Genomic DNA, 57,671 nt, shown 5'->3' with positions numbered 1-57,671 from the left:
CGCGCTCGGCCAGTCCGTCGTCATCCGGCATCGTGCGGCGGGCGGGGCGGATCTCGCGGCGCTCGCCGCCGCGGACCACTGGGCCGATGGCACTACGGCGGCCTGTGCCCGGGCCGGCCGGGTGGCCCGGGCACAGGGCGTACGGCTCGTGCGGTGCGAGGTCGCCGGGGAGATCTCGGACGTGACGGCGGCGTCGGGACGGGGGCCGTTCACGGCGGAGGTCAGGGCGCGGGCGGGGCCTCCTGAGGCTCCGCTGGATCTGCCGGCGACCGCTCCGTTGCCTCGTCCGCCCGCTCCTTCTCCTCCGGAGCCCCCTCCAGCAGCACCGTGAGGAGCCGCACGGCCCCCCTCTTGTGTAGCGGGTCGTTGCCGTTGCCGCACTTGGGGGACTGGATGCAGGACGGGCAGCCGGCATCGCACTCGCAGGAGGCGATGGCCTGGCGGGTGGCGGTCAGCCAGGTGCGGGCGGTGTGAAAGGCGCGCTCCGCGAAGCCCGCGCCACCCGGATGGCCGTCGTAGACGAAGACCGTGGGCAGGAGCGTGTCGGGGTGCAGCGGGATCGACACCCCGCCGATGTCCCAGCGGTCGCAGGTCGCGAAGAGGGGCAGCAGTCCGATCGACGCGTGTTCGGCGGCGTGCAGGGAGCCGCCGAGGATCTCCGGGTTGATCCGGGCCCGGTCCAGCTGGTCCTCCGTGACGGTCCACCACACGGCGCGGGTGCGCAGCGTACGAGGAGGGAGGTCGAGCTTGGTCTCGCCCAGGACTTCACCCGTGATGAGCCGGCGACGCAGAAAGGAGACGACCTGGTTGGTGACCTCGACGGAGCCGTAGCAGAGGCGGCCGTCGCCCCAGGGGATCTCGACATCCGTCTCCAGGACGGAGATCGACGTCGTGTCGCGGGCGACCGTGGAGTACGGCGGGGCGGCCTCCTCGACGAGGGCGACGGAGTCCTCCAGGTCCAGCGACCGCACCAGGTAGGTGCGGCCCTGGTGGAGGTGGACCGCCCCCTCGTGCACCGTCGAGTGGGCGGCGCTCGCGTCGACCGTGCCGAGCAGCCGGCCCGTGCCGGTCTCGACGACCTGGACGGGGCGTCCGCCCTCACCGCGGATATCGGTCAGGTCGGCGGCGCGCTCGCGGCGGGTCCAGTGCCAGGCCCTGGTGCGGCGGCGCAGCAGCTTCGCGGCCTCCAACTGGGGCAGGAGGCCCTCGCTGGCAGGTCCGAACAGGGCGAGGTCCTCGTCCGTCAGGGGCAGCTCCGCGGCGGCCGCACACAGGTGCGGGGCCAGCACGTAGGGGTTGTCCGGGTCGAGGACGGTCGATTCGACGGGCTGGTCGAACAGTGCCTCGGGGTGGTGGACGAGGAAGGTGTCCAGCGGGTCGTCGCGGGCGACCAGGACGGCCAGCGCTCCCTGCCCGGACCGTCCGGCCCGGCCCGCCTGCTGCCACAGGGAGGCGCGCGTACCCGGGTAGCCGGCGATGACGACCGCGTCGAGGCCGGAGATGTCGATGCCGAGTTCGAGGGCGTTCGTCGCGGCGAGGCCCAGAAGTTCACCCGAATGGAGGGCCTGTTCGAGAGCGCGGCGCTCCTCGGGGAGATAGCCGCCCCGGTAGGCCGCGACACGCCGGGCCAGCGATCGGTCGACCTCGGCGAGACGTTCCTGGGAGATGACCGAGATCAGCTCGGCGCCGCGCCGGGAGCGGACGAAGGCGACCGAGCGCACGCCCTGCACGGTGAGGTCGGTCAGCAGGTCGGCGGCCTCGGCGGTGGCCGTACGGCGGACGGGTGCGCCCTTCTCGCCGTGCAGCTCGGTCAGCGGCGGTTCCCAGAGGGCGAACACCAGTTCACCGCGTGGGGAGGCGTCATCGGCCACCTCAAGCACCGGCACACCGGTGAGGCGGCGGGCGGCCACCGCGGGCTCGGCGGCGGTCGCGGAGGCCAGCAGGAACACGGGCGACGCGCCGTAGCGGGCACACAGGCGGCGCAGCCGGCGCAGCACCTGGGCGACGTGCGAGCCGAAGACGCCGCGGTAGGTGTGGCACTCGTCGATGACGACGTACTTCAGCGACTTCAGGAAGGAGGACCAGCGGGGGTGGGACGGCAGGATGCCGCGGTGCAGCATGTCCGGGTTGGTCAGGACGTAGTTGGCGTACTGGCGGATCCACTCGCGTTCCTCGAACGGAGTATCGCCGTCGTACACGGCTGCGCGGACGGAATTGCCCAGGGGATGTGAAAGTTCCTTCACGGATCGGCACTGGTCCGCCGCGAGTGCCTTGGTGGGGGCCAGGTAGAGGGTGGTCGCGCCACGGCCGTTCGGGGCCTCCGCGCCCTCCAGAAGGGTGGACAGGACCGGCACGAGGTAGGCCAGGGACTTGCCGGAGGCCGTGCCGGTGGCGACGACGACCGAGTCGCCGTCCAGGGCGTGCTCGGCCGCGCGTGCCTGGTGGGCCCAGGGGTGTTCGATGCCCGTGGCCCGCAGGGCCGCGACGACCTCGTCGCGGATCCGGTCCGGCCAGACGGCATGCCGACCCGCGCGTGGGGGCAAGTGCTCCGTATGAGTAATGCGCGAAGCCCTGCCCGGACCGGACGCGAGCCGGTCCAGGACCGCGCCCGGCGCCGGTCGGGAGGCGGGGTCCGACGGGGTTCGATCGGATCGGTGATTCTTGGCCATCGGCACCGAGTGTGTCACTGGCGTGACGGACAATGGAGCCAAGGCGTCGTGCACGCCTGCCGGTAAGTGATTGAATGCCATCGCGGCTGGCGAAGCGTCCAGGGGCTGAAGCCGAATGCCCCTAGGGCGACCGCTCGATAGCAAGGTGCTGGAGGATCCGTGGACCTGTCCCTGTCGACCGAAACCATGGGCGATCGCACGATCGTCAGGGTCGGTGGCGAAATCGACGTATATACCGCGCCCAAGCTGCGCGAGCAGTTGGTCGAGCTGGTGAACGACGGCAGTTTCCACCTTGTCGTCGACATGGAGGGCGTGGACTTCCTCGACTCCACCGGGCTCGGCGTACTGGTCGGCGGCCTGAAGCGCGTGCGTGCCCATGAGGGCTCCCTGCGCCTGGTCTGCAACCAGGAGCGCATTCTGAAGATCTTCCGTATCACCGGCCTCACCAAGGTGTTCCCCATTCACACCTCGGTCGAGGAAGCGGTTGCGGCCACCGACTGACACCGGTCCCGGGCCGTGTGCCCGGGCCGGCCGACCATCGGCAGAAGTGAAGACCGAGGGGGCCCGGGTTTCGCCGGCCCGGAGCCTCTCGACAGCACGCCCGTAGTTGCGAGGGGGATGCATGGCCACCGTTGAGCTCCGCTTCAGCGCGCTGCCCGAGCACGTCAGGACCGCCCGGCTGGTGGCGGCAGCGGTGGCGCGCAGGGCCGGAGTGGACGAGGCTGTCCTCGACGAGGTCAGGCTCGCCGTTGGCGAGGCGTGCACCCGAGCCGTCGGGCTGCACCAGACCGGCGGGATCTCGGCACCGGTGAAGGTGCTGCTGATCGAGGAGGAGAAGCAGTTCTCCATCGAGGTCGGCGACGAGGCCGCGCACGCGGTGGCCGGTGAGCGCACCCCCGGCGGTGCCGACGGGGAGGCCGACGAGGACGAGATGGGCCTCGCGGTCATCAGCGGACTCGTCGACGACGTCGAGGTCAGCGCGGGAGAGCACGGCGGGCTGATCAAGATGACCTGGCCGACCACGCCGCCGCCGACGATTCTGGTCTGAGACCGCCGCCGCACACACCGTTCTTCCGAAGGGCCCCACCCGTGGGGCCCTTCGTCATGTGCGGGTGTCAGTGCTCGCCTTTACAGTAGTTCCTGTGCCGTTCATCGCGTGAATTCGTTCACGATCATTCGCGCGCTCCCCGGCAGCCTAAGAATGCTTTCAGGGCATTACCTCGGAAGGCCAATTCCGTTTATCGCGCTCTGTTTTGATCAGGTTCCGGTACCTACAATCCCGTCCACATCTTGAGCTCAGCCCAAGCGTCAAGGAGGACGAATGGCGGGGCTTTCCCTCTCACAACAGTCGGGCCATCCCACAGACCTCGCAGCCGCCGTACTGACCGATGGCAACCGCGTCCTCATCGTGGTCATCGCGGTCGTCGCACTGGCGGCACTGGCGGTCGCGGGGGTCCTGGTACGCCAGGTACTCGCGGCCGGCGAGGGCACCGACAGCATGAAGAAGATCGCGGCAGCGATCCAGGAAGGCGCGAACGCCTATCTGGCCCGTCAGCTGCGCACGCTCGGCGTATTCGCCGTGGTCGTGTTCTTCCTGCTCATGCTGCTGCCCGCGGACGATTGGAATCAGCGTGCCGGACGGTCGGTGTTCTTCCTGATCGGAGCGGCGTTCTCGGCGGCCACCGGTTATATCGGCATGTGGCTCGCCGTACGCAGCAATGTGCGCGTCGCCGCTGCGGCGCGTGAAGCCACCCCGGCGGAAGGCGAGCCGGAAAAGGATCTGACCACCGTCTCGCACAAGGCGATGAAGATCGCCTTTCGCACGGGCGGCGTGGTCGGCATGTTCACGGTGGGCCTCGGCCTGCTCGGCGCCTCCTGCGTGGTGCTGGTGTACGCGGCTGACGCGCCGAAGGTGCTCGAGGGCTTCGGTCTCGGAGCCGCACTGATCGCGATGTTCATGCGGGTCGGCGGCGGTATCTTCACCAAGGCCGCCGACGTCGGCGCCGACCTGGTCGGCAAGGTCGAACAGGGCATTCCGGAGGACGACCCGCGCAATGCCGCGACCATCGCCGACAACGTGGGCGACAACGTCGGCGACTGCGCGGGCATGGCGGCCGACCTCTTCGAGTCGTACGCCGTGACCCTGGTCGCCGCGCTGATCCTCGGCTCCGCCGCCTTCGGAGACGCCGGGCTCGGCTTCCCGCTGCTCGTGCCGGCGATCGGTGTGATCACCGCCATGATCGGCATCTTCGCGGTGGCGCCCAGGCGCGCCGACCGCAGCGGTATGAGCGCCATCAACCGCGGGTTCTTCATCTCCGCGGTGATCTCGCTGGCGCTGGTGGCGGTGGCCGTCTTCGTCTATCTGCCGGGGAAGTACTCCGAGCTGGACGGGGTCACCGACACCGCGATCCTGGGCAAGGACGGCGACCCGCGGGTCCTCGCGCTGGTCGCGGTGGCCATCGGTATCGTGCTCGCCGCCCTGATCCAGCAACTGACCGGCTACTTCACCGAGACCACCCGCCGGCCCGTCAGGGACATCGGCAAGAGCTCGCTCACCGGCCCGGCCACCGTCGTCCTCGCCGGTATCTCCGTCGGTCTCGAATCCGCCGTCTACACCGCCCTGTTGATCGGTCTCGGCGTGTACGGGGCGTTCCTGCTCGGCGGTACGTCGATCATGCTGGCGCTGTTCGCGGTGGCGCTGGCCGGCACCGGCCTGCTCACCACGGTCGGCGTGATCGTCGCGATGGACACCTTCGGGCCGGTCTCCGACAACGCGCAGGGCATCGCGGAGATGTCCGGCGACGTCGAGGGCGCGGGCGCGCAGGTGCTCACCAACCTGGACGCGGTCGGCAACACCACCAAGGCGATCACCAAGGGCATCGCGATCGCCACGGCCGTGCTCGCGGCGGCGGCGCTGTTCGGGTCGTACCGCGACGCGATCTTCACCGGCGCGCGGGACGTCGGAGAGAAACTCAGCGGGGAAGGCGCCCCGATGAGTCTGATGATGGACATCTCGCAGCCCAACAACCTCGTGGGTCTCATCGCCGGGGCGGCGGTCGTCTTCCTCTTCTCGGGGCTGGCGATCAACGCCGTGTCGCGGTCGGCGGGTTCCGTGGTCTACGAGGTGCGGCGGCAGTTCCGCGAGAAGCCCGGGATCATGGACTACAGCGAGAAACCGGAGTACGGCAAGGTCGTCGACATCTGCACCAAGGACGCGCTGCGCGAGCTCGCCACCCCTGGTCTGCTGGCCGTGCTGGCGCCCATCTTCATCGGGTTCACACTGGGCGTCGGAGCGCTCGGCGCGTTCCTGGCGGGCGCGATCGGCGCGGGCACGCTGATGGCGGTGTTCCTCGCCAACTCCGGCGGCGCCTGGGACAACGCCAAGAAGCTCGTCGAGGACGGCCATCACGGCGGCAAGGGAAGCGAGGCGCACGCGGCGACCGTGATCGGCGACACGGTCGGCGACCCGTTCAAGGACACCGCCGGCCCCGCGATCAACCCGCTGCTGAAGGTCATGAACCTGGTGTCGCTGCTCATCGCGCCCGCGGTGATCAAGTTCTCCTACGGTCCGGACAAGAGCATCGGGGTGCGGATTCTGATCGCCGTGCTCGCGTTCCTCGTGATCGCCGGGGCGGTGTACGTGTCAAAGCGGCGCGGAATCGCCATGGGTGACGAAGACAACGCCGGATCGGAGCCCAAGTCGGCCGACCCGGCGGTGGTTTCGTAGGGAGGTTGTCCGAGCCCCGGATCAAGGTGTGGGCGGGTGGCGCGCGTTGACGCGTCGCCCGCCCGCGCTGTGTGGGTGGACGTTCACGCGTGAGCCTTCTCTCGCTTGGTGCAAAAGGTTACAAAATGGTCTTAATAGACGCTCGGCGTGCGGTTGCCGTGCATCTGGCGTGTATGTTCCGGGGCCGAGAGCCATGGAAGGGACCAAACCGGTGAACAAGAAGCTCGCGGCCGCACTGTCCGGCGGTGCGGTACTGGTACTGGCGCTGTCGGGCTGCGGCGGCGACGACAGCAACGACAAGCTGGACTCCTGGGCCAAGCAGGTCTGTGACGCCGTACAGCCGCAGGCCAAGAAGATCGAGTCGGCCAATGCCGCGATCCAGAAGGAGACCTCGGACAACAGTACGCCGGAGAACGTCCAGAAGACCGACGCACAGGCCTTCCAGGACATGTCCGACGCCTACAAGGCGATCGGGACCGCCGTGAACAAGGCCGGGGCGCCGGACGTCGAGAACGGCGAGAAGAAGCAGCAGGACGCGGTCAAGGAGCTCAACTCGATCTCCGCCTCGTACGCCTCCCTGAAGAAGCAGGTCGACGGGCTCGACACCAAGGACCAGGGCAAGTTCGCCGATGGCCTGAAGGACATCGCCACCGAGCTGGACAAGCTCAGCCAGAGCGGGAACGACGCCCTCAGGAACCTGGAGGAGGGTGAGGTCGGCCAGGCGATGGCCCAGCAGTCCAGCTGCAAGGCGGCCACGGCGTCGGCCGGGTCCACGCAGAGCTGAGAGGGCCGGGCAGCGGGCAGCGCGGCGGGGGAGCACGGCGGCTGAGTCGCGGGTGACCGCGGGTGACCGAGGGTGCCTGTGTGCCGAGCGGCAGGAACGCGTGCCATCCCCCGCACGGGCACGTGCGGTACCCGCACCGGCGGCCACAATGGGGGCGTGAGTAACGCCAGCCAGTCACCCGTGCCCCCGCTGCCCGCCTCCGACCGTCCCGATGTCGCCGCCCGGCTCCGGGACGCCCTGCTCGCGGCCTCCTTCACCGCCGACGGACTGCTCGACCTGCTCGGCGCCCCCGCGTACGCGGCGCTGGCCCGGAGCGAGACCGTGCCCGCGCTCCGGGCGACCCGCGGGGACACGCCGCTGGAGCTGCTCGTCCGGCTGTTCCTGCTCCAGCAGCCCGTGCCGCGATCGCGCGTGGCGGAGGTCCTGCCCGTGGACGCCTGCCTGGAGAGCGGCTGGCTGGCCCGGACCGGCGCGGACGAACTCGCCGCCACGGTGGACGTCCGGCCCTACGGCGGGCCCGGCGGCGAGGACTGGTTCATCGTGTCGGACCTCGGCTGCGCGGTCGGCGGCGCCGGCGGGATCGGCCACCGTGACGAAGGAGTCGTCCTCGGAGTCGGCGGCGCCTCCACGACCCTCGCCGGCATCACCGTCCGTATGCCCGTCGCAGCAGCGCTCGACCTCGGCACCGGCTCCGGCATCCAGGCCCTGCACGCCGCGCAGCACGCCACGCGCGTGGCGGCCACCGACCTCAACCCGCGCGCCCTGCACATCACCGCCCTCACGCTGGCGCTGTCCGGCACCGCGGCCGCCGAGCTGCGCGAGGGCTCCCTCTTCGAGCCGGTCCGGGACGACGAGACGTACGACCTGATCGTCTCCAACCCGCCCTTCGTGATCTCCCCCGGCGCCCGGCTCACCTACCGCGACGGCGGGATGGGCGGGGACGATCTGTGCCGCACGCTCGTTCAGCAAGCGGGCGACCGCCTGAACGAGGGCGGGTTCGCGCAGTTCCTCGCCAATTGGCAGCACGTGGAAGGGGAGGACTGGCAGGACCGGCTCAGGTCCTGGGTGCCCCGGGGCTGCGACGCGTGGATCGTGCAGCGCGAGGTGCAGGACGTCAATCAGTACGCCGAGCTGTGGCTGCGTGACGCCGGCGATCACCAGGGCGACGCGGCGGAGTACCAGGCGCGGTACGACGCGTGGCTCGACGAGTTCGAGGCGCGCAAGGTGAAGGCCGTCGGCTTCGGCTGGATCACCCTGCGCAGGACGAGTGCCGCCGTGCCCTCGCTCACGGTGGAGGAGTGGCCGCACCCGGTCGAGCAACCGCTCGGCGACACGATCCGGGCCCACTTCGACCGGCTCGACTACCTGCGCGACCACGACGACGCAGCTCTGCTCGAAGGACATTTCCGGCTCACCGCCGAGATCGTGCAGGAGCAGGTCGGACTGCCCGGCGCGGAGGACCCCGAGCATGTCGTGCTGCGCCAGAACCGCGGCATGCGCCGGGCGACCCGGGTGGACACGGTCGGCGCGGGTTTCGCGGGCGTCTGCGACGGCACGATGAGCGCGGGCCGCATCCTCGACGCCATCGCCCAGCTGATCGGCGAGGACCCGGTGCTGCTGCGCGACCGCACACCGGCCCAGATCCGGCTGCTGGTCGAGCAGGGGTTCCTGGAGCCGGTGCGCTGAGTGGACCGCGAGGGGCGACCTCGGGGGTGTCGAGGAGGCTCGCCAACAAATTCGAGTCGATTTGAACACGTCGTCCGGAACGGGCCATGAGGAACCGGACGTCCTTGATCCACCGTCGTGTCGCCCCGGCGTTCACCTCAGGTTCGCCTGCCCGCCGCCCGCACGTGTCAGCCTCCCGTGGCTGGGATGCGCGGACAGGGAGAGAAGGGGGCGCGGCGGGTCATGGAGAGCGAACCGGCGATCTTCGCGGGAGCGGTGTTCTCCCTGTTCGGAGGTGCGCTGCTGGCGTGGACCGTGACGCGCGTGCGTCAGGACCGGCCCGTCGCCGAGGGGGTGAGGCCGGTCGCATCGGCGACCGTCGCGAGCGTCGTCGCGGTGTTCGCCCTGGCGGCCGGAACCTGGTGCTTCACCCGCCTCTGAGACCCGGGCCGGGGACGCGCCTTTCGGTAACCGGGAGGTCGCACTCCGCATGGGGCCCGGCCTGCTCCCGGCACTCCGGGCGGCAGGATTGGTGGTAGTCGGGTTACCGTTCGAGTGGCCGTTGCGGGCTTTTCCCGTTTGACACGGGGGCGGGATGTACCGTCACACTCCGCAGCGTCACCACGTACCCAGCCCCGGTAAGCGACTCCGGGGAGGCCCCAGCGTCGACCGGAGAGAAGAGCGAAGTTGTCCCCGACCAGCGAGACCGCGAAGGGCGGCCGCCGACTCGTCATCGTCGAGTCGCCTGCCAAGGCGAAGACGATCAAGGGCTATCTCGGCCCCGGATACACCGTCGAGGCGAGCGTCGGGCACATCCGCGACCTTCCCAACGGCGCCGCCGAGGTGCCCGAGAAGTACACCGGCGAGGTCCGCCGCCTCGGTGTGGACGTCGAACACGACTTCCAGCCGATCTATGTGGTCAACGCCGACAAGAAGGCGCAGGTCAAGAAGCTCAAGGACCTGCTGAAGGAGTCCGACGAGCTCTTCCTCGCCACCGATGAGGACCGCGAGGGCGAGGCCATCGCCTGGCACCTCCAGGAGGTGCTCAAGCCCAAGGTCCCGGTCAAGCGGATGGTCTTCCACGAGATCACCAAGGCCGCGATCCAGGCCGCCGTGGCCAACCCGCGCGAGCTCAACCAGAAACTCGTCGACGCCCAGGAGACCCGCCGCATCCTCGACCGTCTCTACGGCTACGAGGTCTCGCCGGTCCTGTGGAAGAAGGTCATGCCGCGGCTGTCCGCGGGCCGTGTCCAGTCGGTCGCCACACGTCTCGTGGTGGAGCGGGAACGCGAGCGCATCGCCTTTCGTTCGGCTGAGTACTGGGACCTGACGGGCACTTTCGCGACCGGCCGCGCGGGAGACTCGTCGGACCCGTCGTCGCTGGTCGCGCGCCTGCAGACCGTCGACGGCAGGCGGGTCGCGCAGGGCCGCGACTTCGACTCCCTGGGACAACTGAAGAGCGCGAACACCCTCCACCTCGACGAGGCGAACGCCCGCGCCCTGGCCGCCGCCCTCGAGGACACGCGGTTCGCGGTGCGCTCCGTCGAGTCCAAGCCGTACCGCCGCTCGCCGTACGCCCCGTTCCGTACGACGACGCTGCAGCAGGAGGCCAGCCGCAAGCTCGGCTTCGGCGCGAAGGCCACCATGCAGGTCGCGCAGAAGCTGTACGAGAACGGCTACATCACCTACATGCGTACGGACTCCACGACCCTGAGCGACACGGCGGTCTCCGCCGCCCGCGCCCAGGTCACGCAGCTGTACGGCGCCGACTACCTGCCGCCGCAGCCGAGGACGTACGCCGGGAAGGTCAAGAACGCGCAGGAGGCCCACGAGGCGATCCGCCCCTCGGGTGATCGTTTCCGCACTCCCGCCGAGACCGGGCTGACCGGTGACCAGTTCAAGCTCTACGAGCTGATCTGGAAGCGGACCGTCGCCTCCCAGATGAAGGACGCGACGGGCAACAGCGTCACGGTGAAGATCGGCGGCACGGCGGCCGACGGCCGGGACGTCGAGTTCAGCGCGTCCGGCAAGACGATCACCTTCCACGGCTTCCTGAAGGCCTACGTCGAGGGTGCCGACGACCCGAACGCCGAGCTGGACGACCGCGAGCGCCGACTGCCCCAGGTCTCCGAGGGCGACGCCCTGAGCGCCCGGGAGATCACGGTCGACGGGCACGCCACCAAGCCCCCGGCCCGCTACACCGAGGCCTCCCTGGTCAAGGAGCTGGAAGAGCGCGAGATCGGGCGCCCGTCGACCTACGCGTCGATCATCGGCACGATCCTCGACCGCGGCTACGTCTTCAAGAAGGGCACGGCCCTGGTGCCGTCCTTCCTGTCCTTCGCCGTGGTCAACCTCCTGGAGAAGCACTTCGGGCGGCTCGTCGACTACGACTTCACCGCCAAGATGGAGGACGACCTCGACCGCATCGCCCGCGGCGAGGCCCAGTCCGTGCCGTGGCTGAAGCGGTTCTACTTCGGCGAGGGCACCGTCGGCGGCGCCGCGGCCGACGCCGGCAACGGCGACGGGGACCACCTCGGCGGCCTCAAGGAGCTGGTGACGGACCTGGGCGCGATCGACGCCCGCGAAGTGTCGTCGTTCCCGGTGGCCAACGACATCGTGCTGCGAGTCGGCCGCTACGGGCCGTACATCGAGCGCGGCGAGAAGGACACCGAGCAGCACCAGCGCGCCGACATCCCCGACGACCTGGCGCCCGACGAACTGACCGTCGACCTGGCGGAGGAGCTGCTCGCCAAGCCGAGCGGTGACTACGAGCTGGGCACGGACCCGGCCACCGGCCGCACGATCGTCGCCAAGGACGGCCGCTACGGCCCGTATGTGACGGAGGTCCTCCCCGAGGGCACCCCGAAGACGGGCAAGAACGCGGTCAAGCCGCGCACGGCGTCCCTCTTCAAGACGATGTCCCTGGACACGGTGACTCTGGACGAGGCCCTGAAGCTGATGTCGCTGCCGCGTGTCGTCGGCGCCGACGCCGAGGGCCAGGAGATCACCGCGCAGAACGGCCGCTACGGCCCGTACCTGAAGAAGGGCACGGACTCGCGCTCGCTGCAGGCCGAGGAGCAGCTCTTCACGATCACGCTGGAGGAGGCGCTGGCGATCTACGCCCAGCCCAAGCAGCGTGGCCGGGCCGCGGCCAAGCCGCCGCTGAAGGAGCTGGGCACCGACCCGGTGAGCGAGAAGCCGGTCGTGGTCAAGGACGGCCGCTTCGGCCCGTACGTCACCGACGGCGAGACCAACGCGACCCTGCGCTCCGGCGACAGCGTCGAGGAGATCACCCCGGAGCGCGGCTTCGAGCTGCTCGCCGAGAAGCGCGCCAAGGGGCCGGCGAAGAAGACCGCGAAGAAGGCGGCCAAGAAGGCGCCGGCGAAGAAGGCGACGACGGCCAAGAAGACCGCGGCGAAGAAGACCACGACCGCGAAGAAGGCGACGGCGAAGAAGACCACCACCGCGAAGAAGACGGCCGCCAAGACGGCGACCGCCGCCAAGTCCGCGGAGGACTGAGGCCGTTCGAGCCCTGTCCGGAAACCGGACCACGGCGTCCGGTTCTTCGCCCAGGGTTCGGAAAGCGAACGCCCCGGCAACACTTCGGTGTCGGGGCGTGCGCATGCCAGACCGCGCCCCCCAGGGTGTCGGTGGCTCCCGATAGGCTGAACGCATGACGCGAGCCGACCACCCAACGGCCCCTCAGCCCGCCCCCGACGACGCCCTGGTCGCGGACTCACGCGAGCGTGCCGTCCGCGCCCTGCTGCGACGACCGCAGCTGAAGCGGTTGTGGAGCGCACAGCTCGTGGGCGGTGTGGGGGACACCCTCGCCCTTCTCGTGCTGGTCGTCCTCGCGCTGCAGACGGCCGTCGCCGAGGGCTCGTTCGGGGGCGGCTACCGGGGCGTGGCGTTCGCAGTGGCGACCGTTTTCGGGGTGCGCATCCTCGCGACGCTCCTGTTCGGCGCCGTTCTGCTCGGCCCGCTCACCGCCCTCACCTCGCAGGACGGTCCGCTCGACCGCCGCTGGACCATGGTGGGCGCCGACGGGCTGCGCGCGGCGCTGCTCATCGTCGCGCCCCTGTGGATCGACTGGACGCCCGAGAACGCACTGGCCCTCCTGCTCGTCACGGTCTTCGTGACCGGGGTCGCCGAGCGGTTCTGGACGGTATGCCGTGAGAGCGCGGCCCCCGCGCTGCTGCCCGCCCCGCCGCCGGAGGGCGCGACGGTCCGGCCGCTGCCCGACCACATGGACGCCCTGCGCCGCCTGTCGCTGCGCACCGGCTTCGTGGGGATCCCCCTCGCGGCGGTCACCCTGGTCGTCGCGGCCCTGTTCAACAACCTGCTGGGCGCCGGCATCGACTGGTTCGGCCAGCACCAGGCGGCCCTCGCCTCCTACGTGGCCGCCGGGCTGTTCGCAGCGTCCCTGTCCGTGCTGACCTTCCTGGAGCTGCCCGGCACGCGCACCCCGCGCGCCCGGTCGCCGCTCGAGGGGCTGCGCCGCCCGAAGACCACCGCCGGCGCGGACAAGGGCCGCACCGGCGCCATGCCGCTGCTGGTCCTGTCCTGCGCGGCCGTCTCCGCCGCCGTGTCGGCCGCCGTCGCCGTGGCCGTGCTGCACGCCAAGGACCTGGGCGGCGGACCGGTGCTCTACGGCCTGTTCGTGGCCGCGCTGACCGGCGGTGTCGTCGTCGGCATCCGCACGGTGCCCGCCCTCATGCCCGCCCTGTCGCGCCGCCGGCTGCTCGCGCTGACGATCGCCTTCACCGGTGTCGCCCTGCTGGCCGCCGGGCTGGTCCCGGACGTCACCACCGTGCTGCTGATCCTCGCGCTGGCCGGTGTCGGCGCGGGCATGTCCGCCAACATCGGGCACACCCTGCTCGACCAGGAGACCGAGGAGTACCGACGCTCCCGCACGACGGAGCACCTGCACGCGGTCGTCCGGGTCTGCGTGGCGCTCGGCGCGGTGATCGCCCCGCTGGTGGCGGCGGTGATCGGACCGCACCGGCTGGAGAGCGGCAAGTTCGTCTTCGCGCACGGTGGCGCGGCCTTCACGCTGATGCTGGCCGGCGCCCTGCTGCTGCCGGTCGCCGCACTGGTGCTGGCCAAGGTCGACGACCGTTCCGGTGTGCCGCTGCGGCAGGACCTGAAGGACGCGCTGCTCGGCGGCGACGACCCTGAGCAGGGGGCCGCGGCCTCCGGCTTCTTCATCGCCCTGGAGGGCGGCGACGGGGCCGGCAAGTCCACGCAGGCCGAGGCGCTCGCAGAGTGGATCCGCGCCAAGGGCCACGAGGTCGTGCTGACACGCGAGCCGGGGGCGACGCCGGTGGGCAAGCGGCTGCGGTCGATCCTGCTGGACGTGTCGAGCGCGGGCCTGTCGCACCGCGCGGAGGCGCTGCTGTACGCGGCCGACCGGGCCGAGCACATCGACACCGTCGTGCGGCCCGCCCTGGAGCGCGGCGCGGTCGTCATCTCCGACCGGTACATCGACTCGTCCGTCGCCTACCAGGGCGCCGGCCGTGATCTGTCGCCGACCGAGATCGCCCGGATCAACCGCTGGGCGACGAACGGACTCGTGCCGCATCTGACCGTGCTGCTGGACGTCGCGCCGGAGACCGCGCGCGAGCGGTTCACCGAGGCGCCGGACCGGCTGGAGTCGGAGCCCGCCGAGTTCCACGCGCGCGTGCGGGCCGGTTTCCTCACCCTCGCCGCAGCCGATGCCGGACGGTACCTGGTGGTGGACGCGGGCCAGGAGCCCGAGGCGGTCACAACGGTCATCCGGCACCGGCTCGACCAGGTGCTGCCGCTGTCCGAGGCCGAGATCAAGGCCCAGGAGGAGGCGCGGAAGAAGGCCGAGGAGGAAGCCCGCCGCAAGGCCGAGGAAGAGGCCGCCCGCAAGGCCGAGGAGGAGCGCCTGGAGCGCGAGCGACAGGAGCAACTTGCCAAGCTGCGCGCCGAGGAGGAGGAGCGCAAGCGCCGCGAGCTGGAGGAGGCGCAGCGGCGCGAGGCCGAACGGCAGGCCGAGGAGGCCCGGCGCCGGGCCGAGGAAGCGCGCAGGAAGGCCGAGGAGGAGCGGGCCCGGCTTCTCGCGGAGGAGAAGGCCCGCGCCGAGGAGGAGGCCCGCCGCAAGGCCGAGGAGGAGCGGCGCCGCAAGCAGGCCGAGGAGGAGGCGCGACTGCGCGCCGAGGCCGAAGCGCTCCGCCTGGAGAAGCAGCACAAGGCCGAGGCGGCGCTGCTGCGGGCCGAGGAGGCCCGGCGCCTCGCGGAGGCCGCGGCCGCCGCGGCCGAGGCCGGGCCGAAGAGCGCCGGGCCGAAGAGCGCCGGGCCGAAGGGTGCCGCTCCGAAGGGTGCCGCTCCGAAGGGTGCCGCGTCTCCTGCGGCCGCTCAGGACGCGGCGACCACGCCCACGCCGGGGGTGACCGCGGGTGGCGCGGGGGACGACACGACCGTGCTGCGCCCGGTGCGGGACGAGGAGCGGGATGCGGGCCGGGCGGCGTCCGGTGCATCCGATGCCGAGGTGACGGCCGAGCTGCCGAAGCCGCCGGTTCCCCCGGTGGCCGGGGAGGAGACGGAGGTCCTGCCGCCCGTTTCTCCTCGCGCCGGGGACGAGACCGAGGTGCTCCCGCAGGTGCGTGACAGGGACGCCTCCGGTGCGGCCGAGGAGACGGCCGTGCTGCCTCCCGTCCGGCCGGGGGACGCCGAGGAGACGGCCGTGCTCCCGCCGGTGCGGGGGGACGAACCGGCGGACCGGGTTCCGCCCGGGTACTTCCGCAAGGACGCCCCGGGCGCCGGGCCCGACGGCACCGAGGACCGTACGCGGGAGATGCCCCAGGTCGACGCCGACGGGGCGCCGCGCCGCCGCCGGTCCGACTGGGCCGAGGAGACGCCGCTGGACGACCTGCCCTCCCTGGCGGACGAGCTGCTCGGACCGCACGACGACGAGCCGGACGAGGGGCGCGGACGCCGCGGGAGGGGCGGCCGGGGGCGCTGAGTCTCCCGGCGGACCGGGGGAGGAGCCCGGCCTCCGGACCGCGAGGTCGGGGTGGGGGCGACAGTCGTTGTCAGTGGCCGCCCCCACAATGGGACCTCGCACGACAGCACGTGACGGAAGGGCGGCGTGACCCATGACCGTGTGGGACGACCTCGTCGGGCAGGAGAGGGTGAGCGAACAGCTGGCCGCTGCCGCTCGGGATGCCGACGCCCTGGTCACCGCGGCAGTCACCGGCGCCGAGCCGCCCGAGGCGTCGAAAATGACGCACGCGTGGCTGTTCACGGGCCCCCCCGGGGCCGGGCGTAACCAGGCGGCGCGCGCGTTCGCGGCGGCGCTGCAGTGCGTCAGCCCCGACCGCGCCCTGGGCGGCTCCCCGGGCTGTGGCTTCTGCGACGGCTGCCACACGGCCCTCATCGGCACGCACGCCGACGTCAGCACGGTCGCCGCCGTCGGCACCCAGATCCTCGCCGACGACATGCGCGACACGGTCCGCAAGTCGTTCACGTCGCCGGCGAACGGCCGCTGGCAGATCATCCTCGTCGAGGACGCCGAGCGGCTGAACGAGAAGTCGGCCAACGCCGTCCTCAAGGCCGTGGAGGAGCCTGCCCCCCGCACGGTCTGGCTGCTGTGCGCCCCCTCCATCGAGGACGTCCTGCCGACCATCCGCTCCCGCTGCCGCCACCTGAACCTGAGTACGCCGAGGGTCGACGCCATCGCCGACATGCTCGTCCGCCGCGAGGGAGTGGAGCCGGACGTCGCCGCCGCGGCGGCCCGCGCGACCCAGGGCCACGTCGACCGGGCGCGCCGCCTGGCCACCGACCCGGCCGCGCGTGAGCGCCGGGCCGCCGTACTCAGGCTGCCGCTGCGCGTCGAGGACATCGGTGGCGCGCTCAAGGCCGCCCAGGAACTCGTCGACGCGGCCGCCGAGGACGCCAAGCAGCTCGCGGAGGAGACGGACTCCAAGGAGACCGAGGAGCTGAAGGCCGCTCTCGGCGCTGCCCAGGGCGGCCGCATGCCCCGGGGCACCGCCGGCGTGATGAAGGACCTGGAGGACCGGCAGAAGCGCCGCAGAACGCGCACGCAGCGTGACAGCCTCGACCTCGCCCTGACCGACCTCACGGCCTTCTACCGCGACGTCCTCGCCCTCCAGCTCGGCTCGCGCGTGGCCATCGCCAACGCGGACGCCGAGGACGCCCTGGAGCGCCTCGCCCGCGGCAGCTCCCCGGAGTCCACGCTCCGCCGCATCGAGGCGATCGCCGCCTGCCGTGACGCCCTCGACCGCAATGTGGCGCCGCTGCTCGCGGTGGAGGCGATGACGATGGGGCTCAGAGCGGGCTGAGAAACCGGGCGGACAGCTCCGGCGGCTCCGGGTTGACGCCGTAACTCGTACGAGGCACGGCGTGCACGCACGGCACCCGTCGCGTCGCCCAGAGTTACGCTCGCTGGATGCACACACGGCGCACCCCAAGCTCCGCCTCCGGCTCCGGCGGTCTCCACCGCAGGACACGAAACCGGGCCAAGACCGCCGCCGGTCTCCTCGCCACGGCCGCGCTGCTCGTCTCCGCCTGCTCCTCAGGGAGCGCGACGACGTCCGCCGCGTCCGCGGCGGCGGAGGCGGCGCTGGTCGCGCTGCCGCAGGCCACGCCCGCGGCGCTCTCGTCGTACTACGGGCAGAAACCGGCCTGGCACGGCTGCGCTGTCCCCGGCTTCGAGTGCGCCACCCTCAAGGCGCCGCTCGACTACGCCAAGCCGTCCTCGGGCGACGTCCGGCTCGCCCTCACCCGGAAGAAGGCCACAGGCCCCGGCAAGCGGCTGGGCTCCCTGCTCGTGAACCCGGGCGGGCCGGGCGGCTCGGCGATCGGCTATGTCCAGGCGTACGCGGGCATCGGCTACCCGGCCGAGGTGCGTGCCCGCTACGACATGGTGGCGGTCGACCCGCGCGGCGTGGCCCGCAGCGAACCCGTCGAGTGTCTGGACGGGCCGGCCATGGACACGTACACGCAGACGGACGCCACGCCCGACGACGGCAAGGAGAGAGACGGGCTGGTCGCGGCATACCGGACGTTCGCCGAGGGCTGCGGCGCGGACGCCCCCCGGCTGCTGCGCCATGTGTCCACCGTCGAGGCGGCCCGGGACATGGACATCGTGCGGGCGGTGCTCGGCGACGAGAAGCTCAACTACGTCGGCGCCTCGTACGGCACCTTCCTCGGGGCGACGTACGCCGGGCTCTTCCCGGACCGGGCGGGACGGCTCGTGCTGGACGGCGCGATGGACCCGTCGCTGCCCGCCCGGCGGCTGAACCTCGAACAGACGGCCGGGTTCGAGACGGCGTTCCGGTCGTTCGCGAAGGACTGCGTACGGCAGGCCGACTGCCCGCTGGGCGGCAAGGGCACCTCGCCCGAGCGGGTCGGCGCGAACCTGAAGGCGTTCTTCGAGAAGCTGGACACGCGGCCCGTCCCCACCGGCGACGCCGACGGCCGGAGGCTCACCGAGTCGCTCGCCACGACCGGGGTGATCGCGGCCATGTACGACGAGGGCGCCTGGGAGCAGCTGCGCGAGGCGCTGACGTCCGCGATGAAGGAGAACGACGGTTCGGGCCTCCTCGTCCTGTCCGACGGCTACTACGAGCGGGACGCCGACGGCGCCTACAGCAACCTGATGTTCGCCAACGCGGCGGTGAACTGCCTGGACCTGCCGGCTTCCTTCGACACCCCCGACCAGGTGCGCAGGGCGGTGCCCGAGTTCGAGAAGGCGTCGCCGGTCTTCGGCGAGGGCCTGGCGTGGGCAGCCCTGAACTGCGCGTACTGGCCGGTGCGCGCAACGGGCGAGCCGCACCGCATCGAGGCGAGGGGCGCGGCGCCCATCGTCGTGGTCGGCACGACCCGGGACCCCGCGACCCCGTACCGCTGGGCGCAGGCCCTGGCCGGCCAGCTCTCCTCGGCGCGCCTGCTCACCTACGACGGCGACGGCCACACGGCCTACGGCCGCGGCAGCTCCTGCATCGACCGGACGATCAACGCCTACCTCCTCCGCGGCACCCCACCCACGGACGGAAAGCGCTGCTCATAGCCCTGCTCCCCACCCCGGAAGGCCCCCCTCCGGGGCTGGTGCGGAGCACCCTCGGAAACTGTGTAGACTTACCGTCGTTGCTGATCGCGCCATAGTGCGGACAGCGCGCCGCCTTAGCTCAGATGGCCAGAGCAACGCACTCGTAATGCGTAGGTCTCGGGTTCGAATCCCGAAGGCGGCTCTGAAAAAGGCCAGGTCACGTGGCTCGTGACCTGGCTTTTTGTGTTGCTTGGGTCATGACGCGGCACGCGGACGGAGTGCCGCGAGATGGCTTGCGTGAGCGAAGCGGTCCGGTGCCCTGCTTCTTGGGCTTCTCCCGCTCGCCCTTCCTCTTGGCTTCGGCCCCAACCAGATCGCCTGCGCCCTCCCCGCTCGTGATCCATACGCCTAACGCCCTGCTGTTCGAACCGGAGGATCCCCCGCGACCCCATAAGGACAGGTCGCGGCAGGGACGGGGGTGCCGCGGCCACGAAAGGAGAGGCGCCTTGGCGACCGAGGAACAGGCCGCGTCAGGAATGCGTCAAGGAAAGGCCGGCGGCCGTCAGGACGCCGTCAACGGACGGTCCGTCCGAGGTGCGGCGGGGTTAGGAAGGACAGGTCCGCACGTCGAACCTTTGTAGGAGCTCGCGATGGCCGATGTGGCCTTCGTTCTCGCCACCGTCGTGGTGTTCGCCCTGGTCGCTCTGATCGCCCGGGGGGTGAGCCGGCTGTGAGTGGCGAAAACGTCGTCGGCCTGGTCGTGGCGGTGGCCCTGCTGGGCTACCTGGTCCTCGCCCTGGTCCTCCCGGAGAGGTTCTGAGTAGCGCACATGAGCCCCGTTCCTGCTGATGTGCTCCTCGTGACAGTGCTGATCGCGGCGCTGGCCCTGGTGCACCGTCCGTTCGGCGACTACATGGCCGCCGTGTACTCCTCCACGCGGCATCTGCGCGTCGAGCGGTGGATCTACCGCTCCATCGGCGCGAACCCGGACGCCGACATGCGCTGGCCCGCCTGTCTGCGGGCGCTGCTGGCCTTCTCGGCGGTGAGCGTCCTGTTCCTGTACCTGCTCCAGCGGGTGCAGGACAAACTGCCGCTGTCGCTCGGCTTCAAGGCGATCAGCCCCGACCAGGCGTTCAACACCGCCGTCTCGTTCGTGTCCAACACGAACTGGCAGTCGTACTCGGGTGAGACGGCGATGAGTCACGTCACACAGACGGCCGGTCTGGCGGTGCAGAACTTCGTGTCGGCGGCGGTCGGTATCGCCGTCGCGATCGCGCTGGTGCGCGGTTTCGCCCGGTCGCGGACGGGGGAGCTGGGCAACTTCTGGGCCGACCTGGTGCGCGGCGTCGTACGGATCCTGCTGCCCGTCTCGGTCGTGGCCGCGGTGCTGCTGGTTGCTGCGGGGGCGATCCAGAACTTCGGCGACATCCACACGGTCACCACCCTCACCGGGGACGAGCAGGCCATCAGCCCGGGTGCGGTGGCTTCCCAGGAGGCCATCAAGGACCTGGGCACCAACGGCGGCGGGTTCTTCAACGCCAACTCGTCCCACCCGTTCGAGAACCCGGGCGGGTTCAGCAACCTGCTGGAGATCTTCCTGCTGCTGGTGATCCCGTTCTCGCTGCCGCGCACCTTCGGGACGATGGTCGGCAGCGTGAAGCAGGGATACGCGATCCTCGCCGCGATGGCCGTGATCTGGTTCGCGGGCGTCGTCGCGGTGACGATCGTCGAGTACACCCACCCGGGCACCGCCTCGCAGATCGCGGGCGGTGCGATGGAGGGCAAGGAGCAGCGCTTCGGTGAAGGCCCGTCCTCGCTGTTCGCGGTGTCGACGACGATGACCTCGACCGGATCGGTGAACTCCTTCCACGACTCCTACCAGGGCTTGTCCGGCGGTGTGCTGCTGCTCGGCATGATGCTGGGTGAGATCGCGCCCGGCGGGATCGGCTCCGGGCTGTACGGGATGCTGATCATGGCCGTGATCGCGGTGTTCATCGCCGGGCTGATGGTCGGGCGTACGCCCGAGTACCTGGGCAAGAAGATCGGCACCCGGGAGATCAAGCTCGCCGCCCTGTACATCCTCGTCACCCCGGCGCTGGTGCTGATCGGCACCGCCCTTGCGATGGCGCTGGGCACGGGGGAGGCGTCGATGACGAACACCGGCGCGCACGGCTTCTCCGAAGTCCTGTACGCCTACACCTCCGCCTCCAACAACAACGGCTCGGCGTTCGCCGGGTTCGCCGCCGACACGCCGTACCACAACACGGTGCTGGGGCTGTGCATGGCGCTCGGCCGGTTCCTGCCCATGGTGTTCGTGCTGGCCCTGGCCGGTTCGCTCGCCGAGCAGAAGCCCGTCCCCGCCACGGCGGGCACGCTGCGCACCGAGAAGCCGCTGTTCACCGGGCTGCTCGTGGGCGCGGTCGTGATCGTCGCCGGGCTGACCTTCTTCCCGGCTCTGGCGCTGGGCCCGCTTGCGGAGGGACTGGCCGCATGACCCCCGACATCGGCACACACGCACCGGACACACTCTCACCGGAAGTGAAGAAGCAGGACGCCATGTCCACCCCGCACGACGCCATGTCCACCACGCCACAGGACACCCCGTCCACAACCCCGGGCGCCGCGTCCCTCGCGCCGCACCAGGACGCGCCCACCGGCCACAGGCCCGGCGCCGGCCGGGTCGGCGGGGGTCTGTTCGACCCGAAGCAGCTGTGGACGTCCCTGCCGGACGCCTTCCGCAAGACGGACCCGCGGATCATGATCAAGTCACCGGTCATGTTCGTGGTTGAGATCGGCTCCGTGCTCACCACGGCCTTGGCCGTCGTGCACCCCGACGACTGGTTCGGCTGGGCCATCACCGTCTGGCTGTGGCTGACGGTCCTCTTCGCCAACCTCGCCGAGGCCGTCGCCGAGGGCCGGGGCAAGGCGCAGGCCGACACTCTGCGCAAGGCCAGGACAGACACCGTCGCTCGCAGGCTCGCGGGCGATGCGGAGGAGCGGGTCCCCGGCACCGAGCTGCGCATCGGCGACCTGGTGGTCTGCGAGGCCGGCGACATCATCCCCGGCGACGGGGACGTCGTCGAGGGCGTCGCGTCCGTGGACGAGTCGGCGATCACCGGGGAGTCCGCGCCCGTGATCCGTGAGTCCGGTGGTGACCGGTCCGCGGTGACCGGCGGCACGAAGGTCCTGTCCGACCGCATCGTCATCAAGATCACGACAAAGCCGGGTGAGACCTTCATCGACCGGATGATCAACCTGGTCGAGGGCGCCGCCCGGCAGAAGACGCCGAACGAGATCGCCCTGAACATCCTGCTGGCCTCGCTGACGATCATCTTCCTGCTGGCCACGGTCACCCTCCAGCCGTTCGCCGTCTACGCGGGCGCCGAGCAGTCCCTGATCGTGCTGACCGCGCTGCTGGTGTGCCTGATCCCGACGACCATCGGCGCGCTGCTGTCGGCGATCGGCATCGCGGGCATGGACCGTCTGGTCCAGCGCAACGTCCTCGCCATGTCGGGGCGTGCGGTGGAGGCGGCCGGCGACGTCTCGACGCTGCTGCTGGACAAGACCGGCACCATCACCCTCGGCAACCGCCAGGCCGCCGAGTTCGTACCGGTGCGCGGTACCACGGCGGCCGAGCTCGCGGACGCCGCACAGTTGTCGTCGCTGGCCGACGAGACACCCGAGGGCCGCTCCGTCGTCGTCCTGGCGAAGCAGAAGTACGGGTTGCGCGGACTCCCACCCGTCGCCCGCCACCACCCTTCTGCGGAAGCGCTTCGCGCCCTTGAACCGGGCGAGCCGGCGCACGCCGAATGGATCGCCTTCACCGCGCAGACCCGCATGTCCGGTGTGGACGTGGACGGCAGGAAGGTCCGCAAGGGCGCCACCGCGTCCGTACTCGCCTGGGTCAGGGAGCGTGGCGGTGAGGTGACCGAGGAGGCCGCGCACATCACCGAGGAGATCTCCGCGTCCGGCGGAACCCCGCTGCTGGTGGCCGCCGAGGACGGCGACGGCGGCGCCCGCGTCCTCGGGGTGATCCACCTCAAGGACGTGGTCAAGGAGGGCATGCGGGAGCGGTTCGACGAGCTGCGCCGCATGGGCATCAAGACGATCATGATCACGGGTGACAACCCGCTGACCGCCAAGGCCATCGCCGACGAGGCCGGCGTGGACGACTTCCTCGCCGAGGCCACCCCCGAGGACAAGATGGCCCTGATCAAACGGGAGCAGGCGGGCGGCAAGCTGGTCGCGATGACCGGCGACGGCACCAACGACGCGCCCGCCCTCGCACAGGCGGACGTCGGCGTGGCCATGAACACCGGCACCTCGGCCGCCAAGGAGGCCGGGAACATGGTGGACCTGGACTCCAACCCGACCAAGCTGATCGAGATCGTCGAGATCGGCAAGCAGCTGCTGATCACGCGTGGTGCCCTGACGACGTTCTCCATCGCCAACGACGTCGCGAAGTACTTCGCGATCATCCCGGCGATGTTCGCGGTCGCCTACCCGTCGCTGGACAAGCTCAACGTCATGGGCCTGGCCTCGCCGGAGTCCGCGATCCTCTCGGCCGTGATCTTCAACGCGCTGATCATCGTCGCGCTCGTGCCGCTGGCCCTGAAGGGCGTGCGCTACCGGCCGATGAGCGCCGACCGGATGCTCCGCCGCAACCTCGGCCTCTACGGCCTGGGCGGTCTCGTCGCCCCGTTCCTCGGCATCAAGGCCATCGACCTGCTCATCTCCCTCATCCCCGGGATCGGGTGACCCCTGTGAACACCGAACTGCGCAACACCACCCGGGTCGCCTGGGCCGCACTGCGCGCTCTGCTCGTCCTGACCCTGGTGACCGGCGTCGTCTACCCGCTGGCCGTGACCGGCGTCGCCCAGGTCGTCTTCCACGACAAGGCCAACGGTTCGATCGTCAAGGCCGACGGTCAGGAGGTCGGATCCGAGCTGATCGGCCAGAGCTGGAACCTGCCCGGCACCGACCGGCCCGACCCGAAGTGGTTCCAGGGACGGCCGTCCCACAGCGGCTACGACCCGCTGTCCACCGGCTCCAGCCAGCTCGGCGCGAGCGACCCCACGCTCGTCAAGGTTGTCGAGGCCGCGAAGAAGCAGGTCGCCGCCTTCAACGGCGTACCCGAGTCGGCCGTCCCGCCGGACGCGGTCACCGGCTCCGCATCCGCCATCGACCCCGACATCTCGCCCGAGTACGCGAAGATCCAGGCCAGGCGCGTCGCCGAGGCGAACGGAATGTCCGAGGCCGTGGTCGCCGAGCTGGTCAAGGGCCACATCCACGGCCGCCCGGCAGGCTTCCTCGGTGAGCCCCGTGTCAACGTCCTCGAACTCAACCTCGCCCTGCGGGACCTGGTCGGCCGGCACGGCTCGTGATCCGGCAGGCCGGCCAGGGGTGCCGGAGCGGGGGTGGGGTGCGGCAGCTGCCCTCGCGTGGTCAGGATGGAGGCGTATGGAGGAGGAGGTACACCGTTGACACGGGTGCTGGTGGTCGAGGACGAGTCGCAGATCGTGCGCGCTCTGGTGATCAATCTGCGGGCGCGCAAGTACGAGGTGGACGCCGCCCCCGACGGGGCCACGGCGCTCCGGCTGGCCGCCGCCCACAGGCCGGACGTGGTCCTGCTCGACTTGGGGCTGCCCGACATGGACGGCGTGGATGTGATCAAGGGCCTGCGTGGCTGGACCCGGTCGCCGATCCTCGTGCTGTCGGCACGCCAGACCTCGGAGGAGAAGGTCAGGGCCCTGGACGCCGGCGCCGACGACTACGTCACCAAGCCGTTCAGCATGGACGAGCTGCTGGCCCGGCTGCGGGCCGCCGTCCGCCGTACCGAGGAGGCGGACGCCACGGACGTGGGCGCGGTCGTCACCACGGACGCCTTCACCGTCGACCTGATCGCCAAGCGGGTGCAGCGAGGCGGCGAGGACGTGCGGCTGACCCCGACCGAGTGGCACCTGCTGGAGGAGCTGATCCGCCACCCCGGCCGGCTGATCAGCCAGAAGCAGCTCCTCCAGGAGGTCTGGGGCCCCTCCTACGCCACCCAGACCAACTACCTCCGGGTCTACATGGCCCAGCTGCGGCGCAAACTGGAGGCGGACCCCTCGCACCCGCGGCACCTCATCACCGAGCCGGGCATGGGATACCGCTTCGAGAAGTGACCGTCCTCGTTCCGCTCCGCATGACGGGACGAACCGGCTCGGCGTTCGCCAAGAAGATCGGAAACTCGCACCATGGCACGCGGCATACTCCGGATCTACCTCGGCGCCGCTCCAGGCGTCGGCAAGACCTGCGCGATGCTGTCCGAGGCCCACCGCCGTATGGAGCGGGGCACCGACTGCGTGGTCGGTTTCGTGGAGCACCATGGCCGGCCGCGCACCGAGGTGATGCTGCACGGTCTGGAGGAGATACCGCGCGCCGAGATCGAGTACCGGGGTACGGCATTCACCGAGATGGACGTGGACGCCGTCCTCGCCCGCAGGCCGGCGGTCGCCCTCGTGGACGAGCTGGCGCACACCAACGTGCCCGGCTCGCGCAACGCCAAGCGCTGGCAGGACGTCGAAGAGCTGCTGGACGCCGGGATCAACGTCATATCGACCGTCAACATCCAGCACCTGGAGTCCCTGGGCGACGTCGTCGAGTCGATCACCGGAGTACGGCAGAAGGAGACCGTGCCCGACGAGGTGGCCCGCCGCGCCGACCAGATCGAACTGGTCGACATGTCCCCGCAGGCACTGCGCCGCCGCATGGCACACGGCAACATCTACACACCCGACAAGGTCGACGCCGCCCTGTCGAACTACTTCCGGCCTGGCAACCTCACCGCCCTTCGGGAACTGGCGCTGCTGTGGGTGGCCGACCGGGTCGACGAGTACCTGCGCGTCTACCGCGGCGAGCACGGCATCCGCTCCACCTGGCAGGCCCGCGAACGCATCGTCGTCGGTCTGACGGGAGGGCCCGAAGGGCGCACGCTCATCCGCCGGGCGGCGCGGCTGGCGGAGAAAGGCGCGGGCGGCGAGGTACTCGCCGTCTACATCGCCCGCAGCGACGGGCTCACCTCCGCCTCACCCAAGGAGCTCGCCCTCCAGCGCACCCTGGCCGAAGACCTCGGCGGCACCTTCCACCACGTCATCGGCGACGACATCCCCCAGGCACTGCTGGACTTCGCCCGCGGAGTGAACGCCACGCAGATAGTCCTCGGCGCCAGCCGCCGACGCGCCTGGCAGTACGTGTTCGGGCCCGGGGTCAGCGCCACGGTGGCCCGGGAGTCAGGGCCCGATCTGGATGTGCACATCGTCACCCACGAGGAGGCCGCCAAGGGCCGCGGCCTGCCGGTGGCCCGCGGCGCCCGTCTCGGCCGCTCGCGCATCCTCGCCGGCTGGCTGGTGGGCGTGGCCGGTCCGGTACTGCTCACCGTGCTGCTCACCTCAGTGATCAACAATCGGTCCTTCGACCGCGGCCCCGGCTTCGCCAACGAGGTCCTGCTGTTCCTCACCCTGACGGTGGGCGCCGCACTGCTCGGCGGCTTCCTGCCGGCGCTGGCCTCGGCCGCGGTCGCCTCGCTCCTGCTGAACTACTTCTTCACCCCGCCCACCCACACCTGGGTCATCGCCGACTCGAGAAACATCATCGCGATCGTCGTCTTCTTCTTCGTCGCGGCCTCGGTCGCCTCCGTGGTCGACCTGGCTGCTCGCCGCACCCAACAGGCCGCTCGGCTGCGCGCCGAAGCCGAGACGCTGTCCTTCCTGGCGGGCAGCGTGCTGCGGGGTGAGGACTCCCTTCCCTCGCTGCTGGAAGGCGTACGGGAGACCTTCGGCATGGAGTGCGTGGCCCTGCTGGAACGGGCCAGCGACGTGCAACCGTGGGCCTGCGTGGACAGTGCGGGCACGACCCGTCCGATCACACGGCCCGAGGACGCCGACGCCGAACTGCCGGTCGGTGACCATCTGGCCCTGGCCCTGTCCGGGCGGGTACTGCCCGCCGAGGACCGCCGGGTGCTGGCCGCCTTCGCCGCCCAGGCCGCCGTCGTCCTGGACCGCCAGCGCCTGCAGCAGCAAGCCGGGCAGGCCCAGGAACTGGCCGAGGGCAACCGCATCCGTACCGCGCTCCTGGCTGCCGTCAGCCATGATCTCCGCACTCCGCTGGCCGGCATCAAGGCCGCCGTCACCTCGTTGCGCTCCGAGGACGTCGACTGGTCGGAGGAGGACCAGGCCGAACTGCTCGCCGGCATCGAGGAAGGCGCGGACCGGCTGGACGCCCTGGTCGGCAATCTGCTCGACATGTCCCGGCTGCAGACCGGCACCGTCACCCCGCTCATCCGCGAGATCGGTCTCGACGAGGTCGTCCCGATGGCACTCAGCGGCGTCCCCGAAGGCTCCGTGGAGCTGGACATCCCCGAAACCCTGCCCATGGTGGCCGTCGACCCCGGACTGCTGGAGCGGGCCGTCGCCAACCTCGTCGAGAACGCCGTGAAGTACAGCCCGGAGCACAAACCCGTCCTCGTCGCCGCGAGCGCGCTCGGCGACCGCGTCGAGCTGCGCGTGGTCGACCGGGGCACCGGTGTCCCCGACGAGGCCAAGGAACGGATCTTCGAGCCGTTCCAGCGCTACGGTGACGCCCCGCGTGGCACCGGCGTGGGCCTCGGACTCGCTGTCGCCCGCGGCTTCGCCGAGGCGATGGGCGGCAACCTCACCGCCGAGGACACCCCCGGCGGCGGTATGACCATGGCCCTCACCCTGAAATCCACCGCGGGCGGCCCGCCCCTCGCCCCGGAACTGCCCGCCCACGTCACCTCCTAGCGACCAAGGGCCGCCGGACGCGGAGTCGGCTGCATTGTGGTGCCGCAGCAGCTCCAGCAGCACGGGGAACCGATGCCGCCGAGGATCACGGCCACCGCGACGGGCAGCGTCACCAACGGGTCCAGGGCGTACCTCGTCAGGCTGTCGGCGTGCAGTCCCAACCCGGCGTTGTTGAATGCCGAGACCGCGTGGAAGAAGCCCAGGTACGTGGCGTCCCAGATGGACTCCCGTACGGACGCCCCGCCCCCGGTGGCCACCGGCAGCATCAGCACAGCCGTGCCGAGAAGGATCACGGAGCCGAAGCCCATCACCACGGTCCGCGCGGGATGTGCCGTGAACAGCGACTGCCACATTCGCGCCACCCGTGCCGCGCGTCCTGCCACGCTTCGGCCCTTCTGCCTGTCGGTATCCCGCGGACGTCCGCGAATCCATCCTCTTGAGGCGGCAGGTCAGGGCCCTGGTGTGACGTTGCTCGGGGGCGCTGGTACTGAGGGGCCACCACCTCGGTGGTGCCGCGACGAAATGGTCCTGTGCACAGCGACACGAGTCGACTGCGCGGCGTATCGAGTGTGGCGTGTATCACATCGAAAGATGGCCTGTTTACTTCTGTTGGGTCGGGCGGCATGATCCAAGTGATCAACCCCTTGGGAGAGGGGTGGTATCGGCGGGCGGGGAGTTAAATGACCATTTCTTTCCGCCGTTGACGAAGTCACCTGACCGTGACTCGAGGGCATTCGACTGTCGAATGCGGATCAACTCCGCTCCTCTCGGAGGGGCGGACGGACGGGGGAAGTATGTCCATCACCGGGTGCAGCGAAATATCGAGGACCGCGCGCCGAGTTGATGCACGCGTGTGCCGCAGGACCTCCGACACCTGTTAGACGCGCACGCGCCGCGCGGCCTGGGTTTCCCTTTTCTGGTCCGGCTCCGCGTCTTCCTCCCCTTCGGCCTTTCCGGGCTGTCTCGGTGCAGTGGCCACGTGGCTTGCTCAGGCATCAAGCTCCATCAAAATTCATTGAAATCCATCACGGCCATCCATCCTGTGGCTCACGTCGGCCATGTACTGGAAGCAGGTTCATGAAGTTCTCGGTCATGCTCCCGTTCGTTCCCAGACGGCCCGAACAGGCTCTGCCGTTCGCCGGCCTGGTGAACTGGTCGTCGGCGTCCCGGCTGTGGCAGGGGCAGGGGCTGTTGACGGAGGGGCATCATGTCTACAGCTATCTGGCCGGCGCCGGATTTCGGTTCCCGGTCGGGTTCGGCGTCTCTCTCATGCCCTTCCGGCACCCTTACGACGCCGCCGTCCAGGCCCGGTCCCTCGCGCTGACCACCGGACACCCGGTGGTCGCCGGATACGGCCCGGGCGCGCTCCAGTTGCAACGGGCGGTCATGGGGCGGGAATACCGCAGCCAGCTCGGTGCCTGCCGGGAGTACCTGACCGCCCTGCGCCGGCTGCTCGACGGTGAAGTCGTGGACGTCTCCGGTGAGTTCTTTGACGTCCACGGACAACTCGAGCCCTACCCCGCGCCCCGCGTCGAGGTCGGACTCGGCGTGCTGCGCAAGGGATCGGCCCGAGTGGCGGGCGAGGTGGCGGACGTGGCGATCACCTGGCTGACCCCGGCCGGGTACGTCGCCGGGACGCTCGCCCCGGCCATTGCCGAGGGTGCGGCCCGCGCCGGGCGGAAGGGGCCGCGCATCGTGGCGATCGTGCCCGTCGCCCTGGCCCGCGGCGACCGCGACCCGCTCGCCATCGCCCTGGCCAGCAACAAGGCGCATCTCTCGCTGCCGCACTACCAGAGCATGCTGCGGGCCGGGGGACTGGAGATCACCGGTGTCCCGGAGACAGACGTCAGGCAACTGATCGCGGGCGACGGCTTCCTGTACGGCGAGGAGGACGAACTGGCCAGGAAGCTGGACGCCTACCGGCAGGCCGGGGTGGACGAGGTCGTGCTCAACGTGACCGGTGTCTCCGCCTTGCACGGACCGGACGTCGCGGTGCGTGAACTCGCCACGATCCTGCGGCACATGAGCGCGCACACGGGCCAGGCCGGGAACGAGTCCACCAGCGAGGAGCAGGTGTCGTGAACACGCACAAGCGTCATCTCATGTCCTGGGTGACCGGCCGGAGCTTCGGGCTCGACCTTCCGGAGTCCGGCGCCGCCACCATCGTGGTGGAGAGCGCCGAGGACGTGCCGCGGCTGGCCGAGAGCGGACTGCTGGGCTCGCGAACCGTCGTCTACAGCCCGGAGGAAGGCTCTGCCGGTGAAGCGCTCCAGGGCGCTCCTGCCGCGCGCATCGCCTACCGGGGCTCCTTCGTGGAGCCGGGCTCCGAGGTCCAGCTCGGTGACGCCTTCTTCCTTCAGGTACAGGCGTACAGCATTGCCGGGTTCCTCGCGCTGCTCGGTCCGACCGCGATCCGGGTCACCGACCAGGAAGACGTGGAGGCGTTCCTCGCAGACGCCGAGGCGGCCGTCGACCAGGGCGTCTGGTCGGACGTGATGACCAACCCGGCCGTGCAGCTCGCCGACGTGACCGCGCTCGGCGGGCACGCGCCGCTGGACGGCCCTCGCCTGCGCCTGTACGTGGGCCGGGACCACGAGGTGCGGCTGAGCCCGCTGGGCCGGACGCTGGGCACCGTGGGAGACGTCCTGCGGGAGCCGGGCGAGGCCGCCGCCTTCGGCCCCGACCGTCTGCCCTGCTCCCGGGCGAGCGTCACCGCGGTGCGGGAGCGACCGTGGCTCGGCAGGTACCACGCGGCGCTCCGGGCCCTTCAGGCGGCGCGAGCCCGCGGTCACGAGGAAGCGCGGGTCTCCGGTTTCGGGATGCGCTTCGACGGCGACCTGCCTCTGGGGCCGGGCGCCCCGGACCTCGGTGATCCGCTCGCCCCCGTCCTGCTGGGCTGCGGTGAGACCTTCCTCGTCCATATCCCGGCCACGGGTGCCGACTTCCAGACCGACCGGGACACCGTGCACGCACTGGAGCGCGCCCTGGTCACGCCCGAAGCGGCTGAGGAACAGGCGCTGCGCTTCGTCGAGCGGTTCACCGCGCCGGCCGAGCGGGTGGGCGCATGAGCCCGGCCGCTTCCGTGACCGCGCCCGCCCTTCCCGCCGCGCTGGCCGGATCCGCCGCGGCTGAGGCCGTGGGCGCGCTGCCGGCGGACACCGTCGTGTGCGACATGTACGACTCCGAGGGCGCCTCCGTCTACCACGACTTCACCCTGGGCGACGCGTCCGAGGTGCGCGACGTTCTGCGGGAGGTCCGCGCCACCGACGGTCCCGTCCTGGAACTCGCCGCGGGCTCGGGCCGGCTGACGCTGCCGCTGCTGTCGCTGCGCCGTGACGTGACCGCCGTGGATCTGTCACCCGCGATGCTGGCACTGCTGCGCGAGAGGCTGACCACGCTCCCGGGCGCCCTGGCCGGCCGGTGCACCACCGTGCATGCCGACATCACCGACTACGTCGCCCCGGAGCAGGCCGGTGTGGCCGTACTCGGCACCACCTCGGTCTCCCTGCTGGACGACGGGCAGCGGCGCGCACTGCTCCGCCGTACCCACGGCAATCTGCGGCCCGGCGGCACCTTCGTACTGACCACGGCGCAGATCAGTGAGGACGCCGTCGACCTGCCGGAGCGCGTCTTCGACGTGCCGGGCGCATCCGGCACCGTCTACCGGGTCCACGACCTGGTCGCGGCGGACCGCGCCGGCCGGTACACGGTGGTGATCACGCCCGGCGGCGCGGGGCCCCGCACGGTCTGCCACTCCTTCATCCGGGTGGTGCCGCCGGCGGAGCTGACCGCCGACCTGGCGGCGGCCGGGTTCCGCGTCGAGTCCACCACCACCCTGCCGGGCGAGCGCTACACCAGCGTGCTCGTCCGCGCCGTCGGAGAGGAATGACCGTGGGAAGCCTCTGGCCCATGATGATGCCGCTCAGCGACGCCGACGACGACACGATCTGTGTGGTCGGGACCTCCGGCCACCGGGTCACCTTGGCCGACGGCAACGAGGTCCTGTGCGGCACCAGCGGCCTGTGGAACGTCAACCTCGGCTACAACAACGAGGCGATCTCCGACCGGATCACCGAGGCGCTGCGCTCGGCGTCGTACGCGGGGATCTTCCGGTACGAGAACGAACCCGCGCGTCGGGCCGCCGAGCGGCTGCGGGCGGCCAGTGCCCACCCCTTCGCGCGGGTGATCTTCTCGGTCTCCGGCGGTTCGGCCAACGACCTGGTCATGAAGCTGGCCCGGCAGCACCACGAGCTGGGCGGCGAGCCGGCCCGGAAGATCGTCGTCGGCCTCAAGGACGGTTATCACGGGCTGACGTTCGGCGCGCACGCTCTCACCGGTGAGGAACTCGGCCAGCGCGGTTACGGCATCGACACCCGACTCGTGCGGCACGTGACGGCCAACGACGAGACCGAACTGAAGGCGCTCTTCGCGGCCGCCGGGCGGCAGATCGCCGCTGTGGTCGTGGAGCCCGTCCTCGGTAACGGCGCGGTCGTGCTGGAGCCCTCCTACGTGGCCCTGCTCGGCCAACTCGCCGACGAGACCGGCGCGTTGCTGGTTGCCGACGAAGTCGCCACCGGATTCGGCAGGACCGGCGAGATGTTCGCCAGCGACACATGGGACCGTGCTCCCGACATCCTCATCGCGTCCAAGGGTCTCACCAACGGCACACTGCCGGCGTCCGCCCTGCTGGTGCGGGACACCGTAGCGGAACGTTTCCGCAGTACGGGTGCGGTCCTCCTGCACGGGGAGACCCAGGCCGGCACCGCGGTGACCGCGGCGGCGGTGCTCGCCACCCTGGACGAGTTCGACCGGCTGGACGCGGTGCCCCGGGGGCGGGAGGTGGGGCGTGCGCTGGCCGCGGCCCTGACCGCCTGGCGGGAGGCCGGCCCGGAGGTTCTGGGCACCCGAGGCGCGGGCTGCTTCCGGGCCGTGCGGTTGCGCGACCCGATGGACTGCGAGGCGCCGCTGGCGCAGCGTCATGTGCCAGCGCTGGTCCGCGAGATCCGGCGGGCCGGAGCGCACGTGCACGCCGGACCGAACGGCATCCAGTTCATCCCGGCCCTGACCTACTCGGCCGCCGAGGTGACGGAGCTGGTGACGGCCGCACGGACCGGCGTCGCCACCTATGTGGAACGGGTCCGTCAGCAGGGGCATGACGGGTTCGCGGCATGACCTCGGTGATCAATCGGTGCCATGTGCTCGACGGTCTGGCCGCCCTGCACGACCGCATGGTGCACAGCGGAGCCACGACCACTGCCGTGGTGTACGACAAAACCCTCTCCGAGAATTATGGACTTCTATTCCTCCGAGAATTGATCGCGTCCTCGGATATTGATATGATTCCCCTCGGAATCGACCGGATGGGGGACGTCGAGGATGCTCGCCGTATTGCACGTGAATTACCGGCCGCCGAATGGGTGGTGGCGTTCGGTGGCGGCTCTCTGATCGACTCCGTGAAATTGGCGACAGCGCTGACCGATCCGCTGGCCGCTCGTATCGTGGCGGCGGAGCAGCGCAGCGGCTGGGTGCTGGGTCCCGACCGTGCGCGGCCGGCCGTGCTCGCCGCGGTGCCGACCACGATCGGTACCGCCGCCGAGGTGAGCGGGATCGCCAGTTTCACGGACGGTGCGGCCAAGCGCGCCTACACCAGCCTCGCCCTGCAGCCGGACTTCGCCGTGCTGGACGACCGGGCGAGCGCCGGGATGCCGTACGACGTCCTGGTGGAGGGGTGCCTGGAGATCGTGCTGCGCTGCGTCGGCCCGGTGGTCGGCGCCACGGGACCGCTGAACGACACGGACCGCAGGGTGCTGCGGCTCGCCGCGGAAGCGGTCGCCGAGCTGACCGGCGTCCACCGCACGGGCCGGGCGGAAGCGGCGGTGCGCCGCAGGCTGGCCCGGCTCAGCGTCTCCACCCAGGACGCCGAGCTGTTGCGGGACCGCGCCGCCTTCACCGTGAAGGCATGGTTCCTCGCCAACAACCTCTCGCATCGTCTCGGGGTGCGGAAGATGCGGGCGCTGGCCAATCTGATCCCCGCCTACTGGGACCGCCTGCACGTCGCGGCCGGCCTCGGATCGGCGGCGCGGGCCCGCGAGGTCTGGGAGGTGCTGCGCGACGGAATTCCGGTGCCGGTCTCCGCGGAACCGGGAACGGGCTTCGCGCAGTGGCTCGACTGGCTCGGGATTCCGCCACTCGACCCGATCGGCGAGGACGACGTCGTATGCGTGACACGGTCGTGCGTCCGTATGTGGGGCGGCGGCCTTCCCATGCTCGCCGGAGTCGGCACCGACGACATCCGTGAAGTGCTGCGCGGGGTACGCGCCGTATCCCTTTCCGGAAATTCACGGAGTGCCCAGAATTCCGGGAACGCGAAAGACCTCACATGTACTCGGGGGCCTGCACAGATTCCCTCCTGAAGACTCCCGCGCCTTCGCGCGGGTGAATCGCACAACCGAACAGCAAGTGAAAGGACTCACCGCGTGAACATGACGCTGGACGAGGGCCTCGTCGCCCTCGAGAGCGACGTTCTGGAACTCGGTCTCCAGGAGCTGGAGACACTCGAGGCTCCCGGTTGGTGGACGGGCATCGGCGTCTCGGTCGGCGTCGTGTCGGCGAGCGCCGCCGCCTACGGCAGCTACGCGCTCACCGCCGCGACCATCGCGACCTGAGACAACCGCTCGTTTCACCCACCCATACGTAAAGGAGAGGGAACGATGCACAACGAACTGGGCAAGGACGCCGGCCTGGAGCTGGCCCTGCAGGAGCTGGAGACGCTGGAGGCTCCGGGCTTCTGGAGCGGTGTGTCGACCGGCTTCGCGGCGACCGCGGCCGTGGTCTCCGTCGCCGCGGCCTCCGCCGCGACCTACACGGCGATATCCGCGATCACCACCTGATCGGCACCCTGGGGCCGTAGTTCTGTGCTGGGGCAACGCGCGGTGCCCCAGCACACCCCTCCCGCACCGACTCCCCCCACACACAACAGCTTTGGAGCATCATGAACGGGCAAGAACCGGCCACGTCGAACCCCGCCCTGTTGGCCGTACTGGCACTGGTGGCGGCCGCCGTGGTGATCGCGGTCTTCCTCCTCGGCGACTCCTGGACACGTTGGGTGTACTACGCCGTCCTGGTGGCGGGCCTGCTGGCCACCACGGGATCCCTCGGCGCCCTCGTCAAGGTGCTGGCGAACCGTGACAGCTGACCGCCCTGTCGTCCGGGCCGCAGGACTGTGCAAGAGCTACGGGACCCGCCGGGTGCTCACCGACGTGGGTTTCGAGGTGCGACCGGGCCGGGTCGTGGGCCTGCTCGGCCGTAACGGCGCAGGCAAGACCACGCTGCTGAAGTCGCTGCTCGGCGTCGCCACCCCCGACACCGGCACCGTCGAGGTGCTCGGCGGCCCGCCCGGCCCGCAGAACGCGCACCGCGTCGGCGTCGCCATGGACGCCATCGGCTTCTACCCCGGCACCACGGTCGCGCGCGAACTGGCCATCTGGGCCCGCGCCCTCGGCGTCGGCCGCTCCCGGATCGCGGAGCTCGTCGACCTGGTAGGGCTCACGGGCGAGGAGAGCCAGCGCTGCGCCGCCCTGTCCACGGGCCAGCGGCAGCGGCTGCGGATCGCGACAGCCCTGCTTTCTCCGGACGTCGAACTGCTCGTGCTGGACGAACCGGCCAACGGCCTCGACCCGGACGGCATCCGCTGGATCCGGCGCTTCATCCGGGACCAGGCCACCGAGGGCAGGACCGTCCTGGTCTCCAGCCACCAGCTCGCCGAGGTGGAGAACACCGTCGACGACGTCCTTCTCCTGGACGGCGGCCGACTCGTCCACACCGGCACGCTCACCGACTTCACCGAGGGCGGCGTCAGGTCGCTCGAGGACCGTTTCTTCGAGATAGCGGGGAGCTGAACGCCCGTGTCCACTGCCGTACTCGTGCGCCATACCCAGTCCGAACTGCTGAAGGCCGGCTCAGGGCGGGCGACTCTCGGAGCGCTGGTCGGCGGCTTCCTGTGGTGCGCCCTCACCGGCTACGGCTACTACTCGGAGGGCCGCACCGATGTGGCCGCCGTGGCCTCGGGCGCCGTCACCGACGACATCGTCCGCGCCTGGATGATGATGCTGCTCTTCTCGGCCATCACCTGCGCCCTGGTCGTCACCCGGGACTTCGCGAACGGCACCGCGGCCCGTTCCGTGCTCGCCTACGGCGGGCGAACCGAGGTGTTCCGGGCCAAACTCGCCGCGGGAATGCTGCTCTCTCTCGGGTTCGCGCTGACGGCGATGGGCGGCGCCGCCGTCAACGTCCTGCTCGCCTCGAGCGGCGGAACGGACCTGGCCTGGACCGCCGAGACCACCAAGACCCTGCTCGGCGTCGGCGGTTGCGTGCTGCTGGCCGGCCCCTGGGGCCTGATGGCCGGCTGGATCGTCCGCAAGCAGACCCTCACCGTGCTCGCCATCGTCGTCCTGGTGGTCGGTGTCGAGCCCGGTGTCCAGCGGCTCGTGCCGGAGGCCGCCCAGTTCCTCTTCTCCATCGCGCTCAGCTCGATCTACCGCGACCACAAACCCGACCTGCTGCCGCTCGGCGCCGCGATCGGTGTCTCGCTGCTGTGGATCGCCCTGTTCGGCGTGGTCGCCAGATTGAGGTTCCTGCGCAAGGACGTCGCGTGAGCTACCGGGCCGGGCTGCTGCGTCGGCGCCCCGCGGCACCGGCTCCGGCAGACGGGGCCGGCGGCACGGCCCACCTGGAACGGGCCCGGCTCGCCGAGGGCGTACGGGTGCACCCACCCGTCGCCGACGGGGAGCCCTGGGTCCTCCAGCGCGGGGAGCACCAGTACTACCGGATCGGTGCCGACCTCGCCTCACTCGCCGACCGTCTCGACGGCACCCGCGACGTGGAGGAACTGGCCGACGGCCTGGGCCGCCCGTGGACCCCGGAGACCGTCCGGGAGGGCCTGCGGGCGCTGGACCGGGCCACGCTGGTCGTCCGGCCGCAGGACGGCCCGCCCCCGCGCCGGAGCACGGGCCGGTTCAAATACGTGCCACCGCTCACGCTCCAGTTCACCGTGCTGCGGTCCGGCGTGGGCCTCGCCCGGCTGATCAACCGCCTGCGCCTGGCCTCGCCCCGCACGCTGGGCGCAGCGGTCGCGCTGCTCGCCGTCATGGGCGCCTTCACCCTGGTGGGGCGGCGTGCCCACGCCGTCGAGGTGCTGAGCCGCCCTGTCTCGCTCTCCATGCTCATGGTCGTCCTCGCCGCCGTGTCGGTCACCACCGTCGCGCACGAACTGGGCCACGCCTGCCTGCTGGCGCACTACGGCGGCCGCCCAGGCCGACTCGGCGTCATGTTCTTCTACCTGTCACCCGCGATGTTCTGCGACGTCTCGGACGCGTGGCGGCTCAACCACCGGCAACGCGCCCACGTGGCGATGGCCGGTATCTTCGTCCAGCTCGGCGCGAGTGGCGCCGCCGCCTGCGCGAGCGGGCTGGCGGGTGACGGGCCGCCCGGTGACATGCTGCTGCTCTTCTCCCTCGTGAACGCGGCGGCGGCGGTCATCAACCTGGTGCCGTTCGTGAAGCTCGACGGCTACATCGCCCTGATGAGCTACCTGGACCACCCCAACCTCCGCGCAGACGCGCTGCGTTCGCTGCGGGAACGGTTCACCACCCTGCTCACCGGATCCCCGGGGTCCGAGAGGCCCGAGGGGTCGGCCGGGCGCGGCGGGCGGGGCGGGCGCCGGGACGGCGAGGGGGCCTGGCTGCCGTGGTTCGGCGCGGCCTGTCTGGTGACGCCGGTCCTCCTGGTGGTCCGGGGCTTGGGCCAATGGCTGGACGCGCTGCTGTCCCTGGGCTACTTCGGGCTCACCCTCTCCACCTCGATCGCCGGGCTGCTGGCCGTCGTCGTGGGGAAGGCGGTCCTCGGCCTGGTGCGGTCGCTGCGCGGCACCAGACCCCGGCCCCTGCGGGTGCTGGGCCTGACCCTGGTGATCGCTGCCGTCGTGTTCGGCGTCAGCCGTATCCATGTGACGACCACGCAGATCGGCGCCTACCGGGTGACCGGCGACGCGCAGGTGGTGCTGACCGTGCCGACCGGCCCCGACGGCCGGGACGTGCGCGCCGGGGACCGGGTGGAACTGGTCGAGGCCGGACTGGTCCTGCGCCGTCCGCTCGGCGAGGCCACGGTCGTAGCCGCGCTGCGTGGCGAGTCGACCGTGCCGCTGACCGGCCTCGTCCCGGTCGACGCGGACCAGGTGAAGGTGCCGGGCCGCTGGTACACGCTGCGGGTGCAGAACCTCCCGGAGGCCCGGGAGGGCAGCGTACGGCTGCACCCCCGGTCCGTTTCACTTCCGCGGTGGGCGTACGAGCGCTTCGTGCTGCCGTTCGCCGCACCGTTCAACTGACAGCAGAAACCGGAATACCGGAATGTATCTGACGTACCTTCAGTTCTGCCATCCCACCTCCCTCTTCTACGAGGAGCGGGACACCGAGGACCCCGGCACCTTCTTCGGCCTGCACCAGGACCCGGTCCCGGACGGCTGGACGCGCGAGGTGCGCACCGAGTGGGTCATGTACTCCCCTTCCTCCGATGCGGCGCGGATGCGCTGGCAGGGCTGGAAGATCCACGTCAGCGCCACCATCGGCAACGCCGAGGAACTGCTCGGCGATGTCTCCGCGTACTGCCTGGAGCGGTCCCTCCCGTTCAAGGCGCTCTCCAGCCGGCACACTCTGATCCGGCGTAACAGCAAGTACGCCGACCGCGGTGGCAGCGGCAAGTTCATCACCCTCTACCCACCCTCCGACGAGGCGTTCGCCACCGCCCTGCGGGAACTGGACCAGCGCATCGGTGGCCGGGAGGGACCGGCGATCCTCTCCGACCTGCGCTTTCGCGAGGGCCCGCTGTACACCCGCTACGGCGCGTTCGTGTCGCGGCGGATCACCGACGGAAGCGGGCGGCTGGTCGAGTGCATCGAGGACCCGGACGGCAACCTGGTGCCGGACGAGCGGCGCCCCGGCTTCCACCCACCGAAGTGGGCGCCGGTCCCCGCCGTGCTGGAGGAGTCGCTGGCGCTGCGGGCGGGGCTCCGGCTCTCGAACTTCCCCTATCGGGTGCGCAAGGCCGTCCACTTCTCCAACGGCGGGGGCGTCTACCTCGCTGAGCGCCCCGACGCACCGGGCCGCACGATCCTCCTCAAGGAGGCCCGCCCGCACTGCGGTCTGGACGAGAGCGGCAGGGACGCGCCGGCCCGGCTGGACCGGGAACACGCGGCCCTGCTCGATCTGGCGGGACTGCCCGGCATTCCGGCCGTGGACGCGTATGTCGACGGTGTCGAACACAAGTTCCTCGGTCGGGAGTACGTCGAGGGCAAGTCCCTCATGGACCTGGCCTGCGCACGCAACCCCCTGGTCAACCCCGACAGCACACTCACCCCCCGTGAGTACGCCCTCTGGGTCGGCGACCTGCTCGGCCGGGCGGCGGAGGCGGTGGCCGCGATGCACGAGCGCGGCTGGGTGTTCGGCGATCTGCACCCCAACAACCTCATCGTCGACGCCGAGGACCGGGTCCACTTCATCGACTTCGAGAACGCCTCGCGCGACGTCACGGGCTACACCCAGACCATGGGCGTCTTCGGCTTCCGGGCACCGCTCGGTCACCGGGGCACGGACGTCGACCTGTTCGCCCTGGGCGCCATGCGCATCGCGCTGCTCGTTCCGCTGACCCGGCTGCTCTCCCTGGGCCCCGACCGCGCCACGGAACTGTGCGCGGCGGCCTGCGAGCAGTTCGACGTTCCCGCGGAGTACTTCGACGGGATGGAGGCGCAGCTCGGCTGGGTCGCGGCGACGGACGACGCGTCTGCGCCTCCCCAGAGCGAACGGCGGCGCACCGCCGACGCGTTCACCGCCGACGCGCTCGCCGCAAGGCTGCGGGACTGGCGTACGCCGGAACGAGAGGACCGTCTCTTCCCCGGCGACGTACGGCAGTTCCTCCAGCCCTCCGGCGGTCTCGGCCTCGGCCACGGTGCGGCCGGCATGCTGTGGGCCCTGCACCGTGCGGGGGGTACCCCGGACGCCGCCGACCTGGCATGGCTGCTGGACCGGGTACGGGCCGCTGACGATCTGCCGCCGGGGTTCTGGAACGGCCTCGCCGGTATCGCCTTCGCCACCGAGGACCTCGACCCGGCGTTCTCGGACGAGTGCCTGGAGCGGGCGTTCGACGCGGCGCAGGGCACCCAGGACCTGTCGCTGGGCGGCGGGCTGAGCGGGCTCGGCGTGCAGTTGCTGCGCGCGCCCGGGCGCCACGACGAGGTCGCCATCCTCACCGATCGCGTGGTGAAGGCGGTCGACGCCCAGGACGACCACCCGGCGGCGGGGCTGGTCGACGGAGCCGCCGGACTCGCGGTCTTCCTGCTCCGCGCTGCCGCCGCCCTCGACGCTCCGGAGGCGGCGCGCGCCGCCGGTGACCTCCTCGACCTGGAGACCGCCCGCTTCGGCCTGGCCTCGGACGCCACCGCGGTCCCGGCCGCCCTGCCGGCCCTCGGTACCGGCCTCGCCGCCGGTGTCCTCGGTCTCGCCCTCGCCTGCCACGACCACGCCCGGCTCACCGGCGAGGACCGCTTCGTCGCACCGCTCGAACGCGTGGTACGGATCGCCCAGCGGACCACGGCCATGCACAACGGGCTGCTCAACGGGCGGGCCGGGCTCGTCCAGTTCCTCACCGCCGTCGCGCCGGACGACCCGGCCTCGGTGGCGGCGGTCCGCCGCGCCCTGGCCGAGACGGCGTGGCACCTGGCCCCGGTCGGAGACGGGCTCGCCCCGCTGGGCGACGAGTCCCTGAAGCTCTCCCTCGACCTCGGCACCGGGCTGGCGGGCCTCGTCCTCACCCATCAGGCCGCCGCCCGCCGCAGCTGCACCCTGCCGCTGTGGGAGGGTGCCCGGTGACGGACGCAGCCGCCTCCCCCGACCGGGCCGAGGTCACCTTCACGGTCGTCTGCCCGACCTACAACCGGTCGCGACGCCTGCTCCCCACGCTGGAATCGGTGCGTGCGCAGACGGTCACCGACTGGGAGCTGCTGGTCCTGTCGGACGGCAGCGACGACGACACCGCCGAGGTAGCCGAGGCGCTGGCGGCCGACGACCCCCGCATCCGCGTCTTCCGGCTGGAGCGCACCGGGCATCCGAGCGGCCCCCGGCAGGAAGGCCTGCTCCGGGCCCGTGGCCGCTACGTCGCCTACGTCGACCACGACGACCTGTGGCGCCCCGACCACCTGGCCGGCGTCCTCCCGCTGCTCGAAGCGGGCGCGACCGTGGTGGCCACCGGCTACCAGGCGGTCGGCGACACCGGAGCGGTGATCCGGCGCAGCGCCTGGTGGGACATGTGCTGGCACCCCGAGCTCCAGGTGCTCGACCCGCTCTTCGAGCCCAGCCGACTCGCCCACCGGCGCGGGGTGGCGGAGTCCGTCGGCGGCTGGCGGGTCACCCAGGGGCTGGAGGACTGGGACCTGCTGCTCCGGCTCGCCGACGCCGGCCACCGGGTGCGCACCACCACCGCCAGGACCGTCACCCTCTACGAGGGCGGCACCACCCGCAGGTACAGCGTCGCCCCCTCCCACCTGGTGCCGCTCTACGTCACCCCCGACGCAAGGGCCGCCCGGCGCATCCGCGACGCGCTCCGTGAACCGGCCGCGCGCGCCGCGCTCTCCCGCGCGGCCCACGAGGACAGCCGCGCCCGGATCCGACGCCTGCGGGACAGCGACGCATTCGTCAGCCCGACGCCTTCCGACGACGTGCCGGGTGACGGCGAGGTGCCGGATCCCCCCGAGGTGCCGGGGGACCGCGGTCCCGAGCCCTTGATCGTCCCACGCCGCGGTGCCTACGCGCTCGCCGTGCCGGTGTTCTGTTCGGCCCCCGGCCACGCCGTCCGCTTCGAGGAACTGCTGCGCCTGCACGCCCCCGCCCAGCTGGCCGTGGTGCACGCACTCGGCGAGAAGGGCGGCGCGTGAAGGCGCGGGCGCTCTCCGGAGGCAGTGGCGCCCGGCTGCGTCCGCACACCACACCTCGGTCAGGCAACTCGTCCCGATCGCCGGCAAGCCGGTGCTCTTCTACGGCCTGGATCAGGGCCGCCGTGGGCGGCGGTCGCGCTTCGGGCTGCGGATCACCTTCCTGCGCTAGGTGTACTGCCCTGAGAGGTTAGGGACGCGGGTCGGTATCGCCGTCGGGCGGAGCGAGAAGCACGTAGGTGCTTCGTCCACTCTCACAGGGTCATCGTGCATGCCGCGCGCCCCGGCCCGAGTCGTCGGCCTTCACGACTGATGCCGGGGCGCGCGGCGCGCGGATGCCTGGTTAGGGCGTGCGCGCGTCCACCGTGCCGTCTTCGGCCCGGTTCGACGTGGACCCGTCCTCCAGGCCCTCCTCGAACGCCGTGACGGCCCGGTCGATGAGCCGTTGTTCCTGCTTCCTCCGCTGAGCGGCCAGGTTGGCGTGGTGTTCGCGACGGAAGGCCTTGGTCGTGGCCAGGCACATCCCGATCATCACCAGGCTGAAGGGCAGCGCCGTGATGATCGCCACCGTCTGCAGCGTGGTCAGCGACCCGGTCCCCGTGCCGCTGGCGATCAGCAGCGCGATGGCCACGGCCCCCTGGGCCGCGCACCAGAACACGCGGCTCCATGTCGGCGGGTTGGGGTTGCCTCCGGAGGCCAGCACGTCGACCACGTAGCTGCCGGAGTCGGAGGAGGTGACGAAGAACAGCACGATCAGCAGGATCGTCGCCCCGGCGACGAGCGCGCCGCCCGGCATGCCGTCGAGCAGCTGGAAGAGCGCGCTGTCCGTGCCGACCGCGCCGTCCTCACCCACCAGTCCGCCCTCGCCGACCGTCTCACGGTGGAGTGCCGACCCGCCGAGGACGGCGAACCAGAAGAAGGTCAGGAGAGTCGGTACCAGCAGCACGCCCGTGACGAACTCACGAACGGTCCGCCCGCGGGAGATCCGGGCGATGAAGACGCCGACGAACGGAGCCCAGGAAATCCACCAGCCCCAGTAGAAGACCGTCCAGCCGCTGACCCATGCGGTGCCCTCCTCGCCCTGGGAGGCGCCGGTGTCGAAGCTCAGCGCGAGGATGTTCTGCAGATACGCGCCGATGTCCTCGACGAAGCCGTTGAGGAGGAAGAGCGTCGGGCCCGCGACGAGGACGAACAGCAGCAGCCCGCCGGCGAGGCCCATATTGATGTTGGACAGCCACTTGATGCCCTTGCCGACGCCCGTGACCACGGAGATGGTGGCGAGCAGGGTGATGCCGATGATGAGGACGACCCGAAGGGGCGTGCCGGGGTCGGTCACCCACCCCTGGAAGCCGAGCCCCGCCGAGATCTGCAGGACGCCGAAGCCGAGCGAGGTGGCCACGCCGAAGACCGTGCCGACGACGGCGATGGTGTCGATGGCGTCGCCCCAGGCACCCTTGATCTTGTCGCCGAAGACCGGTTCCAGAGCCCAGCGGATCGAGATGGGACGGCTCTTGCGGTGCACGGCGTAGGCGACGGCGAGACCGACCACGACGTAGATGGCCCAGGGGTGGATTCCCCAGTGCAGGAACGTCTGGACCATGGCGAACTCGCTCCGCGTCGCCTCGCCCTCACCGACACCCGGCCTGGGGGAGACGAAGTGGTTCAGCGGCTCGGCGACACCCCAGAAGACGAGCCCGATACCCATACCCGCGGCGAACAGCATCGCCAGCCACGAGCCCATGCCGAACTCGGGTCGCTCGTCGTCCTTGCCGAGCTTGATGTCTCCGAACCGGCCGATACCGACCCATAGGGCAAATATCACAAAGAGTGAGACGAGTGCGGTGTAATACCAGCCGAGACCGCTGATGATCTCTTCCTGCACCGCGCTGATGGCGCTTTGTGCGGAGTCTTTGAAGATCGTGGTGTAGAGGACGAAGGCGACGATGATGATCGCGGACGGCCAGAAGACGCGTGGTGCGATCGACGCCAGGGGGGAACGGGTCCCTGTTTTCTCTTGATCCGGAATATCAGCCGGTGATTTCGTCACTTGGGGAGCAGCCATGCTCTCTTTCCTCGTGTCGTCGGGCTCAGGCACGGTTGGCCGGACGCTGGTGCGTCTCTGCGGTCTCAGCGGCTTCCGCTGACTCGAACTGCCTTGGGCTGCGATGGCACAGGGGTGGAGAAGTGTTGCGCAGTGAGAGATTGCCATCGGTAGGCGCAACAGCGAACACTCCAGGTGCCCGGCCGTCAAGGCCCCTCGCATCACCCGCTGGGCATTCGACCGGCATCGGAATCGATCCGTGACCCGTGGCACGACGGTTGTGCCGTAGTCCTTCCAGCGCGTCGCCGGCCGCGGTCAGGGCCCCGGTTCTGGATCACTTTCCGTCCAGGGCCACGATGCCGACCGCCGCCGGCGTTCATCGAAAGCGGACTGGGACGGCACGCCCCGCGTGCTGGTGCAGCGTGCTGTAGCCGTGGCGGATCTCTTGCCCCATGCGTACCGGCGAGGTTCAGCCTTTCACAGGAGACAGCCACAGGAAAATTCCTCAGGAAGCGAGTGACGCTCAACGCTCAGCGAGCCCGACATCTGCTGCCGGCGTCACGGCCATGCCGTCCCCCTCGCCCGAATCTGCTCTCCGGACGAGGGGGAGGCAGATCAGTTCCTCACCGGGTCGATTCCCGCTCCACCGGCAGCCACAGCTCGGCGTCCGCCTCCGTGCCGTCGGGCGACAGGCGGGTGCGGAGGATTTCCGGGCCGGGGCGGGTGCGGTAGGGGTTGGACGGGAACCACTCGGTGTACACGTCGCGCCAGAGTTCCTGGATGGCCCGGGGGGCCGGGCCCGAGGTGGTGAAGACCGCCCAGGTGCCGGGCGGGACCGGGAGGGCGGTGGTGCCTTCGGGAGCCCCCGCCGGGGCCGGGGCCGAGGTGATCACGGCGTGGTAGTAGTCGAGTTCCGTGCCCTCCGCGCGGCTCGGGTCCAGGTCGTCGCAGACCGCGACGATGCCCTGCGGCTCCTGGTCGGACAGTTTCTCCAGCTGGTCCACGGCGGGCCTGCCGAGGCCGCGGACGAAATCGATGATCGCCTGGTTAGGGCCGGAGTGGATCAGGGGGATCCGGGTCCGGAAGCCCATGACGGTGAAGGCCGGGCGGTCGACGACGCGGTAGTGCATGCTGCTGTTCCCTTCGACGGTGAGGCGGAAGGACAACCGGGGCTGGGAGAGGAGGGCGGCGCCGGTGCGCCGGGCTTCGCCCGGGCCCACGCCGTGCATCGTGCGGAACGCCCGCGCGAACGCCTCGCCGGAGCCGTAGCCGTAACGGACCGCGATCTCCAGCAGCGTCGCGTCCCCCGACAGCACCTCCGCGCCTGCGACCGTCAGCCGGCGGCGGCGGATGTACTCCGACAGTGGCATTCCTGCCAGGGCCGAGAACATGCGGCGCAGGTGGTACTCCGAGGTGCATGCCGTACGCGCCAGGCCCGCCACGTCGACGGTGTGGGCGAGGTCCTGTTCGATCCGGTCCATCGCCTGGTTGAGCCGGTCCAGCACGCCCGGTCTCCTTCCTTTTCGTGCCTTCACGCTAGGCAGCGCGTGCCCTGCCGCACCCGACATCCTGTGCCCGTTCCGGTCGGGTGCCGTCTGCGCTGAAAGACGTGGGTGAGGCCCCGTCCGGCAGGCGTACTCACGGCGTCCCCGCCGTGAACGGCTAGCATCGCCCGTCGGTCCGTCAGTTGCCGATCGGGACGAGGTGAGGACATGAGGGCGCCCCGGATCGCCGTCGCCGTGGTGACGATGGGCAACCGGCCCGAGGAGGTCGACGCCCTGCTGGAGTCCGTGGCCAAGCAGGACGTGCCGCCCGAGCGGATCGTCGTCGTCGGCAACGGCTGCCCGCTGCCCGAGTTCGCCCGGCGGCTGTCGCTGCCCGGCGAGGTCACGGCCGTCGAGCTCGACGAGAACCTCGGCTGCCCCGGCGGGCGCAACGCGGCCCTGGCACGGCTGCGGGAGTTCGGCGACATCGACGTCGTGGTGGATCTGGACGACGACGGTCTGCTCGTCGACCCCGACGTGCTGCGCCGCGTGCGCGACCTGTACGCCGCCGACGAACGGCTCGGCATCGTCGGCTTCCGCATCGCCGACGAGCTAGGTGAGACACAGCAGCGGCACGTGCCCAGGGTCGGCAACTCGGACCCGCACCGGGGCGGTTACGTCACCGGCTTCCTCGGTGGCGGGCACGCGCTGCGGATGGCGATGCTCGACGAGATCGGCGACTGGCCCGCCGAGTTCTTCTTCGCGCACGAGGAGACCGACCTCGCATGGCGTGCGGTGGATGCCGGCTGGCGGATCCTGTACGCGCCGGAGCTGCTGCTCCGGCACCCGAAGACCTCGCCCGCCCGGCACGCCATCTACTACCGCGTCAACGCCCGCAACCGCGTCTGGCTGGCCCGCCGCCGGCTGCCGCTCGCGCTCGTCCCGGTCCACCTGGGCGTGTGGGTGCTGCTCACCCTCGCCCGGAACCGGTCGGGCACCGGGCTGCGCGCGTGGTGCGGCGGATTCGTGGAGGGCGTCCGGGAACCGGCGGGGGAGCGGCGGCCCATGCGGTGGCGGACGGTGTGGCGGCTCACTCGGCTGGGGCGGCCGCCCGTCATCTGACGCGCTGGGGGAAGGGGCGGGTCCCGGCCGTTCACCTCGCCGACCGGGACCCGGATCCGGCCGCGGCGGCGACACTCCCCCGAGTTGCGCGTCCAGACGCGCGCACCCCCGGGCCAGATCCGATGTAGTGATCACATCAGGCTTTGCCAACGGATCGCTAACATGTGGCCAACGCTTCGCCGTTGCGTCGTCCGCCGGTTGGCCGGAAGTCGCCGAACCAGGGCTGACGGTGGTCAGGGCAGCGGCCGGTCCCGGTGCGGCAGGCGAAGGTGGAGGTGGCGGAAATCCGCTGCCCAGGGGTGAAAACGCGTCAAGGTCGGGGGCACGGGGGTATGCGGTTCGGGCTGTTGGGGCCGCCGGTGCTGTTCTGCGACGTCCGGGGCGGCGGCCGGGGAGCGGCCAGGGGCATCGCCGCCGCCAAGTCCCGTGTGCTGCTGGCCGCGCTGCTCCTCGACGCCGGGCGGGTCGTCTCCGTCGAGTCGCTCAAGGACGCGCTGTGGAGCGGGGCACCGCCCGTGTCCGCGCAGGCGTCCCTGCACAACCACATCGCCCGGTTGCGGCGGCTGCTCGACGACCCCGGAAGGCTGCGCACCGTGCCGTCCGGGTATGTGCTGCGGATCGACGAGGGAGAGCTGGACGTCCACGTCTTCGACGCCCACGTCGCCGAGGCGCGCGCCGCGCACACCGGCCAGGACTGGGAGCGGGTGGTGCGCGAGTGCGCGGGCGCGCTCGCCCTGTGGCGGGGCGCGCCGCTCGCCGGGCTGCCGCCCGAGGTGGGCGGGTACGCGTTCGCGCAGCGGCTGTGCGAGGCCCGGCTGCTGCTTCTGGAGTGGCGCTACGACGCCGAGCTGGCGCTGGGCGGCCCGCGGCTGCACGAGCTGGTGCCGGAGCTGGCGGCCCTGACCGGCGCGTATCCGCTGCGTGAGGCGTATTACCGGCAGTTGATGCTCGCCCTGCATCGCACCGGTCGTCAGGCCGAGGCCCTGGCCGTCCACCGCGACCTGCGCAGCCGACTCGTCGGCCAACTCGGCATCGAGCCGGGGCCGGGGGTGCGGGAGGCACACGTGGAGGTCCTGCGGGGGGCTGTGAGGGAAGAGGGCTCAGGGGAGCCGGGTGAACCGGGCAGGCCGGTGCCCTCGCCCGCCCAACCGCCTCCGCCCGCCCAACTTCCCCCACCCCCGACCCACTTCATCGGCCGCACCGCCGTACGCGACGCGCTGTACCGCACACTCACGGCACCCGATCCGTACCCCACCGCCGTCATCAGCGGCATGGCCGGTGTCGGCAAGAGCGCGCTCGCGCTGCGGGTCGCCCATCAGCTGGAGGAACGTTTCCCCGACGGCCGGCTCCACCTCGGCCTGCACGGCGCCACCCCGGGCAGGACCCCCCTCACCCCTGGCCAGGCGCTCACCGCCCTGCTGCGTGACCTCGGCACCGAGCCCTGCCGCATCCCCGAACAGCCGGACGCGGCAGCCGCGTTGCTGCGCTCGCTGCTCGCGCCGACCCGCACGCTCCTGGTGCTGGACGACGCCGCGAGCGCCGCACAGGTACGGCCGCTGCTGCCGGGCGGTGCCGGGTGCGGGGTGATCGTCACCAGCCGTTCGCCGCTGACCGCCCTCGACGGCGCGGCCCGGTTCCCGCTCGCCCCGCTGTCGGACGAGGAGAGCGCCGAACTCCTGCGCAGGGCCTCGGGCCGCGACGGGCTGGACGATACGGACGCCACCCGGCTCCTCGTCGGGTTCACCGGCCGTCTCCCGCTGGCCCTGCGGGTCGTCGCCGCGCGGCTAGCCGCCCGCCGGGCCCTCACCCCCGACGCTCTCGCCGGACAACTGGCCACAGCCGAAGGCCGGTTGCACCACCTGGAGTACGACGACCTGAGCGTCCGCCGCTCGCTGGCCGTCGCGCACGACGCGCTCGCCGCCTCCGAGCGCGCAGCCGACCGGGACGCCGCCCGCACCCTGCGCCGTATCGGCGCGCTCGACCTGCCCACGTACGGCGCCCCCCTGCTCGCCCGCCTCACCGGCACCGGCGAACCCCGCACCGAGGCCGCTGTGGACCGCCTCCTCGACGTGGCCCTGCTGGAGGAGACGACGTACGGCCGCTACGCACCGCACACCCTGGTGCGCGACTTCGCCCGTGAACTGACCGGGGAGCGGGACGCCGCCGAGACCGCCGACATCGCGCTGCACTGGTACGCCGCCGTCGCCGAGCGCGTCCTCGCCGCCCTCGTGGAACCCGGCGTCGACCAGGACGACCGCCGCCGCCCCACCCCGACGCAGCCGAGCGGCCACGCGGCCCACCTCGCCACCGTCGCCCCCTTCGCCGGCGCCGAAGAGGCCCTCGCCTGGGGGGACAGGGAGCTGGAGAACGTCGTCACTCTGGTCGAGCGGTACGCGGACGACACCTCCGGGCAGCGCGCGGGCCTGGCCGGCACGCTGGTCCGGCTGATCTTTCCCTACGCGCGTCGCCGGGGTCGCGTCGCCGAGATGGAGGTGCTCGGGCGGGCCGGCCTCCGGGTGGCCCGGCGGCTCGGTGACGCGGCGGCGGAGGCGTACGCGCTGGTGGACCTCGCCGGGCTGCACTTCCTGACCGGCCGGCACGACGACGCCCTCGCTCTCAACGACCGGGCGCTGGCCATCTGGCGGCGGCTGGACCACCCGTCCTGGATCCGCCGCTGTCTCGACGACCGCGGCCCGCTGCTGGACGGGGCCGGCCGGCGCGCCGAGGCGGGCGAGGCACTGACGCGGAGCCTGGCGTACGCACGGCGGCTGAACGACCCGTACGGCGAGGCCGTCACTCGCGGCCACCTCGGCAACCTCGTCGAGCACACCGACCCGCGGGCCGCCATCGAGCAGCACCGGCGTTCGCTCACCTTCGGTGACGAGATCGGCGCCGTGAGAGTGCGGCACTCCGCGCACTGCGACATCGGGTACGCCCATCTGCGGCTCGGCCAACCGGCCGCCGCTCTGCCGCACTTCGAGGAGAGCCTGCGCGTCCTCGGCGGCCATGGCGACTGGCACGGCGAGTCCCGGGCCCGGCTCGGACTGGTCCGTGCCCTGTGTCTGCTGGGCCGCAGCAGGCGGGCCGCCCGCGAGTGCGCCGAGCTGCTCGGCCGGGCCGGCGCCCGCGCAGACCACTACACCGGCGGTCTCGCCCGCCACCAGCACGGACTGCTGCTGCGGGAGTGGGGACACATCGGCGAGGCGCGTGCGGGGTGGGGCTCGGCTCTCGCCGCACTGGAAGGAACGGACGAGCAGGCGGTCGTCAAGGAGCTACGCGCGTTGCTCGCTCCCGCTGACTGACCACGCTTTCCTCGGCGACTTCTGTCCCGACCGGACTACTTGGCGTCGGCGTAGCACTCCACCACCGCCGTCGTGAACGGGAACCGCACCGGTGTCTCCCCGAAGGTCAGCCGTCCGGCCAGGGCCGCCGCCTCGCGGATCGCCGCCACGACCGCCTCCGTCTCCTCCTCGGGGCAGTGCACGATCACCTCGTCGTGCTGGAAGAAGACCAGCTCGGCCGCCAGCTCCGCGCAGGTCTTCCGCAGCGCGGCGAGCAGCAGCAACGCCCAGTCGGCGGCGCTGCCCTGGACGACGAAGTTGCGGGCGAAGCGGCCGCGGGCGCGGGCGTTGGTGGAGGCGTAGCCGGGCACCCACGGTCCGCCGTCCGGCTGGTCGTCCGCCCCGGCGACGACGGCGGCCGTCGGGATGCCCGCCTCCTCCGTCGCGTCGTCCGTCCCCCGGGCCGCGGGCGGGCAGGTCCGGCCGAGCCAGGTCCGCACGAGCCGGCCCTCCTGACCGGCCCGGGCGGCGTCGTCGACGTACGCCACCGCCCTGGGGAATCGGCGTCTGAGCGCGGCGAGGTTCTTCAGGCCGTCGCCGGAGGTCTGGCCGTAGACCGCGCCGAGCACGGCGAGTTTGGCCTGGGAGCGGTCGCCGGAGAAGGCGCGGTCGGAGACGGACTGGTACAAGTCGGTCTCCCGGCCGGCCACCTCCATCAGACCGGGGTCGCGGGAGATCGCCGCGAGGACGCGCGGCTCCATCTGGTCGGCGTCGGCGACGACGAGCCGCCAGCCGGGATCGGCGACCACGGCCCGCCGGATCACCTTGGGGATCTGCAGCCCGCCTCCGCCGTTGGTCACCCAGCGCCCGGTCACCGTCCCGCCCGCGAGGAACTCGGGTCTGAAGCGCCCCTCACGGACCCAGTCCTGCAGCCAGGACCAGCCGTGGGCGACCCAGATGCGGTACAGCTTCTTGTACTCGATCAGGGGCTTCACGGCAGGGTGGTCGACCGACTCGAGCTCCCAGCGGCGGGTCGAGGAGACCTTGATGCCGGCTTGGGCGAAGGCCTTGACCACGTCGGCGGGCAGGTCGGGGCGGACCCGGCGGCCGAACGCGGCGGACACCTCGTCGGCCAGCTCGGCCAGGCGGCGGGGCTGGCCGCCGCCCGCGTACCGCTCGCCCAGCAGGTCGTGCAGCAGCGCGCGGTGCACCTCGGCGCTCCAGGGCAGCCCGGCGCGGTTCATCTCGGCGGCCACCAGCATGCCCGCCGACTCGGCGGCAGTCAGCAGCCGCATCCGGTCGGGGTGCTCGGCCTGCTCGTGCCGCTCGTGCTGCCCGGCGTAGACGGCGAGGAGGTCCGGCAGGGGGAGGGGGACGCCCTGCGGCTCGAACAGGGAGGACTGGGAGCCCGGTTCGGCGGAGCGCTGGGGCGGATCGGGCGGTACGGGGCCGCCGCGCAACCGGGCCAGGGCGGCCGCGGCCGAGCGGGGTTCCCCGTACCGCCCCTCGTGGCCGAGGAGGAGGGTCTCGGCGGCCTCGATGTCGTAGCACCGCTCGACTCGCACCCCCGTGGCGAGCAGGCGCGGGTAGACCTCGGCGGTGGACCGCCACACCCACCGCGTGACGCCGGGACGGCTCCGCACGGCCGCGGCGGGATCCGCCTCCCGCCGCACCGGCCCGGCGGGCAGCCCGTCAGGCCCGAGGGGGGCGACGTCCACGCCACCGTCCTCGGCCGGAGCGAGCGCCCACCGGTCGGCCATGCTGCGAGTGTGCCAGGGGGGTCTGACAACGCCCCCTGCCGCCGCCGGACGGGGGTCAGGACTCGTCCAGCACGTTCTCCTGCGCCCGCGCGATCTTCTCCAGCACCCTGGCGACGTACTGCTCCGTCCGCTGCTTGTCGATGCCCAGGCCGCTGAGGACGCCCTGGCCGTTCTCGTGCTCCAGCAGGGCGAGCAGGATGTGCTCGGTGCCGATGTGGTTGTGGCCGAGGCGCAGCGCCTCGCGGAAGGTGAGCTCCAGGACCTTCTTGGCGGCCTGGCCGTACGGCACGAGCTCCGGGGCGTCGTCGACGGCCGGCGGGAGCGCCGCCGTGGCCGCCGCGCGGACCGCGTCGAGGGAGACTCCCAGTTCGACGATGGCCTTGGCGGCGAGGCCCTCGGGTTCGGCCAGCAGTCCGAGGACGAGGTGCCCGGGCAGGCCCTCGGCGTTGTGCGCGGCCTTGGACGCGTTGTGCGCCGCCATCACCGCGCTGCGGGCGCGGGGCGTGTACCGGTTGAAGCCCTGGCTGGGGTCGAGGTCGGCCGACTCCTTGGGCACGAACCGCTTCTGCGCGGCCTGCCGGGTGACGCCCATGCTCTTGCCGATGTCGGTCCAGGAGGCGCCGGAGCGCCGGGCCTGGTCGACGAAGTGGCCGATCAGGTGGTCGGCCACGTCGCCCAGGTGGTCCGCGGCGATCACCGCGTCCTGGAGCTGGTCGAGCGGCTCCTCGTGGACCTTCTTGATGGCCGCGATGAGGTCGTCGAGACGGATGGATGACGTCGTGTCGGGGTTCGCCATAGTGTCAACCGTAGGTTGCGCCCCTCTTGCTGTCAACCATGGGTTGACAGCAATGAGTGGGTTCCGGGCCGGTCGCGGCGGCATGGCACCATCGGCCCGTGAGTACGTCCAGCACCGTCGACCGCGCGTTCGCAGCGGCCCTCTACGAGACCGCCGAGACGGCCCTCGACACCGGCGCGTCCCTGCTCGCCTCCGACCCGGCGGCGGACGCCGAACTCGCCCGGCGCGGACAGGAGTTCGTGGCGGGAGCCTGGCGGCGCGGCTGGCAGCCGGCCGACGTCGTGCGCATCGTCCGGCGCGAGCTGGACGACGTGCACGTGCAGCTGGTGGCCGCGCTGATCCGGGCACAGGCACCCGGTGACGGCCCCCGGGGCCGCCGCTGGAACGCGCAACTCGCGGAGCTCCCCGCCGACGCCGCGTCCCGCACCGACCGCTTCTCGCATGCCACCGCCGTGCTGGAGTTGTACCGCCTGCTGCTGCGGCTGCCGTCCCTGGAAGCCCTCGACGAGGCGCCCGGGGAGGCGAGGGCCGAGTCCCGCATGCTCACCCGCATCCGCGCCCTGCTCGCCAAGGCGGAGGCCACCGGGTTCCCGGAGGAGGCCGACGCGCTCAGCGCCAAGGCGCAGGAGCTGATGGCCCGGCACAGCGTCGACGAGGCGCTGCTCGCGGCGCGGGCACCGTCGCCGGACACGCCCGGGGCCTGCCGTATAGGGGTCGAGCCGCCGTACGAGCAGGCCAAGGCGGTGCTGCTGGACGCCGTCGCCGGTGCCAACCACTGCCGGGCCGTGTGGAACGAGCCCCTCGGCTTCTCCACCGTCGTCGGCTTCGAGGCCGACCTGGAGGCGGTCGAACTCCTCTACACCTCGCTCCTGGTACAGGCCACCACCGCGATGACGAAGGCGGAGGCCGCGGTGGTGGCGCCTGCTGCTCGAGCGCAGCCGGGAACTCGGGGGCGGGCGGGTGGCCGCAAGCGCACCAAGACGTTCCGGCAGTCCTTCCTCGCCGCCTACGCCCACCGCATCGGAACCCGCCTGGCAGCAGCCGCCGAGACTCAGGTGACCGACGACCTGCTCCCGGTCCTCGCCTCCCGCGAGGCCGCCGTCACCGGGCGGCTGGACCGGATGTTCCCGGAGACGACCACGACCCGGCTGCGCGGGGTGCGCGACGCGGCGGGCTGGACGGAGGGCGCGCAGGCGGCGGACCGGGCCCAGGTCCGGCACCGGCCGCCGCTGCGCTGACCTCCCGTCAGTCGCCCGAGGACTCGAAACCGCTCACCGTGGCCTGCGCCGCGCCGCCTCCCGCGTCCCTCCGGGCGACCTCGCCGTACGACCACGTCAGGTCGTGCGCGTCCGCGGTGGCGCCGGGCAGGGTGAAGGACGCCTTCCGCACGGGGAGGCTCTTCGGGGAGCCCGCCTCGCCCCGGACGTAGGTGATGGTGAAGGACGTGGTGCCGCCCTTCCCGAGCGTGAGCGACCCTGCCTTCGCGGCCTGGTCGGGGGAGACGGACGTCGTGCTGTCGTCGGCCATGAGGTCCACGGCGGGGAAGCCCTTCAGCGTGCACTGCGCGCCCTTGTTGGTGAGCGTGACGGTGACGGTGCCGGTGTCCCCGGCGGCCGGCGCGGCGCCCGCGCCGACCTGCACGCCCATGTCGCCGAGCGCGCAGGCCGAACTGCTCGGCTCGTCCGCGTTCTTGACGTCGTCGCCACCGGCCTTGTCGTCGTCGCAGCCGGTCAGCAGGAGCGTCGTGGCGAGGGCGGCGGCCAGGGTGAGGGGGAAGGTGCGCATGGGGTCCTCTGGCGTGTCGTGCGGGAGCGGCTTCGGGCCCCTGGATCATCACGCACGCGCGTTCCGTACGCGCACGCGCCCCCGGCGATTCCCCCGAACGCCGGACGGGCATGCGCCGTGGACGTCCCGAACAGGGGGGGCGGGTGCGGGCCTGCGTGGCTTGCCTGGCTCGTGGCTCGTGCGTTTGCCGGGCGGGTGCGTGCTTTCGCCGGGTCCTCGGCGAGGCCGCCCTGTCCGCCTGCCGGGCCCAGGGGGGGGCGGGTGCGGGCCTGCACCGAGTCCTCGGCACGCAGCCTGCGCGTGCGCTGGTCCGAACCCGCCGCACGGGCATACGCCGCCCTCGCGACCGCCCGGCACACGCCCCCGCGGGTCCCCCCGGACCGCCGGACGGGCCGCGGCGCCTGTGAGCGATCCGCGGCCCGTGCGTAAGGATCCGGAGGATCCGGAGGTCAGCCGAGACTCGCGGTCGGCAGGCCCGTCGGCAGCTTGCCGCCCTCCGCCTTCGTGTAGGTCTCCGCGCCGAGGCCGCCCTCCCAGGTGACCTTCAGACTGCTTCCGTTCACCGAGTCGACCGTGCCGGCCGCCCGGTCCTTGGAGCCGTCCGTGCACTTCAGGCGAATCATCCGCGTCCCGGACTCATCGCCCGCGGTGCCGCTGCACACGCTCCCGCCGGTGGCGAACAGCGCTGCCTGCTTGCCGGTGATCACGAGGGCCACCGCCTTGCCGTCGGTCGTCGCGAGCCAGCTGCCGGCCAGCTCGCCGCCGGCCGGCTCCTCGGCTCCGGATCCGGAGCCGCCGCCCGTGCCGGCGGACGCCGAGGCGGACGGAGCCGGGCTGGAGGCCGAGTCGCCGTCCGAGCCGCCGTCGCCGCTGCACGCGGTCAGCGCGAGCGCGCCCGCGAGCCCCGCGGCCGCCGCCGCGACGCGCACGGCGCCGCCGCGGCGCGAGAAGATCACCGAAGTCACTGCAAGCCCCCAAGCTGTAGCCGGCCCGGCCCGGCCCGGACAGCACCGGCCGGCCTCCTGGCCGGAACGATCGCAGCAAGCTACCAGGGCCCGTCAAGAGCCTTCTCGAATGCCTCTCACCAGGACGACTTGCGCACCCCGGGCAGATAGCCCGCGTGGGCCTGCTCCCGCAGACTCACCCGGGACAGCCCGAACGCCCGGAAGTAACCGCGCGGCCGGCCGTCCACCTGGTCGCGGTTGCGCACGCGCGTGGCGCTCGCGTCGCGCGGCTGCCTGCGCAGCTCCGCCTGGGCGGCGAGCCGTTCGGCCGCCGTCGACGACGGCCGCCGGATGATCTCCTTCAGCTCGGCCCGCCGGGCGGCGTACCGCGCGACGACCTCCTGCCGCCTGTCGTTCTTCGCGATCTTGCTCTTCTTCGCCATCAGACCCTCACTCCCCGGGCGCGGATCCGGGCGACGGCCGCCTCGACCCCGATCGTGTCGACGGTCTTGATCCCCCTGGCGCTGAGCCGGAGCCGGACGTACCGGCCCTCGCTCGGGAGCCAGTAGCGCTTGGACTGGATGTTGGGGTCGAACCGGCGGGGCGTGCGCCGGTGGGAGTGCGAGATGCGGTTGCCGAAGCCCGGCTGTGTGCCGGTCAGCATGCAGTGCGCGGACATGGTGGTGACGTACCTCTCTGCTCAGGCTGTGGAAATGGATTTCATTTTCAGTATCATAGCGGCATGGCACGCAACGAACTCCGGCCGGTCATCAAGCTCCGGTCCACCGCCGGGACCGGCTTCACCTACGTGACCCGCAAGAACCGCCGCAACAACCCGGACCGCCTGACCCTGCGCAAGTTCGATCCGGTCGCCGGCCGCCACGTCGACTTCCGAGAGGAGCGCTGACCATGCGCGAGGGAATCCACCCGGAGTACGGCCCCGTCGTCTTCCGCGACCGTGCCGCCGACTACGCCTTCCTCACCCGCTCGACCATGACGAGCGAGAAGACGATCGAGTGGGAGGACGGCAACACCTACCCGGTCGTCGACGTCGAGATCTCCGACGTCAGCCACCCCTTCTACACCGGCACGGCCCGCGTCCTGGACACCGCCGGCCGTGTGGAGCGCTTCGAGCGCCGGTACGGAAAGAAGGGCTGACCCCGTGGCTGTCCATCCTGGGCTCTCCGTCGTGATCGTCGGCGGACTGCACGCCGACGCCCGCAAGGCCGCCGTCGCGCGGCTGCTCGCCGACGTGCCCGGCAGTGTCGTCCTCCACCACGACCTGGCGACGGCCGCCGCGGGCACCGTCGTACGGACCATCGGGGACGCCTCCGGCATCCTCGACGCGGGGGAGGCGCCGCTCGTCAACGACTGCGCGTGCTGCGCCCTGCGCGAGGACCTGGTGCCGGAGCTGGAGCGGCTGCGGGACGCGGGCGGCACCCGGCTCGCGGTCGTCGAGCTGTGGGACTCCGTCGAGCCCAAAGCCATGGCCGAGGTCGTCACGGCCGGCGGGCTCACCGTCACCGGCGTGATCACCGCCGTCGACCCGGCCCTGGTCCTGCCCTACCTCGGCAACGGTGACGACCTGGCCGACGGCGGTCTCGCCGCGGCCGCCACCGACCAGCGCACGGTCGCCGACACCTTCGCGCGGCAGCTGGAGTACGCCCCCGTCCTCGCGGTCGCCGATTCCCCGGAGGCCGACGACGAGGACCGCGAGCTGCTCGCGCAACTGCACCCGACGGCCCGCCAGGTCCCGATCAGGCACAGTGACCCGGCGGACACGGCCGTGGACGACCTGACGGTGCCCACTCCCCGCCACCGCCCGCTCTCGCCCCTGGCCCGGGCCGCCCTGGCCGGCTTCGACGTCGAGGCGGCCGCCGCCGCCCAGCATCCGGCCTGCGCGCTGCTGCCCGCCGAGGCCGACGCGCACGGCGTCTCCACCCTGGTCTGGAGCGGGCGCCGCCCCTTCCACCCGGAGCGGCTGTACGCCGCACTGGAGGACCTGACCTGTGCGGCCGCCCGCAGCCGGGGCCGCTTCTGGCTCGCCGACAAGCCCGACACGCTGTTCCACTGGGACGCGGCGGGCGGGGCCCTGTGCGTGGAGAGCGCGGGCCCGTGGCTGGCCTCCCTGCCGGACGCGGCCTGGGAGATGGTCCCGCCGGTGCGCCGCGCCGCCGCAGCGCTGGACTGGCACCCCGAGCACGGTGACCGCTGCCAGCACCTGGTCTTCACCTCGCCCGGTCTCGACCGGGACGGCCTGGAGCGGCTGCTGGAGTCCTGCCTGCTGACCGACGCCGAGTACGCCGCCGGGCGCGATGCCTGGCAGCGGCTGCCGCACGCCTTCGACACCCTCCTGGAGGTCTGATCCGCCATGCCCCGCAAGCTCGACCGCAAGCCCGTGAAGAACCGGCCCAACCCCCTGGACCAGGCCGGGATCACCTACATCGACTACAAGGACACCGACCTGCTGCGGAAGTTCATCTCCGACCGCGGCAAGATCCGCAGCCGCCGCGTCACGCGGGTGTCGGCCCAGCAGCAGCGGCAGCTGGCCAGGGCCATCAAGAACGCCCGCGAGATGGCGCTGCTGCCGTACGCCGTGCGCTGAGCCGGCCGCGTGGCCCGGGTGGCCGACCGGCGCGGTGGCACGGGCCGGCCGCCGTGGCGGGGTCGGCCGCGTGGTGGTTGTTCCGCGCGGCGGGCCAGGGCCGTCGGGGACGCGCATGATGTTCTGCTGCCGTGAGCCGTGAGCCGTGAGCCGTGAGCCGTGAGCCGTGAGCCGTGAGCCGTGAGCCGTGAGGTGC

General features: G+C 71.7%; 47 protein-coding genes, 1 tRNA gene and 1 pseudogene (1 of these 49 cut by a window edge). 39 read left to right on the top strand and 10 right to left on the bottom strand.

What is annotated here, in order from left to right; all coding sequences use genetic code 11:
* Positions 1 to 331, top strand: partial view of an Rv3654c family TadE-like protein gene (locus ACFU3E_RS12585; protein ID WP_384155579.1) — the 3' portion only. Its footprint begins 137 nt before the window's first position; 331 of the gene's 468 nt are visible here — the last part of the coding sequence; its start codon lies off the left edge, out of view; its stop codon occupies positions 329 to 331.
* On the opposite strand, the gene ACFU3E_RS12580 is transcribed toward ACFU3E_RS12585, so the two are convergent.
* Positions 222 to 2,750, bottom strand: a complete 2,529-nt coding sequence (locus tag ACFU3E_RS12580) for a DEAD/DEAH box helicase (protein ID WP_384155576.1) — start codon at positions 2,748 to 2,750, stop codon at positions 222 to 224. The two genes, ACFU3E_RS12585 and ACFU3E_RS12580, sit on opposite strands and share 110 nt — an antisense overlap.
* A 78-nt stretch (positions 2,751 to 2,828) precedes the next feature.
* On the opposite strand from ACFU3E_RS12580, the gene bldG reads away from it, so the two are divergent.
* From bldG to ACFU3E_RS12495, 17 genes are all read left to right on the top strand, one after another.
* Positions 2,829 to 3,170, top strand: coding sequence for an anti-sigma factor antagonist BldG (gene bldG / locus ACFU3E_RS12575; RefSeq protein ID WP_003991900.1), 342 nt, complete (start codon positions 2,829 to 2,831; stop codon positions 3,168 to 3,170).
* Between the two features lie 121 nt (positions 3,171 to 3,291).
* Positions 3,292 to 3,717 carry an ATP-binding protein gene (locus tag ACFU3E_RS12570; RefSeq protein ID WP_384155573.1) on the top strand — a complete coding sequence of 142 codons (426 nt, stop codon included), beginning with the start codon at positions 3,292 to 3,294 and terminating at the stop codon, positions 3,715 to 3,717.
* A 273-nt stretch (positions 3,718 to 3,990) separates the two neighbouring features.
* Positions 3,991 to 6,396, top strand: coding sequence for a sodium-translocating pyrophosphatase (locus ACFU3E_RS12565; RefSeq protein ID WP_384155570.1), 2,406 nt, complete (start codon positions 3,991 to 3,993; stop codon positions 6,394 to 6,396).
* A gap of 193 nt (positions 6,397 to 6,589) precedes the next feature.
* A complete protein-coding gene (locus tag ACFU3E_RS12560; protein ID WP_384155567.1) occupies positions 6,590 to 7,180 on the top strand; it encodes a small secreted protein in 591 nt (196 codons plus the stop codon).
* 156 nt (positions 7,181 to 7,336) lie between these two features.
* Positions 7,337 to 8,866 carry a methyltransferase gene (locus ACFU3E_RS12555; protein WP_384155564.1) on the top strand — a complete coding sequence of 510 codons (1,530 nt, stop codon included), beginning with the start codon at positions 7,337 to 7,339 and terminating at the stop codon, positions 8,864 to 8,866.
* A gap of 222 nt (positions 8,867 to 9,088) precedes the next feature.
* Positions 9,089 to 9,286, top strand: coding sequence for a hypothetical protein (locus ACFU3E_RS12550; RefSeq protein ID WP_384155698.1), 198 nt, complete (start codon positions 9,089 to 9,091; stop codon positions 9,284 to 9,286).
* A gap of 246 nt (positions 9,287 to 9,532) precedes the next feature.
* Entirely contained in the window at positions 9,533 to 12,364 is a 2,832-nt protein-coding gene (gene topA, locus ACFU3E_RS12545; protein WP_384155561.1) for a type I DNA topoisomerase, read from the top strand.
* A 154-nt stretch (positions 12,365 to 12,518) separates the two neighbouring features.
* A complete protein-coding gene (gene tmk / locus ACFU3E_RS12540) occupies positions 12,519 to 15,833 on the top strand; it encodes a dTMP kinase (protein WP_384155558.1) in 3,315 nt (1,104 codons plus the stop codon).
* Between the two features lie 133 nt (positions 15,834 to 15,966).
* Positions 15,967 to 17,172: a DNA polymerase III subunit delta' gene (locus ACFU3E_RS12535; protein WP_384155555.1), complete on the top strand. Its 1,206-nt coding sequence runs from the start codon at positions 15,967 to 15,969 to the stop codon at positions 17,170 to 17,172.
* 107 nt (positions 17,173 to 17,279) lie between these two features.
* Positions 17,280 to 18,902 (top strand): alpha/beta hydrolase, encoded by a 1,623-nt coding sequence (locus tag ACFU3E_RS12530; protein WP_384155552.1) that lies wholly within the window; start codon positions 17,280 to 17,282, stop codon positions 18,900 to 18,902.
* A gap of 107 nt (positions 18,903 to 19,009) precedes the next feature.
* A tRNA-Thr gene (locus ACFU3E_RS12525) sits at positions 19,010 to 19,083 on the top strand.
* A 528-nt stretch (positions 19,084 to 19,611) separates the two neighbouring features.
* Entirely contained in the window at positions 19,612 to 19,701 is a 90-nt protein-coding gene (gene kdpF / locus ACFU3E_RS12520) for a K(+)-transporting ATPase subunit F (RefSeq protein WP_384155548.1), read from the top strand.
* Positions 19,702 to 19,710: 9 nt separating this feature from the next.
* Entirely contained in the window at positions 19,711 to 21,375 is a 1,665-nt protein-coding gene (gene kdpA / locus ACFU3E_RS12515) for a potassium-transporting ATPase subunit KdpA (RefSeq protein WP_384155545.1), read from the top strand.
* 83 nt (positions 21,376 to 21,458) lie between these two features.
* Complete coding sequence (kdpB, locus tag ACFU3E_RS12510) at positions 21,459 to 23,639, top strand: potassium-transporting ATPase subunit KdpB (protein WP_384155695.1); 2,181 nt, start codon at positions 21,459 to 21,461, stop codon at positions 23,637 to 23,639.
* A gap of 5 nt (positions 23,640 to 23,644) precedes the next feature.
* The gene (kdpC, locus tag ACFU3E_RS12505; RefSeq protein ID WP_384155542.1) at positions 23,645 to 24,265 is read left to right on the top strand and encodes a potassium-transporting ATPase subunit KdpC; all 621 of its coding nucleotides are present in this window, start codon (positions 23,645 to 23,647) and stop codon (positions 24,263 to 24,265) included.
* Positions 24,266 to 24,361: 96 nt separating this feature from the next.
* A complete protein-coding gene (locus ACFU3E_RS12500; protein ID WP_384155539.1) occupies positions 24,362 to 25,045 on the top strand; it encodes a response regulator in 684 nt (227 codons plus the stop codon).
* Between the two features lie 72 nt (positions 25,046 to 25,117).
* Positions 25,118 to 27,682 carry an ATP-binding protein gene (locus ACFU3E_RS12495; RefSeq protein WP_384155536.1) on the top strand — a complete coding sequence of 855 codons (2,565 nt, stop codon included), beginning with the start codon at positions 25,118 to 25,120 and terminating at the stop codon, positions 27,680 to 27,682.
* Here ACFU3E_RS12495 and ACFU3E_RS12490 read toward each other — a convergent pair.
* A complete protein-coding gene (locus ACFU3E_RS12490) occupies positions 27,679 to 28,065 on the bottom strand; it encodes a potassium transporter TrkG (protein ID WP_384155533.1) in 387 nt (128 codons plus the stop codon). The genes ACFU3E_RS12495 and ACFU3E_RS12490 overlap by 4 nt on opposite strands.
* Positions 28,066 to 28,759: 694 nt before the next feature.
* Here ACFU3E_RS12490 and ACFU3E_RS12485 point away from each other — a divergent pair.
* The 14 genes and pseudogenes from ACFU3E_RS12485 to ACFU3E_RS12420 form a co-directional block, all read left to right on the top strand.
* Positions 28,760 to 29,764, top strand: a complete 1,005-nt coding sequence (locus ACFU3E_RS12485) for an LLM class flavin-dependent oxidoreductase (RefSeq protein ID WP_384155530.1) — start codon at positions 28,760 to 28,762, stop codon at positions 29,762 to 29,764.
* The gene (mpaB, locus tag ACFU3E_RS12480) at positions 29,761 to 30,750 is read left to right on the top strand and encodes a daptide biosynthesis RiPP recognition protein (protein ID WP_384155527.1); all 990 of its coding nucleotides are present in this window, start codon (positions 29,761 to 29,763) and stop codon (positions 30,748 to 30,750) included. Before ACFU3E_RS12485 ends, mpaB begins: the two co-directional genes overlap by 4 nt.
* Positions 30,747 to 31,571 carry a daptide-type RiPP biosynthesis methyltransferase gene (gene mpaM / locus ACFU3E_RS12475; protein ID WP_384155524.1) on the top strand — a complete coding sequence of 275 codons (825 nt, stop codon included), beginning with the start codon at positions 30,747 to 30,749 and terminating at the stop codon, positions 31,569 to 31,571. Before mpaB ends, mpaM begins: the two co-directional genes overlap by 4 nt.
* Positions 31,568 to 32,854, top strand: coding sequence for a daptide-type RiPP biosynthesis aminotransferase (mpaD, locus tag ACFU3E_RS12470; RefSeq protein ID WP_384155521.1), 1,287 nt, complete (start codon positions 31,568 to 31,570; stop codon positions 32,852 to 32,854). Before mpaM ends, mpaD begins: the two co-directional genes overlap by 4 nt.
* On the top strand, positions 32,851 to 34,095 hold the full coding sequence (gene mpaC / locus ACFU3E_RS12465) for a daptide-type RiPP biosynthesis dehydogenase (protein ID WP_384155518.1): 1,245 nt from the start codon (positions 32,851 to 32,853) through the stop codon (positions 34,093 to 34,095). The genes mpaD and mpaC overlap by 4 nt, the downstream gene beginning before the upstream one ends.
* Before the next feature lie 69 nt (positions 34,096 to 34,164).
* Positions 34,165 to 34,347, top strand: a complete 183-nt coding sequence (locus ACFU3E_RS12460) for a daptide-type RiPP (protein WP_384155692.1) — start codon at positions 34,165 to 34,167, stop codon at positions 34,345 to 34,347.
* Between the two features lie 45 nt (positions 34,348 to 34,392).
* Positions 34,393 to 34,572: a daptide-type RiPP gene (locus ACFU3E_RS12455; protein WP_384155515.1), complete on the top strand. Its 180-nt coding sequence runs from the start codon at positions 34,393 to 34,395 to the stop codon at positions 34,570 to 34,572.
* A 101-nt stretch (positions 34,573 to 34,673) separates the two neighbouring features.
* The gene (locus ACFU3E_RS12450) at positions 34,674 to 34,877 is read left to right on the top strand and encodes a hypothetical protein (RefSeq protein WP_384155512.1); all 204 of its coding nucleotides are present in this window, start codon (positions 34,674 to 34,676) and stop codon (positions 34,875 to 34,877) included.
* Positions 34,867 to 35,580, top strand: a complete 714-nt coding sequence (locus tag ACFU3E_RS12445; protein WP_384155509.1) for an ABC transporter ATP-binding protein — start codon at positions 34,867 to 34,869, stop codon at positions 35,578 to 35,580. The genes ACFU3E_RS12450 and ACFU3E_RS12445 overlap by 11 nt, the downstream gene beginning before the upstream one ends.
* A 6-nt stretch (positions 35,581 to 35,586) precedes the next feature.
* Positions 35,587 to 36,336: an ABC transporter permease gene (locus ACFU3E_RS12440; protein ID WP_384155506.1), complete on the top strand. Its 750-nt coding sequence runs from the start codon at positions 35,587 to 35,589 to the stop codon at positions 36,334 to 36,336.
* The gene (gene mpaP, locus ACFU3E_RS12435) at positions 36,333 to 38,063 is read left to right on the top strand and encodes a daptide biosynthesis intramembrane metalloprotease (RefSeq protein WP_384155503.1); all 1,731 of its coding nucleotides are present in this window, start codon (positions 36,333 to 36,335) and stop codon (positions 38,061 to 38,063) included. Before ACFU3E_RS12440 ends, mpaP begins: the two co-directional genes overlap by 4 nt.
* 22 nt (positions 38,064 to 38,085) lie before the next feature.
* The gene (gene lanKC / locus ACFU3E_RS12430) at positions 38,086 to 40,599 is read left to right on the top strand and encodes a class III lanthionine synthetase LanKC (RefSeq protein ID WP_384155501.1); all 2,514 of its coding nucleotides are present in this window, start codon (positions 38,086 to 38,088) and stop codon (positions 40,597 to 40,599) included.
* The gene (locus ACFU3E_RS12425; protein ID WP_384155498.1) at positions 40,596 to 41,660 is read left to right on the top strand and encodes a glycosyltransferase family 2 protein; all 1,065 of its coding nucleotides are present in this window, start codon (positions 40,596 to 40,598) and stop codon (positions 41,658 to 41,660) included. Before lanKC ends, ACFU3E_RS12425 begins: the two co-directional genes overlap by 4 nt.
* Positions 41,657 to 41,769, top strand: a pseudogene (locus ACFU3E_RS12420) (sugar phosphate nucleotidyltransferase); the annotation flags it as partial. The gene ACFU3E_RS12425 and the pseudogene ACFU3E_RS12420, both read left to right, overlap by 4 nt.
* 231 nt (positions 41,770 to 42,000) lie before the next feature.
* Here ACFU3E_RS12420 and ACFU3E_RS12415 read toward each other — a convergent pair.
* Together ACFU3E_RS12415 and ACFU3E_RS12410 are read right to left on the bottom strand one after the other, a co-directional pair.
* Positions 42,001 to 43,719, bottom strand: a complete 1,719-nt coding sequence (locus ACFU3E_RS12415) for a BCCT family transporter (RefSeq protein ID WP_384155495.1) — start codon at positions 43,717 to 43,719, stop codon at positions 42,001 to 42,003.
* Positions 43,720 to 44,321: 602 nt separating this feature from the next.
* Positions 44,322 to 45,203, bottom strand: coding sequence for a helix-turn-helix domain-containing protein (locus tag ACFU3E_RS12410; protein ID WP_384155492.1), 882 nt, complete (start codon positions 45,201 to 45,203; stop codon positions 44,322 to 44,324).
* 207 nt (positions 45,204 to 45,410) lie between these two features.
* On the opposite strand from ACFU3E_RS12410, the gene ACFU3E_RS12405 reads away from it, so the two are divergent.
* Positions 45,411 to 46,304, top strand: coding sequence for a glycosyltransferase family 2 protein (locus tag ACFU3E_RS12405; RefSeq protein ID WP_384155489.1), 894 nt, complete (start codon positions 45,411 to 45,413; stop codon positions 46,302 to 46,304).
* 332 nt (positions 46,305 to 46,636) lie between these two features.
* Positions 46,637 to 49,606 carry a BTAD domain-containing putative transcriptional regulator gene (locus ACFU3E_RS12400; RefSeq protein ID WP_384155486.1) on the top strand — a complete coding sequence of 990 codons (2,970 nt, stop codon included), beginning with the start codon at positions 46,637 to 46,639 and terminating at the stop codon, positions 49,604 to 49,606.
* 35 nt (positions 49,607 to 49,641) lie between these two features.
* Here ACFU3E_RS12400 and ACFU3E_RS12395 read toward each other — a convergent pair whose 3' ends face one another.
* Together ACFU3E_RS12395 and ACFU3E_RS12390 are read right to left on the bottom strand one after the other, a co-directional pair.
* Positions 49,642 to 51,345, bottom strand: coding sequence for a bifunctional 3'-5' exonuclease/DNA polymerase (locus ACFU3E_RS12395; RefSeq protein WP_384155483.1), 1,704 nt, complete (start codon positions 51,343 to 51,345; stop codon positions 49,642 to 49,644).
* Positions 51,346 to 51,400: 55 nt separating this feature from the next.
* Complete coding sequence (locus tag ACFU3E_RS12390) at positions 51,401 to 52,141, bottom strand: Clp protease N-terminal domain-containing protein (RefSeq protein ID WP_384155480.1); 741 nt, start codon at positions 52,139 to 52,141, stop codon at positions 51,401 to 51,403.
* A 98-nt stretch (positions 52,142 to 52,239) separates the two neighbouring features.
* Here ACFU3E_RS12390 and ACFU3E_RS12385 point away from each other — a divergent pair, with 98 nt between their 5' ends.
* On the top strand, positions 52,240 to 53,379 hold the full coding sequence (locus ACFU3E_RS12385) for a DUF2786 domain-containing protein (protein WP_384155477.1): 1,140 nt from the start codon (positions 52,240 to 52,242) through the stop codon (positions 53,377 to 53,379).
* Positions 53,380 to 53,386: 7 nt separating this feature from the next.
* Here the strand turns inward: ACFU3E_RS12385 and ACFU3E_RS12380 are convergent, their stop codons facing one another.
* The 4 genes from ACFU3E_RS12380 to rpmB all read right to left on the bottom strand — a co-directional run bounded on the left by ACFU3E_RS12380 (position 53,387) and on the right by rpmB (position 55,549).
* On the bottom strand, positions 53,387 to 53,926 hold the full coding sequence (locus ACFU3E_RS12380) for a DUF4232 domain-containing protein (RefSeq protein WP_384155474.1): 540 nt from the start codon (positions 53,924 to 53,926) through the stop codon (positions 53,387 to 53,389).
* A 449-nt stretch (positions 53,927 to 54,375) separates the two neighbouring features.
* On the bottom strand, positions 54,376 to 54,882 hold the full coding sequence (locus ACFU3E_RS12375) for a hypothetical protein (protein WP_384155471.1): 507 nt from the start codon (positions 54,880 to 54,882) through the stop codon (positions 54,376 to 54,378).
* 125 nt (positions 54,883 to 55,007) lie between these two features.
* Complete coding sequence (gene rpsN, locus ACFU3E_RS12370; protein WP_384155468.1) at positions 55,008 to 55,313, bottom strand: 30S ribosomal protein S14; 306 nt, start codon at positions 55,311 to 55,313, stop codon at positions 55,008 to 55,010.
* Complete coding sequence (gene rpmB, locus ACFU3E_RS12365; protein WP_384155465.1) at positions 55,313 to 55,549, bottom strand: 50S ribosomal protein L28; 237 nt, start codon at positions 55,547 to 55,549, stop codon at positions 55,313 to 55,315. Before rpmB ends, rpsN begins: the two co-directional genes overlap by 1 nt.
* A 63-nt stretch (positions 55,550 to 55,612) precedes the next feature.
* Here rpmB and rpmG point away from each other — a divergent pair, with 63 nt between their 5' ends.
* Genes rpmG through rpsR form a run of 4 tightly spaced genes read left to right on the top strand, consistent with a single transcriptional unit; the run spans position 55,613 to position 57,475 of the window.
* A complete protein-coding gene (gene rpmG, locus ACFU3E_RS12360) occupies positions 55,613 to 55,777 on the top strand; it encodes a 50S ribosomal protein L33 (RefSeq protein ID WP_384155462.1) in 165 nt (54 codons plus the stop codon).
* 2 nt (positions 55,778 to 55,779) lie between these two features.
* A complete protein-coding gene (locus ACFU3E_RS12355) occupies positions 55,780 to 56,028 on the top strand; it encodes a type B 50S ribosomal protein L31 (RefSeq protein ID WP_030235956.1) in 249 nt (82 codons plus the stop codon).
* 4 nt (positions 56,029 to 56,032) lie between these two features.
* Positions 56,033 to 57,235: a CobW family GTP-binding protein gene (locus ACFU3E_RS12350; RefSeq protein WP_384155459.1), complete on the top strand. Its 1,203-nt coding sequence runs from the start codon at positions 56,033 to 56,035 to the stop codon at positions 57,233 to 57,235.
* Positions 57,236 to 57,241: 6 nt separating this feature from the next.
* The gene (gene rpsR / locus ACFU3E_RS12345; RefSeq protein WP_384155456.1) at positions 57,242 to 57,475 is read left to right on the top strand and encodes a 30S ribosomal protein S18; all 234 of its coding nucleotides are present in this window, start codon (positions 57,242 to 57,244) and stop codon (positions 57,473 to 57,475) included.
* The last annotated feature ends 196 nt before the right edge of the window (positions 57,476 to 57,671 follow it).

The organism is Streptomyces sp. NPDC057424 (genome assembly GCF_042803315.1).
GTDB lineage: Bacteria > Actinomycetota > Actinomycetes > Streptomycetales > Streptomycetaceae > Streptomyces.
The sequence above is the reverse complement of the archived record's forward strand: the minus strand, read 5'-3'. Positions and strand labels throughout refer to the sequence as shown.

What these genes read in the sequence shown, in the direction of transcription:
- ACFU3E_RS12580 (WP_384155576.1), bottom strand. Translation starts at nt 2,750, where the DNA reads ATGGCATTCAATCACTTACCGGCAGGCGTGCACGACGCCTTGGCTCCA.
- ACFU3E_RS12570 (WP_384155573.1), top strand. Translation starts at nt 3,292, where the DNA reads ATGGCCACCGTTGAGCTCCGCTTCAGCGCGCTGCCCGAGCACGTCAGG.
- ACFU3E_RS12565 (WP_384155570.1), top strand. Translation starts at nt 3,991, where the DNA reads ATGGCGGGGCTTTCCCTCTCACAACAGTCGGGCCATCCCACAGACCTC.
- ACFU3E_RS12560 (WP_384155567.1), top strand. Translation starts at nt 6,590, where the DNA reads ATGGAAGGGACCAAACCGGTGAACAAGAAGCTCGCGGCCGCACTGTCC.
- ACFU3E_RS12550 (WP_384155698.1), top strand. Translation starts at nt 9,089, where the DNA reads ATGGAGAGCGAACCGGCGATCTTCGCGGGAGCGGTGTTCTCCCTGTTC.
- tmk (WP_384155558.1), top strand. Translation starts at nt 12,519, where the DNA reads ATGACGCGAGCCGACCACCCAACGGCCCCTCAGCCCGCCCCCGACGAC.
- ACFU3E_RS12535 (WP_384155555.1), top strand. Translation starts at nt 15,967, where the DNA reads ATGACCGTGTGGGACGACCTCGTCGGGCAGGAGAGGGTGAGCGAACAG.
- ACFU3E_RS12530 (WP_384155552.1), top strand. Translation starts at nt 17,280, where the DNA reads ATGCACACACGGCGCACCCCAAGCTCCGCCTCCGGCTCCGGCGGTCTC.
- kdpA (WP_384155545.1), top strand. Translation starts at nt 19,711, where the DNA reads ATGAGCCCCGTTCCTGCTGATGTGCTCCTCGTGACAGTGCTGATCGCG.
- kdpB (WP_384155695.1), top strand. Translation starts at nt 21,459, where the DNA reads ATGTCCACCACGCCACAGGACACCCCGTCCACAACCCCGGGCGCCGCG.
- ACFU3E_RS12495 (WP_384155536.1), top strand. Translation starts at nt 25,118, where the DNA reads ATGGCACGCGGCATACTCCGGATCTACCTCGGCGCCGCTCCAGGCGTC.
- ACFU3E_RS12485 (WP_384155530.1), top strand. Translation starts at nt 28,760, where the DNA reads ATGAAGTTCTCGGTCATGCTCCCGTTCGTTCCCAGACGGCCCGAACAG.
- mpaM (WP_384155524.1), top strand. Translation starts at nt 30,747, where the DNA reads ATGAGCCCGGCCGCTTCCGTGACCGCGCCCGCCCTTCCCGCCGCGCTG.
- mpaD (WP_384155521.1), top strand. Translation starts at nt 31,568, where the DNA reads ATGACCGTGGGAAGCCTCTGGCCCATGATGATGCCGCTCAGCGACGCC.
- mpaC (WP_384155518.1), top strand. Translation starts at nt 32,851, where the DNA reads ATGACCTCGGTGATCAATCGGTGCCATGTGCTCGACGGTCTGGCCGCC.
- ACFU3E_RS12460 (WP_384155692.1), top strand. Translation starts at nt 34,165, where the DNA reads ATGACGCTGGACGAGGGCCTCGTCGCCCTCGAGAGCGACGTTCTGGAA.
- ACFU3E_RS12455 (WP_384155515.1), top strand. Translation starts at nt 34,393, where the DNA reads ATGCACAACGAACTGGGCAAGGACGCCGGCCTGGAGCTGGCCCTGCAG.
- ACFU3E_RS12450 (WP_384155512.1), top strand. Translation starts at nt 34,674, where the DNA reads ATGAACGGGCAAGAACCGGCCACGTCGAACCCCGCCCTGTTGGCCGTA.
- lanKC (WP_384155501.1), top strand. Translation starts at nt 38,086, where the DNA reads ATGTATCTGACGTACCTTCAGTTCTGCCATCCCACCTCCCTCTTCTAC.
- ACFU3E_RS12415 (WP_384155495.1), bottom strand. Translation starts at nt 43,719, where the DNA reads ATGGCTGCTCCCCAAGTGACGAAATCACCGGCTGATATTCCGGATCAA.
- ACFU3E_RS12405 (WP_384155489.1), top strand. Translation starts at nt 45,411, where the DNA reads ATGAGGGCGCCCCGGATCGCCGTCGCCGTGGTGACGATGGGCAACCGG.
- ACFU3E_RS12400 (WP_384155486.1), top strand. Translation starts at nt 46,637, where the DNA reads ATGCGGTTCGGGCTGTTGGGGCCGCCGGTGCTGTTCTGCGACGTCCGG.
- ACFU3E_RS12395 (WP_384155483.1), bottom strand. Translation starts at nt 51,345, where the DNA reads ATGGCCGACCGGTGGGCGCTCGCTCCGGCCGAGGACGGTGGCGTGGAC.
- ACFU3E_RS12390 (WP_384155480.1), bottom strand. Translation starts at nt 52,141, where the DNA reads ATGGCGAACCCCGACACGACGTCATCCATCCGTCTCGACGACCTCATC.
- ACFU3E_RS12380 (WP_384155474.1), bottom strand. Translation starts at nt 53,926, where the DNA reads ATGCGCACCTTCCCCCTCACCCTGGCCGCCGCCCTCGCCACGACGCTC.
- rpsN (WP_384155468.1), bottom strand. Translation starts at nt 55,313, where the DNA reads ATGGCGAAGAAGAGCAAGATCGCGAAGAACGACAGGCGGCAGGAGGTC.
- rpmB (WP_384155465.1), bottom strand. Translation starts at nt 55,549, where the DNA reads ATGTCCGCGCACTGCATGCTGACCGGCACACAGCCGGGCTTCGGCAAC.
- rpmG (WP_384155462.1), top strand. Translation starts at nt 55,613, where the DNA reads ATGGCACGCAACGAACTCCGGCCGGTCATCAAGCTCCGGTCCACCGCC.
- ACFU3E_RS12355 (WP_030235956.1), top strand. Translation starts at nt 55,780, where the DNA reads ATGCGCGAGGGAATCCACCCGGAGTACGGCCCCGTCGTCTTCCGCGAC.
- rpsR (WP_384155456.1), top strand. Translation starts at nt 57,242, where the DNA reads ATGCCCCGCAAGCTCGACCGCAAGCCCGTGAAGAACCGGCCCAACCCC.